We start from the raw sequence: 56,541 nt of genomic DNA on the forward strand, positions 1-56,541 counted from the left end.
GTTGCAACCTCCACCTGCCAGGTGCCCTTGAGCGGATCCAGTTCCTCTGGGGTGTCCGCGTCCTCGGGAGCACCCAGCAACACCGGCAGGGAACCGGCCTGCACCAGACCACCCGCGACCGGATCGGTCAGCGTCACCTCGCCCTGGCCACCCGCCGGCGCGGTGGTGTTGACCGGCTCGTATTCCACCGGTGGCACGGTCGCTTCGCCGGTCAGGTCGTCCAGGACCCCGGTGTCGGCGTCGGTGGCCTTCTCCTCGGGAGGAATGTCGATGAGGTCCACGCCCGACCGGTCCCCGCCCGGTGGCGGCGCCGCCATCGCCTGCGCCGGCAGCAGCCCCACCACCAAGGCGGCCATAATCGCCGCCCCCATGCCCAGCCGGACCCGGCGCGTACGCGAGCGAGCTTTGGAGGTACGGGGCAGCGCACCTCGGCCGGACCACGACAGCGAACCAAACACCGAACAGCCCCCCATGGCGGCCGGCAGGAAACCCGCGCCCAAAAAGCGCGCGCCCCACCCCGAAGACAACACAAGAATCCGCCGAATCCTCTGCCCTCATTTCATCCGCCGTCAAACACGAAACAGCCAATGTGATGCCCGTCACACAGGGAATTCGCGACCAAGACATGTCGACCCGGAGAAGATTCAGGATTGCGGCATTTCGACAGCGTAAACACTTTCCTTTACAAGGTGCTCACATGCGAAAATAAGCGGCAAGATTATTCCAAAACACCCAGCTGCACGTCCCGACCCGTACGGCGACGAGACACCATCCGCACACGATGGTTACGGTGAATTGCCGGGAATCACAGGTCCTGCACATCACGCAAACGGTTCCCACGCGTTCGGATCGCTTGACGGAATACGCGAGAACACTGGCATTTACTCGCCCGGTCGTGCATGATCTGCTGGCACCTCTGTGCCCCAACCTGAAATTCAGGCGGCGGGGCGCGGGCGGGCACGTATTGCGCCCGAAGAGGTGCGCAAAAGCAGTACCCGGCGAAGCCGGGTTTCGGGGAGGGAAGACGTTTCGTGGACAGACCATGGCTGCGCACGCCTCGTAGTCAGGGGCGGGTCGGTGCGGTGCTGGCAACCGCGGTGGCCGCCGCTCTCGGCCTGACCCAGTTGCCCGCCCTCCACCACGCCCCCTCCCCCGCGCGCGGAAAAGAGCAGGTGGCCGCGCCAAGGCTGCTGGACGAGGCTGCCGCCGTTTCCAAGGCCCGCGCTGCGGGCAAGCGGGTGGAGGTCACCGCGCTGCGCGACGCAAACAGCACCACCTGGGCCCGCCCGGACGGCAGCTTCGAACTGGAAACCCGTGCCCTGCCGTTCCGGGCCAAGGTCGACGGGACCTGGCGGCCGATCGACACCGATCTGCGCCGTGTCAAGGGTGGCGGCTGGGCCCCCAAGGCCGTGAACAGCCCCGTGGTCTTCTCCGGCGGCAGCCGCGCGGCGAGCCGCGCCGACCGGTCCCATCGCGGTCAGATCCGGCCAGCCACTGTCACCGCCCCTCAGGACGCGGCCTCATCCACGGATCTGGTGACCTTCACCACCGACGGGCACCAGCTCACCATGACCTGGCCCGGCCTACTGCCCGCCCCGGTCATCGACGGGCCACGGGCCCTGTACCAGGAGGTCCTGCCCGGGGTCGACCTGCTGCTGACGGCGCGCGACGCCGGGTTCTCCAACCTGCTGATCGTCAAAACCCCGCAGGCCGCCGACGATCCGGCCCTCGCCGAAGTCTCCTACGGCCTGACCTCGCCCGACCTGGCCTTCACCCTCGACCCGGTCACCCACGTCGTCCACGCCAAGGACACCACCGGCCGAGAGATAGCCGTCTCCCCCACCCCCTACATGTGGGACTCCGCCGGAAAGCCCGCCACCACCGAAGGCGACGACCCCCAGCCGCAACGGCCCACCGAGGACCCGCTTCCCTCGGCCGGCCCGGACGTCGACCCGCCAGAAGACCCGGCCGACACCTCCGACCCCAACGCCACCCACACCCCCGACGACAGCGACGACACCGCCGCCACCACCGACGACCCCAGCGCCAGCCCGGCCGCCTACCAGCAGCGCACCACCACCAGCGGAGCGCGGCCTGCGGCCTTCACCACCGGCGCCGGAGCGGAGTCAGTCCTTTCCCTGGCCGGACTGGCCGGCCCTCAGCCGGGCAGCCACGACGCCCTGGCACAGATCACCCTCACCGACCGCTCCCTGCACATCAAGCCCAACCCGAAGCTGCTGACAGGCGATTCCACCGTCTACCCGGTCTTCATCGACCCGTCCATGACCGGGCACACCAACAACTGGACTACCGCCTACCGGACCTATCCGACCTCGAGCTTCTGGAACGGCACCAACTTCAACGACGGCACCGACACCGCCCGCGTCGGCTACGAGTCCACCACCGGCGGCCTGTCCCGCTCCTTCTTCCAGCTCTCCCTGGACAGCAAGCTCAAGGGCGCAGCCGTCTCGTCGGCCTCCTTCTACGCCCTGGAGACCTACTCCTGGTCCTGCTCCGCCCGCAGCGTCCAACTGTGGCGTACCGGCGGCATCAGCTCCTCCACCACCTGGAACAACCAGCCCTCGTGGATCGAGCAGGTCGACGCTCAGAGCGTCGCGCATGGGTACAGCAGCAGCTGCCCGGACAACTGGGTGAAGTTCACCGCCACCTCACTGGCCCAGGACGCCGCGGACAACGGCTGGACCAAGATCACCCTCGGGTTGCAAGCCGCCACCGAAGACTCTGCCTACGCGTGGAAGAAGTTCGAGGCCAGCAGCAGCAACTCGCCCTACCTGAAGATCACCTACAACCACAAGCCCAACGAGCCCACCAAACTCACCATGACCCCGGGGCCCGACTGCGACGTCGAAGCCGCCTCATCAGTCGGCAAGTCCGACCTCACCTTCGCCGCCACCTCGAGCGACACCGACGGCGACCTGAAGTACCTCGACTTCGAGCTCTGGCCGAGCGGAGACAGCGCCAACAAGATCATCGACGGCAACCGGACCGTCGACGCCAACGGCCACGCCAGCGTCACCGTGGCCTCATCCAACTTCGTCAACGGCTCCAAATACTGGTGGCGGGTACGAGCCATAGATTCCACAGGCACCGCCTCCACCTACGCCCCCCACAACAACAACTGCGGCTTCGTCTTCGACGCCTCCAAACCAAACTCGCCAGACATCACCTCCACCGACTTCCCCGAAGAGAACAGCACCGGCACCAGTTGGAGCGCCAAGCCCTTCGGCACCGACGGATACGTCACCTTCAGCCCCAGCGGCTCAACTGACACGGTGACGTACAAGTACTCGATCAACAGCGGCGCCTACGACATGGTCAAGTCGGTCTCCCCCGGAGGCAGCGTCACCGTCGCCATCCGGCCAAAAGTCGCCGGCCCCAACGTCCTGTACGCCGTTGCCGTCGATGCCTCAGGCAACACCTCCGAACGGACCGCCTACGTCTTCTACGTCACCCCCAAGAACACCGCCGACTCCCCAGGCGATGTCACCGGTGACAAGAGCGCCGACCTCTACGTCATCGACGAAAAGGGGAACCTGCGGCTCTACCCCGCAGACCAAACCGGCGACATCCACCGCTCCCTGCCAGGCGCACACAACAACGGCAAGCCACTCGCCGACGGCTACTGGACCAACACTGCAGGCACCCCCGCACTCATAACGCACAACGGCGACTTTCTGCCGGGCGACGGCATTCAAGACCTCATCGCCCGTATGCCCGACGGAAACCTCTACGCATACCGGGGCGACGGCTACGGCAGCGTCGACATCAGCCAACGCACCCAGCTACTCCTCCCCAGCAACGCGCCCGACCCAGCCACACTCACCCAGATCCTCGCCACCGGCGACATCACCGGCGACAAACGCCCCGACCTGTTCGCCACCGCCGGCAGCACGCTGTGGGCCTTCACCGGCTACACCGGCGCGGCTTTCACCACCGCCACCCCACTCCTCACCAGCGGCTGGGACACCCGTGACCTGGTCAACGTCGGAGACGTCAACGGCGACGGATGGGCCGACCTGACCTACCGCACCTTCAACACCGACCGACTCCTCCTCCGCCTCGGCAGTTCCAGCGGAAATGGCGGCACCAGCCTCACCTCCCTCGCCACCGCAGCCGGATCCCTCACCGGAGTCGACACCGAGTACGGCACAGGTTGGACGCTGACCGGCCTTCCCCTTGTCCTAGGCACCCCCGACGTCAACGGCGACCGCATCCCGGACATCTGGGCCCTCCTCTCCGACGGCAGAGTACGCGTCTACATCCCCACCGCCACCTGGGCCAGCTCCTCCGCCACCAAGATCGTCATCGACGGCGGCTGGGCCGACAAAAAGGCCTTCGGCTGACCACAATCGCGCGGGGAATGCCGGAGAACCGCAGGTAGGGGCGGGAACCCGACCGAACGCCGTGTGGCCCCGACCAGGACAAACGCCCTGGTCGGGGCCACGATGGCAGACGAGTCAAGCTGTACGCCGGGGGCTGTCCCCGGTCGGCCTCGGCGCGCAAGGGAGGGTCAGTGGACGCCCCGGTCGTGGCCCGCCCAGTACGGCTCCCGCAACTTGAACTTCTGGATCTTCCCCGTCGCCGTCCGCGGGATCGCGTCCCGGAATTCGACCGAAGTGGGAGCCTTGTACCCTGCCATGCGCTGCTTGCAATACGCGATGATCTCCGCCTCGGATACTTCGGCGCCCTCGGCCAGCACCACCAATGCCTTGATCGTCTCTCCCCACTTCGCATCCGGCACCCCGATGACCGCCGCCTCCGCCACCGCCGGATGACTGAAGATCGTGTCCTCCACCTCGATCGACGAGACGTTCTCACCCCCGGTGATGATCACGTCCTTCTTCCGGTCGGAGATCGTCAGATGCCCGTCCGCCTCGTCGATCGACCCGCCGTCCCCAGTGTGGAACCAGCCGCCCTCCAGCACCGCCTCCGTCGCCTCCGGCTTCTCCCAGTAGCCGTCCAGGACCACATTCGACCGCGCCAGCACCTCACCTGAATCCGCGATGTGAAGTTTCACCCCCAGCGCCGGCAACCCCGCCCGGGACAGTTTCCGCGCCCGCTCCCGCGCCGGCAGTCCGTCGTCCTCCGGCCGCGTCCGGTTGAACGTCAGAACCGGCGAGGTCTCCGTCAACCCGTAGATCTGGGTGAACTCCCAACCCAGCTCCTCCTCCACCCGCTGGATCATCCGGCTGGGCGGCGGCGCCCCCGCACACACGATCCGCACCCGATCCCGCCCAGGGACCTCCCTCTCCCAGCCCGCCGCCGCGTCCAGCACCGCGTTCCACACCGCCGGAGCACCGCACATCAGCGTCACCCCGTGCTCATCCACCCGCCGCAGGATCTCCGCCCCGTCCACCTTCCGCAGCACCACCTGCTTCACGCCGAGACCGGCCATCACGAACGGCATGCCCCAGCCGTTGCAGTGGAACATCGGCAGCGTGTGCAGGTACACGTCCCGCTCCCACGCCCGGGTGTGCAGACCGAAGGTCAACCCGTTCACCCAGACATTGCGGTGCGTGAGCTGCACCCCCTTCGGCCGGGCAGTCGTCCCCGAGGTGTAATTGATCGTCGCGGTGGCATCCTCGTCCGGATGGGACCACGGACGCGGCTCGACACCGAACCGCATCAGGTCGACCTCGGTCTGCTCCCCCAGCACGAACCGGTGCTCCACCTTGATGTCCGCCACCGTGTCCTGGACCTCGGGGTCGACCAGTAGCACCGAGGCGCCGCTCTGCCGCACCACGTACTCGATCTCCTCCGCCTTCAGACGGAAGTTCACCGGCACACAGATCCGCCCGCTCATCGGCACCGCGAACAACAGCTCCAGCAGACGGGCCGAGTTGTGACTGACCACCGCCACCCGCGCGCCCTCCCCCACCCCCAGCGCGTCCAGCCCCGCCTGCCACGCTCGGACGCGCTCACCCAACCGCCCGTACGTCGAGGACGGCACCGGCGCCGCCGGCTGGTTCGGCTCGTCGATCACACCAGGACTGGCCGCGAAACCCAGCTCGGCCCGGTCCAGGAAGTCGGCGATCGTCATCGGAACCCGCATCGGTTTCCCCTGCTCCCGTCTGTGGCGCCCGTGGCCGTCACGCCGCGATCCGCGATCGAAAAGCAATGCCCCCTGATCTTGACGTCTTCAAGACGTCGTCGGCTCGCCCGATGTAGGTGATGTAGCCCTCGGCGTCGCGGGAGCCGATGTCACCGGTGCGGTACCGGCCGCCGGCCATCGCCTCGGCGGTGCGCTCCGGGTCGCCCTCGTAACCGGTCATCAGGCCCACCGGACGGGTGGACAGGTCGAGGCAGATCTCTCCCTCGCCGCCGGGCTTGCCGGTGACCGGGTCGACGAGTTCGACCGCGTACCCGGGGCTGGGGCGGCCCATGGAGCCCGGCTTGAGCGGCTGTCCGGGCGAGTTGGAGACCTGGACGGCCGTCTCGGTCTGGCCGAAGCCGTCCCGGATGGTCAGGCCCCAGGCGCGCCGCACGTGCTCGATGACCTCCGGGTTGAGCGGCTCCCCGGCGGCGACGACCTCGCGCGGCGGGGTGCGCAGCACGCCGAGGTCGGCCTGGATCAGCATCCGCCAGACGGTGGGCGGCGCGCAGAAGCTCGTGACGCCGGCCCGGTCCATCTCGGCCATCAGGCGGCCCGCGTCGAAGCGGGTGTAGTTGTGGATGAAGACCGTCGCCTCGGCGTTCCACGGCGCGAAGAGGTTGGACCAGGCGTGCTTGGCCCAGCCGGGCGATGAGATGTTGAGGTGGACGTCGCCGGGACCAAGGCCGATCCAGTACATCGTCGCCAGGTGGCCCACGGGGTAGGACAGATGGGTGTGCTCGACGAGCTTGGGCTTGGCGGTGGTGCCGGAGGTGAAGTACAGCATCAGCGGGTCGTCACCGCGGGTGTCCCCGTCGGGCGTGAAGTCCGTGGGGGCGTCGTAGGCGTCCTCGTAGACGTGCCAGCCCGCGGGCGCGCCACCGACGGCGATCCTGGTGTACTCCCCCGGCACCTGCTCGAACTTCGCCGTGTCCGCCGCCCGGACGATCACATGGCGGGCCCGGCCGCGCTCCACGCGGTCGGTGAGGTCGGCGGGGCCGAGCAGCGGGGTGGCCGGGATGACCACGGCGCGCAGCTTCATGGCGGCCAGGGCGGTCTCCCAGAGCTCGGTCTGGTTGCCGAGCATCACCACGATCCGGTCGCCGGCGCCCACCCCGAGGCCGCGGAGCCGGTTCGCGACCCGGGCGGAGCGCTCGGACATCGCGGCGAAGGAGACGACGGACCCGGTGCCGTCCTCCTCGACGATGTGGAGGGCGGGGCGGTCGTTGTCACGGGCGATGACGTCGAACCAGTCCAGCGCCCAGTTGAAGTGCTCGGGCCGAGGCCAGCGGAAGCCCTCGTACGCCGCCTTGTAGTCCTCGCGGTGGCGCAGCAGGAAGTCCCGGGCCGCCCGGAACTCTTCCGTCCGGCTGGTTGCCGTCATGTGTCCTCCTCGTTGCCGGCCCGCTTCAGTAGCATCCTGTTGTCAGTGACGAGGCTCTCACTACCCCCGAACGGGGGTGAAGGAGCGGCGAGGGCGTGACGGGATCGGGCGAGGCGGCGGAGCTGCGGGCGGCCCTGCTGAGGATGCGGCGCACCACCGGTCTGCCGGTGGCCTTCGGGGGGCTGCTCCCGGAACCGCGCCGACTGCGCATCACCGAGTTGTCCGGCACGGCCACGGTCTCCCTGCAGGGACTCGCCGTCACCACGGGCAACGGCCTGGGCGGCAAGACGATCGCGCTGTCCCGGCCGCTGGCCGTCACCGACTACAGCACGTCGCGGGTGATCAGCCACGAGTACGACGCGGCGGTGGCCGCCGAGGGCCTGCGCTCGGTCCTGGCGGTGCCGGTGGTCGTGCGGCGCCGGGTGCGCGGGGTGCTCTATGGCGCGCTGCGCCATCCGCTGGCGCTGGGCGACCGTCCGGTGAGCGCCGCTGTGGAGGCGGCGCGCGAGCTGGAGCAGCGGCTGGTGGTCCGGGACGAGGCCGACCGCCTGCTGTCCACGTGCCGGCAGCCGACCGCCGGGGACCCGGCGGCCTGGGAGGAGGTCCGCGAGGCCCACGGGGAACTGCGGGCGCTGGCCGGGCGGGTCGCCGATCCGCTGCTGCGGCAGGAACTGCTCGCCGCGTGCGGCCGGCTGGCGGCGGCGAGCGGCGCCGGGCACGGCTCCCCCACCGGGCGGCCGGTCGCGTTGTCCTCCCGTGAGCTGGACGTCCTGGCGTGCGTGGCCACGGGGGCCACCAACGCCGTCGCCGGCGACCGGCTGGGGCTGCGCCCGGAGACGGTCAAGAGCTATCTGCGCTCGGCCATGCGCAAGCTCGGTGCCCGCACCCGCCTCGAGGCGGTCGTCGCCGCTCGCCGTGCCGGTCTGCTTCCCTGAGGTACCGCGTTCGCGCGCAAAGCACCGCGAGCGGGGCAGGACCGGAAGTCCTGACAAGCCGCCATGTTCGGTTCGCCCGGGGCGATTTTGGGGTTTGACCGCCGACGGGATCGGACCGATCATTCGGGGTGTGTCCACCGGCACGCGCGGGACGGGGGCGGGCCTGACGAATGGTCCGGTGTTCAGCAGGCCGCTGCCCCCGCGCATTTCCCGACTTTGCCGCCCATCGCACGACATCAATTCGGCGGCGGCGGTGCAATTCCTTACACCGGACGGAAGTCGAAGGGCCACGCCAACGGCGGCGGGTTTCACGGCTCTTTGCATAGCATTGTCCCGGACACGACATGAGGGGAGCGGCGACCGTGGAGCAGGGCTTCGACGTGCCGGCCAGACCCCGACCCGACCAGGTGATTGGGCGAGGTGAGGTGCTCGCGCGCGCCCGCGGGCAGCTGGCCCAGGGGGGCAGCCTGCTGCTGTACGGACCGGCCGGAATCGGGAAGTCCACCGTATTGCGGACACTCACCGAGGAATACGGCGGCGAGCCGACGGTGCTGCGCTGTTCCGCGACCGAATCCGAATCCCACCTCCCGTTCCTCGCCCTGGTCGATCTGCTCGGCCTGGTCGCCGGCCAGGTGTCCGGCAGCCTGCCCGCGCCGCAGCGGGCCGCGCTGGAGTCCGCGCTCACCGGCCGCGGGGAGTCCTCGCTGCAACGGGACGGGCTCGCGCTGCGCCTGGCCGTGCTGTCGGTGCTGCGGGCGCTGGCCGCCGACGGCCCGGTGCTGATCGTCGTCGACGACCTGCAGTGGGTGGACCCGGCCAGCGCCGAACTGCTGGCCTTCGCGGCCCGCCGCATCGCCGGTCTGCCGGTGCGGGTACTGGGCGCCGTACGCACCGACTCCGATCCCCAGGACCAGCACGACCGCTATCTGCGCGCCTTCCCGCAGGACGTGCTCACGCTGCGGGTCACGCCGCTGTCCCGGCCGGACGTCTCCGAACTCCTCCACGACCGCGGGCACACGGGCCTGCCGCGCGCGGTCGTCCGGGACATCCACCGCACCAGCGGCGGCAATCCGCTCTTCGCCCTGGAGCTCGGCCGCGCCCTCGCGGAGAGCCGCACCCCGCCGCGCCCCGGGGAGCCGCTGCCGGTGCCGACCTCGCTGCGCACCCTGGTGCTCAACCGGCTGGAGATGCTCTCCGCGGAGACCCGCCGCACGCTGCTCATCGCCAGCGCGGGGGCCCGTCCGACCCTCGCGACGCTGCGCGGCGCCGGCCGCGCCAACGCCGAGAGCGAGACGGGCGTGGCCGCCTCGCTCGGCCTGGTGGAGATGGACCATCACGACGGCACCGGGCTGGTGCGTTTCGCGCATCCGCTGATATCCGCGGCGCTGTACGCGGAGGCGACCCCGGAGGACCGGCGCAGCGCCCACGCCGCGCTGGCCGAGGCGGCATGCGACCCGATCGAGCGCGCCCGGCACCTGGCGCTGGCCACGAGCGGCAAGGACGAGCGGGTCGCGGCGAGCCTGGCCGAGGCAGCGGACGAGGCCCGGGCCCGCGGCGCCCCCTCGGTGGCCGCCCAACTCGGCCTGCTCGCCGCCCGGCACACCCCGCAGGGCACGGAACCCACCGCGGACGAGCGGCGGCTGCGGGCCGCCGAGGACGCGCTGACCGCCGCGGAGCCCGAGCTCGCCCGGGCCACGGCCCGCGAGGTGCTGGCACAGGCCACGATCCCGGCGGACCGGGTGCGGGCCTGGAGCGTGGTGATCGACTCGGTCGGGCAGGCCCTGTCCGAGGTCGACGACGTCTTCCCGCAGGCCCTGGCGGACGCGGGCGACGACCCGCGGCTGCAGGGTCTGGTGCGCTACCAACTCGCCTGGCGGTTCCTGGTGGACGGCCGGATGCACGAGGCGCGCGCCGAAGCCGCCCGCTCGGCGGAGCTCGCCGCGCGGGCAGGCGACCGGCGCACCGAGTTGCTGGCGCTGTCCTTCAAGGCGCTCAACGAGACGACGATGGGGCACCCCGACGCCGCCGCCACCCTCGCCCTGGCCTCCGCCGAGCCGCAGGACCCGGACGTGGCCACGAACCACAACGGCCCGGTCTACATCCGCTCCCGCTACCTTCTGATGAGCGATCAGCTCGACGAGGCGCGAGCGGTGTTGACCTGGCTGGCCGGCGAGGCACGGCAGCGTGGCGCGGTGGAGAGCGAGGTCTACTCCGTGCGCAGCCTCGCCGAGATCGAGCTGCGCTCCGGCCGCTGCGGGACGGCGCTCGACCTGGCCCGCGAAAGCCTGCGGCTGGCCGAGGACATCGGCATCGGCGAGGGCTTCGCGCTGCAGATCGCGGCCCTGGCCGAGGCGGCGGGCGGCACGGTGGAACGCGCCCTGTCACTGGCCGGGGACGCGGTGCGGCGGGCCGAGGCGGACAGCGACATGCCTTACATGACACGGGCGTTGTACGCGCTCGGGCACGCGCGGCTGGTCGGCGCCGATCCGCAGGGCGCGGTGGACGCGCTGCGCCGGGTACGCGCGCTGGAGCGCGAGATGGGCGTGACGGAGCCCGCGCGCGGCCGCTGGCAGGGCGACCTCGCCGAGGGCCTGGTGCTGACCGGCGCGCTCGGTGAGGCGCGGGAGGTCATCGACCAGACGCGCAGGCACGCACTGCGGCTCGGCCGGCAGAGCATCTTGGCCGTCCTGGAGCGCGCCGAGGGCATGCTGCTCGCCGCCCGCGGCGACACCGACGGGGCGGTGGCGGTGCTGACCGGGGCCCGGCAGCGGCTGGCGGCGCTCGGCTACGGGCTGGAGGAGGCACGCGCCGTCTTCGCGCTGGCCCGGGTCGAGGCGGACCGGCGCAACCGCGCGGCGGCCCGCGTGGCACTGGACGAGGCCGCCCGGCTGTTCCGGCGGTCCAAGGCCCTGCCGTGGCTGGAGCAGGTGGGCCCGGCCCCGGCGGCCCCCGTGGCGGCAGCGCCGCCGGAGCTGGACGGGCTGGCCTCCATGGAACGCCAGGTGGCCGCGCTCGTCCTGGAGGGCGCCACCAACCGGGAGATCGCGGCGACCCTGTTCATCAGCGTGAAGACGGTCGAGGCGACCCTGACCCGGGTCTACCGCAAGCTCGGCATCCGCTCCCGGGTGGACATCGTGCGACTGGCCGCCGGCCGCCGGGCCGGCTGACCCGGGCCCCGGCCGGGGCATCCGCTCCCGGCCGGACATCGCGCGACCGGCCGCCCGCCGCCGGTCCCCGCAGCCCCCGGCGGCGGAGCCGCGCCGCCCCGACCCGGATACCCGCTGCCGGACACATGGTGTGACCGAGGGGTTTCCCTACGCAACCGGGGTTAGGGGCTTCCCTCATTGGGACGACAGGGCCGAGACCCTAGCCTGGGTCCCGCACCGAGCAAGCAGTTGACCCGTCCCCTGAGTGCACGTGCGCCTACCCGCCCCTCGTTCACGGTCGTCGGCGATGAAGTCGGCTTTCAGGCCGTGCCGTACGCGTGGGATGCAGCGCCGCCCCACCGGCGACCCGCGCGTTCCCCCCACCGGCATCCCGAGGAGTGCCATCTCGCGGCTCACCCGTGCGAGGAAGGCCGCCGCCGCGGTCGCGGCAACAGCGGCGACCGCGGCCGCCACCCCCGCCCGACCCGAGCCGGCGCGGCGCCCGCACGTCCGCACCGGATGAACTCCTGACCATGAGTCAGGCCGCGCCAGGGGTCGCTGCGGGCTGCCACGAGCCGCCCGCAGCGACCCCTTTCCACGTCAGCGGCCGCGCTCCGCGGCGTCGACGGCGGCGTAGATGCGGTCGAAGACGGGCGCGAGCGTCTCCAGCTCGCCCGGGTCCAGCGGGTCCAGGACCATCCGGCGCACAGCCTCGACGTGCGCGGGCGCCGAGGCCGCGAGCTTCTCGTACCCCTCGGGGGTCAGGATCGCCAGGGTGTAGCGGCCGTCCTCGGGGTCCGGCTCACGGCGGACGAAGCCCTGGTGCTCCAGGCGCCGCACCACGTGCGACAGCCGCGACAGGGACGAGTTCGCGCGGTCCGCGAGCACGCTCATCCTCACGGTGTGCCGCTCCTGCTCGGAGAGCATCGCGAGGACGTGGTACTCCATCCAGTTCAGGTCGGCGTCTCGCTCCAGCTCGCGCTCCAGTGCCGGCAGGAGCCGGGCCATGACCCGGGCCATGGACATCCACGCGGTCAGCTCGCCGCCCCGCAGCCAGCGCGGCTCGGCCGCGGCGGGGGTGGCCGGTGCCGCTGTGTTCTTCGTCATGGTCCCCAGGCTATCGGACCGCTTGAAGCTTCAAGCTGATCTGTTACAGTGCAACTTGAAGCTTCAAGTTGAAGCTTCAATTCATATCTCGCACCACACAGATCGGAATCACGCCTCATGACCAGGATCGGCATCATCCTCGGCAGCACCCGCCCCGGCCGGAACGGCGAGAAGGTCGCCCACTGGGTCCTCGAGCAGGCCAGCAAGCACGGTGGCGACGCCACCTTCGAGCTGGTGGACCTCGCCGACTACCCGCTCCCCCACCTCGACGAGCCGATCCCGCCGGCCATGGGCCAGTACCAGAACGCCCACACCAAGGAGTGGGCCGCCAAGATCGCCGGCTTCGACGGCTTCATCTTCGTCACCCCGGAGTACAACCACTCCACCTCCGGCGTGCTGAAGAACGCCATCGACTACCTGCACGCCGAGTGGAACCACAAGGCGCTCGGCGTCGTGTCCTACGGCTCCGTGGGCGGCGCCCGCGCCGCCGAGCACCTGCGGCTGATCGCCGGCGAGCTGAAGATGGCCGACGTGCGCTCCCAGGTCGCGCTCTCCCTCTTCACCGACTTCGTCAACTTCAGCGAGTTCGCCCCCGGCGAGCACCAGGCCGCGAGCCTGTCGACCCTGATCGACGAGGTCATCGAGTGGAGCCGCGCCCTCGCGCCGCTTCGCGGCTGACCTGGGCACCGTCCCGGCGGCCGGGCGGAACGATCACCCGCCCGGCCCCGGCGCCGCCCGCGCCGGTCAGGCGAAGGCCACGTCGTGGTGGTCCGCCTCGGGGTCCGAGGCGGCGAGCAGCCACCTGCCCTCGGGGGCACCTCACGGCGGTAGCTGGGGAGGCGAGCGGTGGGCGCGGCGCCGAACGACGTGGGGCAGCGCCGCGGGCGCCGAGGTGGGGGTCCCCCGGCCGAAGGCTGGGGCGGGAGGGCGGGGATGCCCGCCGCAGGCGCGAACGACCCGCGCGCAGCAACCCCGCGCCTCACGCCCGAGACGAAGCCGCGCGGTGGATGGGGGTGTGGGCGCCCCGCAGGGGGCGCCCCGTGCCTCCGTGGCGGTGGGCGACGAACTCCGCGGCGATGGACAGCGCCGTCTCCTCGGGCGTGCGGGCGCCGAGGTCGAGGCCGATCGGGCTGTGCAGCCTGGCCAGTTCGGGTTCGCCGAGGCCCTTCTCGCGCAGCCGGGTCAGGCGCTGCTCGTGCGTGCGCCGGGAACCCATGGCCCCGACGTACGCGACGGGCATGCGCAGCGCCCGCTCCAGCAGCGGCACGTCGAACTTGGCGTCGTGCGTGAGCACGCAGACGACGGTGCGGCCGTCGACCGCGGTGCGCTCGAGGTAACGGTGCGGCCAGTCCACGACGACCTCGTCGGCCTCCGGGAAGCGCCGGGCGGTCGCGAAGACCGGGCGCGCGTCGCAGACCGTCACCCGGTAGCCGAGGAACGCGCCGACCCGCACCAGGGCCGCGGCGAAGTCGATCGCGCCGAACACGAGCAGGCGCGGCGGCGGGACGCTGGCCTCGACCAGCAGGGTGAGCGGCTCGCCGCAGCGCCCGCCGTCCGCCCCGATGCCGACGGTGGCGGTGCGGCCGGCTGCCAGCAGGGCGTGGGCCTCGGCCGCGGCGGTGCGGTCCAGGTCCCGGTCGCCGAGGGTGCCGTCGTACGCTCCACCCGGCCGCACCAGCAGCGTCCGGCCGGGCAGGCCGGAGGGGCCCGCCACGACCCTGGCCACGGCAGCCGCCTCCCCGCGGGAGGCGGCCGCCAGCGCCGCGGCGAGTTGCGGCTGCGGCTGCGCCCCGGGCGCGATCCGCTGTACGAAGATGTCGATGACGCCGCCGCAGGTCAGCCCCACGGCGAACGCGTCGTCGTCAAAGTAGCCGAAGCGCCGCAGCACGGGCTCGCCGGTTTCCAGCACCTCCCGGCAGAGCTCGTGGACGGCGCCTTCCACGCACCCGCCGGACACGCTGCCCACCGCGGTGCCCTCGGCGTCGACGGCGAGCGCGGCGCCCGGCTGCCGGGGCGCGCTGCCGCCGACCGCGACGACGGTCGCGACGGCGAACGGCCTGCCCTCGACGGCCCAGCGGTGCAGTTCGTCGGCGATGTCCAGCATGGTGGCGGATCCTCAACAGATGTCGAGCAGGCCCTCGGGAGGGTGCAGGGCGAAGTGGACGACGAAGACGGCCGTGAGCACCCAGAGAAGCCGGCCGGCACGAGCGTGAAGACGATCACGCCGGCTCGCGGGCGACGGTGGAGCCGCGCTCGGACATGTGGAAGTACCGGTCGAGCCGGGTGCGTCCGGCCGGCCGGCGCGATGGCGCGCCGGGGTCCTCCGGGGCGGTCGCGTGCATGGCTGACGGGGTCGACTGGGTCATGCGGTGCCACTCCCAAGGTTCACAGGGACACCCGGACGGCGTGCGCCGCACGGGATTCGGGATGGTCCGCAGCACGACCCGGGGGACTGCCCGGCAGTGGTGCGGTGGGCCGCCCGGCGCCGGACGGCGACGGGCTGAGCCGTCTCACGTTCCGGTCAGGTGCTCCGGCCGTACCGGTACGCGGCTGAGGGCGAGACCGGTCGCAGCGCGGATGGCGGCGACGACGGCGGGGGTGGAGGACAGGGTGGGGGCCTCGCCGACGCCGCGCAGCCCGTAGGGGGCGTGGTCGTCGGCGAGTTCGAGCACGTCGACCGGGATGGGCGGCGTGTCGAGGATGGTGGGGATCAGATAGTCGGTGAAGGACGGGTTCCGCACCGTGGCCCGGTCGGAGACGAGGATCTCCTCCATGACGGCCAGCCCCAGGCCCTGGGTCGTGCCGCCCTGGATCTGGCCGATGACCGACAGCGGGTTGAGCGCCTTGCCGACGTCCTGGGCGCAGGCGAGTTCGACGACCTTGACCAGGCCGAGTTCGGTGTCCACCTCAACGACGGCCCGGTGCGCGGCGAAGGCGTACTGGACGTGCCCGCGGCCCTGTCCGGTGCGCAGGTCGAAGGGCTCGGTGGGGCGGTGGCGCCACTCCCGCTCGATGTCGATCGCCTCGTCGCCCAGCACCTCGGCGAGCTCCGCCAGCACCTCACCGCCGTCGGTGACGACCTTGCCGCCCTCCAGGAGGAGTTCGGCGGTCGCCCAGGCGGGGTGGTGCGTGCCGAACCTGGCGCGGCCCATCTCCAGGACGCGTTCGCGCACCGCCTGGCAGGTGTGCCGCACCGCGCCGCCGGTGACGTACGTCTGCCGGGAGGCGGAGGTGGAGCCGGCCGAACCTACCCGCGTGTCGGCGGGGTTGATGGTGACCTGGGTGACACCGAGCTCGGTGCGGGCGATCTGGGCGTGCACGGTGACGCCGCCCTGACCCACCTCGGCCATCGCGGTGTGCACGGTGGCCACCGGCTCGCCGGCGATCACCTCCAGCCGGACGCGGGCGGTGGAGTAGTCGTCGAAGCCCTCGGAGAAGCCCACGTTCTTGATGCCGACGGCGTAACCGACGCCGCGGACGACGCCCTCGCCGTGCGTGGTGTTGGACAGCCCGCCGGGCAGCGCGCGGACGTCCACGCCGCCGCCGGCGCTCTCCCACTCCCGCTCCGGCGGCATCGGCATCGCCTTGACGCGGCGCAGCAGTTCGGCGACGGGAGCCGGTGAGTCGACGACCTGTCCGGTGGGCATGACGCTGCCCTGGGACATGGCGTTGAGCCGCCGGAACTCCACCGGGTCCATGTCGAGGGCGGCGGCGAGCTTGTCCATCTGCGCCTCGTAGGCGAAGCAGGCCTGGACCGCGCCGAAGCCGCGCATGGCGCCGCAGGGCGGGTTGTTGGTGTAGAGCGCGAGGGCCTCGATGTCGACGTCGTCGATGACGTACGGGCCGGCGCCGAGGGAGGAGGCGTTGCCCACGACGGCCGGGGAGGAGGAGGCGTAGGCACCGCCGTCCAGCACGATGCGGCACCGCATGTGGGTGATCTTCCCGTCGCGGGTGGCACCGTGCTCGTAGTGGAGTCTCGCGGGGTGCCGGTGGACGTGCCCGAAGAAGGACTCGAAGCGGTTGTAGACCATCTTGACGGGTCTGCCGGTGCGCAGTGCCAGCAGGCAGGCGTGGATCTGCATCGACAGGTCCTCGCGCCCGCCGAAGGCGCCGCCGACACCGGAGAGCGTCATGCGCACCTTCTCCTCCGGCAGGCCGAGGACGGGGGCGATCTGGCGCAGGTCCGCGTGCAGCCACTGGGTGGCGATGTAGAGGTCGACACCGCCGTCCTCGGCGGGGACCGCGAGGCCCGACTCGGGGCCGAGGAAGGCCTGGTCCTGCATGCCGACCTCGTAGTCGCCGGTGACGACCACGTCGGCGCGCCGGGCGGCGGCGTCGGCGTCGCCTCGGACGACCGGCTGGCGGTGCACGATGTTGGGGTGCGGGACGTGGCCGCTGTGGTGGTCGGTGCGGTCCTCGTGGATCAGCGGCGCGTCCGGGGCGGTGGCGGTCGCCTCGTCGACGACGACGGGCAGTTGCCGGTACTCGACCTTGATCTTGGCAGCGGCGCGGCGGGCGGTCTCGGGGTGGTCGGCGGCGACCAGCGCGACCGGTTCGCCGTGGTGCCGGACCCGGCCGTGGGCGAGGACGGGGGTGTCCTGGATCTCTAGGCCGTAGTGCCGCACGCCGGTGGGCAGGTCGTCGTAGGTGAGCACGGCGTGCACACCGGGCTGCGCCAGCGCCTGCGAGGCGTCGAGGGAGACGATCTCGGCGTGCGCGTACGCGCTGCGCAGGGTGTGGCCCCAGAGCATGTCCTCGTGCCACAGATCGGAGGCGTAGGCGAACTCCCCGGTGGTCTTGAGGACGCCGTCGGGGCGCAGCGTGGACTCGCCGATGCCGCCCCGGGTCTCGCTGCCCTGGGTGGTGGGGGTGGGGGTACGGGTCACGCCCATCGCGGTCAGGCCTCCGTCCCCGTGCGGGCGGCCGCGAGGCGGACCGCGTCGAGGATCTTCTCGTAGCCGGTGCAGCGGCACAGGTTGCCCGAGAGTGCCTCGCGGATGTCGGCGTCGGTGGGCTGGGCGTTGCGCTCCAGCAGCTCGTCGGCGGCGACCAGCAGCCCGGGGGTGCAGAAGCCGCACTGGACGGCCCCGGCGTCGACGAAGGCCTGCTGGACCGGCGACAGCCCGGTGGCCGGGCCCGCGGGTCGCGCCTGCCACCGCTGCGCGGCGCCCGGGTCGGTGCCGGGGCCCGCCTCGCCCGTGTCGCGCTCCTTGGCGAAGTCCGCCAGGCCCTCGACGGTCACGACCTCGCGGCCTTGCACCTGGCCGGCCGCGACCAGGCAGGCGCACACCGGCACGCCGTCCAGCCGGACCGTGCAGGAGCCGCACTCGCCCTGCTCACATGCGTTCTTGGAGCCGGGCAGGCCCATGCGCTCGCGCAGGACGTACAGCAGGCTCTCGCCCTCCCACACGTCGTCGGCCTCCTGGCGCCGTCCGTTGACGGTGAAGGTCACGCGCATCGGGGGCTCCTCTCGGCGCCGCGGTACTCGTCCCAGGTCCAGCCGAGGGTGCGGCGGGCCATGACCATCAGGGCGTGGCGGCGGTAGGCGGCGCTGCCGCGTACGTCGTCGATGGGGCTGGCGCAGCCGGCGGCCAGTTCCGCGAACTGGGCTGCCACGGAGGGCGGGATGATCCGGCCGCTGTCCCACAGCCCCTCCTCCTCCAGCGCCGCGGTGAGGAACTCCTCGGCGGTGGTGGCGCGGACCGGGGTGGGCGCGGCCGAGCCGATGCCCGTGCGCACCGTGCGGGTGGCCGGGTGCAGGGCCAGGCCGAAGGCGCAGACCGCGATGACCATGGCGTTGCGGGTGCCGACCTTGGAGAACTGCTGGGGGCCGTCGGCCCTGGCGATGTGCACGGCGCGGATCAGCTCGTCCGGGGCGAGGGCGTTGCGCTTCACCCCGGTGTAGAACTCCTCGACTGGGATCAGCCGGGTGCCGCGTGCGGACTCCGCCTCCACCTCGGCGCCGGCGGCGAGCAGCGGCGGGTGCGAGTCCCCGGCCGGGGAGGCGGCGCCGAGGTTGCCGCCGACGCTGCCCCGGTTGCGGATCTGCGGCGAGCCCACGGTGCGGGCGGCGAGCGCGAGGCCGGGCAGTTCCCTGGCCAGGGCCTCGATGACGCGGGTGTAGGGGACCGCGGCGCCCAGCCGTACGGTCTCCTCCCCCACCTCCCACTCGTACAGGTCGCCGACGCGGTTCAGGTCCAGCAGGACATCGGGCCGGCGGTGGTCGAAGTTGATCTCGACCATCACGTCGGTGCCGCCCGCGATGGGTACGGCCGTGGGGTGCTCCGCCTTGGCGGCGAGGGCCTCCTCCCAGGTCGCGGGACGCAGGAAGTCCATGAGCGCTCTCTTCTTCGTCGGGGGACGGGATGGCCTTTCATGTCCTGTTCACGCTGTGTGACCCAGTACACGTCCGGGCGCGGTGCCCGGTGCAGTCACCGAACACATGAAGCACTTCGCTGGTCGGTACGCTGGTCTTGTAGATTCCTCCGAAAGACGCGGACCTGAAACCTGTCGGCATCGACACGGCAACACCGATGCAACCGAGCGGGCGCCACCCTGGTACCGCGTCGGACAGGGAAGCGTTCGAGACGAGGCGACGACGATGCGGCTGCGCGCACTGCTGGACACCGATGCCCTCGGCCTGCGGCTGCTCGGCGGCGAGGAGGAGCTGGACCGCACCGTCCGTGGCGTGATGACCACCGACCTGAAGGACCCCAGCCGCTACCTCTCCGGCGGTGAGCTGGTGCTGACCGGACTGGCGTGGCGCCGCGGACCGGACGACTCCGAGCGCTTCGTGCGGATCCTCGCCACGGCCGGGGTCGCCGGTCTCGCCGCCGGGGAGGCCGAGCTGGGCTCCGTCCCGGACGACCTGGTGCTGGCGTGCGCCCGGCACCGGCTGCCGCTGTTCGCGGTCGACGAGGACGTCGCCTTCGCCTCCATCACCGAGCACGTGGTGCGCCAGGTGTCCACCGAGCGCGCCGGGGACCTGGCCGCCGTGGTGGAACGGCACCGCCGGCTGATGACCTCCGGGCCCGAGGGCGGTGGTCCCGACGCCGTGCTGGACCTGCTCGGCAGCGACCTCGACCTGCGTGCCTGGGTGCTGTCCACGACCGGCCGCCGGATCGCCGGCTCCGACCACCCGCTGACCGCCGGCGTACGGGCCGAGCTCGCCGGGGAGCACCTGGCCGCCGCCCGCACCGGCCGCCGCCGGCCGCACCACGCCTACGCCGCCGGCCGCCACTACTCGCTCTTCCCCATCCGCAGCGGCGACCCGGTCGGCGACATCCGCGGCACCATGCTGTCCGACTGGTTCCTCGCCGTCGACGCCGACGCGGGCGACTGGCCGGCCGAACGCCTGGACCTGCTGGACGGCGTCACCCAGCTCATCGCCGTCGAGCGCGACCGGCGGGACGCCGCGCGCACCGTGCGCCGCCGGCTCGCCGCCGAGGTGCTGGACCTCGTGCAGACCGGCGCGCCACCGGGCGAGATCGCCGCGCGGCTGCGCGTGGCCGCGCCCGTGCTGGTGCCGGGGCTCGGCGCCGCGCCGCACTGGCAGGTCGTCGTCGCCCGCGTCGACTGGGCGGGCGGCGGGCCCACCGCGGGGCCGATCGCCCAGGCCCTGCTGGAGGAGGCCCTGGTGGACCCGCGCGCGGTGGGCCCCGACCCGGCCGACCGCATCGCCGTCGCCCACGCGGGCGAGGAGGCGATGGCCCTCGTCCCCCTGGCGTCGCTCGAGTCCGACGGCGCCGCCCCCGAGCTGTCCGCCCAGGGCCTGCTCTCCGCGCTCCGCGGCCCCCTCACCCGGGGCCTGGACGGCGACGGACGGCTCACCATCGGCGTCAGCGCCACCGTCCACACCGCCGACGGGCTGCGCGGCGCCCTGGAGGAGGCCCGCCACGCCCGCCGCGTGGCCGCCGCCCGCCCGGGCCGGGTCTGCGTCGCCGGCCACGAGGAGCTCGCCTCCCACGTCCTGCTGCTGCCCTTCGTCCCCGACGACGTCCGCCGCGCCTTCACCGCCAGGCTCCTCGACCCGCTGCGCGCCTACGACCGACGGCACCGCGCGGAGCTCATCCCCACGCTCGAGGCCTTCCTCGACTGCGACGGCTCCTGGACGCGCTGCGCGAACCGGCTGCATCTGCACGTCAACACTCTGCGCTACCGGATCGGCAGGATCGAGCAACTCACGGGCCGCGACCTGTCGCGCCTGGAGGACAAGGTGGACTTCTTCCTGGCCCTGCGGATGAGCTGACGCCGCCGCCGGCCGGCGGGCCCCGCACCCGCAGTGGTGTCGCAGCGGAGAATGCCGGCGCCCTGCCGAGCGATCTCAACGAGGCCGCCGGCGGGCGCTCGACGGGCCGGCTCAGGCTGAACCAGCCTGCGCGGGCGCCGCAGGCTGCGACCGTCAAGACGGCTGTCCGCGATCCGGAACCGGCCCGGCCCTACCGCCTGAGGCCGCTTCGGGTTTCGAGCGGAGGATCTCGCGGGCCTGCTCCGCGGCGCGGTGGATGCTCTCGCTGATGAAGTCGCTGAAGCGGGCGATGTTCTCCAGGCGGGCGGCGGCCGGGGTGCCGCGGCCGAGGATGCCGACGCCCTGCCGTGCGATCTCGGCGACCTGGGCGGTGCCGCGGGCGCCGGCGATCGTCGACTGGTACCAGACATCGTCGTCGACGAAGTAGCGCTCGCGGCGGCGTTCGTCGCGTTCCCGGCGGACGAGGCCCTGGCTTTCGAGGAACGCGACAGCCTTGGAGACGGACGCCGGGCTGACCTGGAGGCGCTGGACGAGTTGGGACGCGGTGAGGCTGCCCGCGTCGGCAGTGAAGAGGCTCGTCAGCACCCGGGCCGTCATCTTGGGCAGACCTTGTTGCATGAGGAGGGTGGTGAACGTCTCCTCGTACTCGGTCACGGCCCCGGCGTCCCGTCCGTGGCCCTGTGCGGGCGCTCCCGGCCCCGGGGAGGGGGCGGGCCTGCGCCGGTGGGCGCGGCGTTCGGTGGCGCGGTGGGCCAGGTCTGCGCGGTACGCGGTGGGACCGCCGTTGCGCATCACCTCCCGCGTGATCGTCGAGGTCGGACGGTCCAGGCGCCGGGCGATCTCGGCGTAGGGGAGGCTGTCGGCCAGCCCCAGCGCGATCTGCTGGCGCTCCAGCAGGGTGAGCCTGCCTCCCGGCATCGCGGTCTCCTCGGGTTGTTCCTCGTGGCGGTCACCGATCCCCCACCATAGCGTTCACTCCCATCCATTGCAACGATCCGACACAGTCGTCGTTGCGTTGAGCTCACTCCATTGCAACACTTTTGGACATTTGACCTGCATAAACTCCAATTCTATGCAACGAGCGCGTTGCCTTGAGGACGGAAAGCAACGTAGCGTTTTCAATGTCAGAAACAACGACCGAGCACGGGAGAGCACGATGCAGAAGTTCGACACCCCCGCCCTGATCTCCGCCGTCGTGGACATCCCCGCCGGACGCATCCAGTTCATCGCCGCGGACCGAGCCGACACCACCGTCGAGGTCCTGCCGGCCGACCCCGCCAAGAGCCGCGACATCAAGACCGCCGAGCAGACCACCGTCACCTACGCCGACGGCGTCCTGCGGATCACCGCCCCGACCCCCGACAACCGGCTCTTCGGCCCGTCCGGATCCCTGGAGGTCACCGTCCAACTGCCCGCCGGCTCACGCGTCGAGGCCAAGGCCGCCAGCGCCGAGTTCCGCTCCGTCGGACGCCTCGGCGACATCGCCTTCAACGGCGCGTACCGCCAGATCAAGATCGACGAGGCCGCGAGCGTCCGCCTCACCGCGATCGACGGCGATGTCGAGGTCGGCCGGCTGAACGGGCCCGCGGAGATCGACACCGCACGGGGCGACATCCGGATCGGCGAGGCCCTGCGCGGCACCGTCGTACTGCGCACCCAGACCGGCGACATCGCGATCGCGGCCGCCACCGGCGTCTCAGCCGCCCTCGACGCCGGCACCGGCTACGGCCGCGTCAGCAACACCCTCAAGAACGACGGCACCGCCGACCTCGACATCCGCGCCACCACCTCCCGCGGCGACATCACCGCCCGCAGCCTCTGAGCCGAGCGGAACCAGCATCATCCGGCCGGGTCCACCCCGACAGAGATCCTGTCGGTCCTCGCAAAGGACCCGGCTGTTCGCCCGCAAGCGGCCTTGCGGGCGACCGAGGCACGGACAAGCCGCACAACACACCCGACACGACCAGGGGGATCACATGACGAAGTGCAGCACGTCCTCGACCAGTGCTCAGTGGAGCGGCATGGTGCCGGTGGACGACACGGCCCTGGCGGTCACCGACACCGGAGGCCCCGGGATCCCGGTGGTCTACCTCAACGGCCAGTTCGCCACCCAGGGGTACTGGCGGCGGGTCATCGCCGAACTGGGCACGAACTGGCGTCACATCACCTACGACGAGCGGGCCCGCGGCAGGAAATCGAAGCGTTCGGCGGACTACTCCTTCGAAGCAGCCGTCCGGGACGTCGACGCCGTCCTGGCGGCCCGGGAGGTGGACCGGGCGCTGGTGGTGGGCTGGTCCTACGGGGCGTTCGTCGCGGCTCACTGGGCCGGCCGCAACCCGGGCCGTGCCATCGGCGCGGTCCTGGTCGACGGTGCGCAACCGTACAACTGGCTGGATGCGGCCATGGAGCAGCGGATCCGGAAGACCTTCCGCCGGATGAGCTGGTTCCTGCCGCTGCTGCGCCCGACGGGCCTGACCCCGCGGATGAATGCCGAACAGATGGCGAACAGCAACATCGAGCTCGGCAGGCTCGCCCGCGTGGACGAGCTGGGACCCGTGTTGGACAACATCACCGTCCCGGCGCGGTATGTGGTCGCCTCGGGGACGTCCCTCGGAAGCAAGGGTGACGAGCAGGAGCGGATCCGCGCCGGCCTCGACGGGGTGGTCGCCCGCAACGCGAACATCGAGATCAGCGCGAAGGTCGCCAGCAATCACGACGCGATCCTCAAGAGGGACTTCCCGGCCGTCGCCGAGGCCGTACGCGAGGTCGCCGCCCTCGACCGCGGAGGGCGCTGACGACACGGCCGGCCGGCGGACGACGACTACACGTCCTCGCCGCCATCGTCATCACCGGTCGCGTCAAGGGCCGCAACCAGCCGTTGCCCGAGGGCTGGTTGTACTCTTCCGCGCACCGGTGCGCCCCGATGGCGGTGCAGATCCGGGCCAACGCCGGCGGTCCATCGCCCTTCCTCCAAGGGAGGTTGGGCGCGGGCCACGGCGGTGCGGCCGGGACGGGGCACACCGCCCGGGCCGTTGACCGCGCGCGCCCCGGCAGCGTCGGGGCCATCGGCGTCCGCCCCCGGGGCCCGGGCGCATCACCTCCTCGCGCGCCGGCGGTCGAGCTCGCCCCGGGGACAGCTGGTGGGCGCGGGCGCCGATCGGCGCGTCCGCGACGCGGTCGCGAGCGGCAGGGGCGTCGCCTCACGGCGCGCCCGCAGCGCGCACTGACTCCCGCTCGAGCCGACGAGGCGGTCCGGGTCCGCCACGCCGACGCGGGGCGGCGAGCGCGGGGCGGCGGGGAGTCGGCGTCCGGGCGGCCGGGAAATCGATCACGCGCCGTCCGCCCTCTTGGCGTGGCACCCGGTGTCGTGCTGGACTTCCGCCCAACCGGCTCGATGACGCGCTTCGGGGAGGGCAAGTGGCGGACACCGCCATGTCGGACGCAGAGGTGGGACCGAGGGCGCCGGGTGGCGGTACGCCGCCCGACGTGTCGCGGCTGCGGGGCCGCGGGTGCTGGACGGAGGCCGCGCTGCTGCTCACGCCCCATGCGGAGCGGTTGCCGGCGGCGGCGACCGAGCGCGCGGCGCTGCTGATCGAGCGCTGCATGTTCACCCTGGACGGCTGGGCGGAGGCGGAGGACGCCCTGCGCGCCGCGGAGGCCCTGGCCCGTACGGACGACGAGCGCGGTGAGGCCGCCTGCGAACGCGGCAACCTGGCGTACCTGGCGACGCTCTTCGGGATCCGCGACCGGGCCGACGAGGCGCGGGCCGCCCTGATGCGCAGTGCCGCGCTGCTGGCACCCGGTGCGGCGGGACGGCCGCTGCTGGACTTCCGGCGCGGGCTGGTCGCCGAGAACCTGGGCGGCGACCCGGACTCGGCCAAAGCCGCGTACCGCCGGGCCCACGCGGGGGCGGTGGCCCACGACGACGTGCTGCTGACCTCGTACACCTGGCGGCACCTGGCCGGGCTGGCGGCCCGCGACGGTGACCTCGCCGAGGCGCGCCACGGCTTCGCCGAGTCGCTGCGGATCCGTGTGGCGCTCGGCTACGCCGTCGGGGTCGCGCCGGCCCTGACCGCGCTGGCCGGGGTGGAGCCGGATGCCGAGGCGGGGCGGCTGCGCGCCGAGGCGGGGCGGCTGTTCCGAGTGCTGGGCGGGGTGCCCGTGTGGCTGGCCGAGGAGCTGGAGGCGGAGGCCGGCTGAGCGTCACGCCCCGGAGCAGTGCTCGCGCAGCAGTGACTCCACGGTGGCCAGGTCGCCGGAGACCAGCGCCTCCAGCAGCGCCGCGTGCTGCGTGGCATCGGCGATCAGGCGGGCGCTGATGCCGCGCACGGAGGCGGCCCCGGGACGGGCGTGACCGTGGTCCTCGGTGACCGGCCACTGCGACCTGCGGTGCAACTCGTCGGCGACGGCGACGAGCTGCCGGTTGCCGGAGAGCTCCAGCAGGGCGCGGTGGAAGGCGCGGTCTGCCTCGGCGTAGGCGGCGCGGTCGCCCAGGGCCGCGGCGGCCACCGCGGCCTCGGCGAGCGGTCGCAGCTGCTCCCAGCGGGACGGGGGCAGGGTACGGGCCAGCCGCAGCACGACGGGGACCTCCAGGAGCGCGCGCACCTCGGCGAGCTCGGCGAGGTCCCGGCTGGTGCGCTCGGCGACCCGGAAGCCCTTGTTCGGCATGGCCTCCACCGCGCCCTCGCGGGCCAGCAGCTGCATCGCCTCGCGCACCGGGGTGGCGGAGACGCCGAAGCGTTCGGCGAGCACGGGAGCGGAGTACACGGCCCCCGGGCGCAGCTCGCCGGTGAGCAGGGCGCCGCGCAGGGCGCCCAGGACCTGGTCCCGCACGGTGTGCCGCTCGGGCAGCCGGCGCGGGCGGGGGAGCCCTTCGGCACGGTCCGGAGCGGGCTCGCCGCCGGCCTCGGCGTACGGGTGGGCACCCCGGACCCGTTCGTCGTGGCCGGGGGGCAGCCCGGGGGCCGCCGCGGGCGCCGCGGGGCGCCGCTGGGCGCGGGGGGCGTACTCCACAGGGGCTCCTTCGGGCAGTCGTGTGCGCTGGCGCACTCCCGCGGGGAATGTGCGCCGCGTTCTATTGCAACACGCTCCGCGACGGGCTTCGAGCCCCTGTGAGCCGGCTCTCCCCGGCAAGATCGTCCGAGGTGTGCCGCATCTCCTGTGGATCTCCACCCGCGGCATCCGATCAGCCGTCAGGCCACAGGCCGCAACTCGATCAACTGAACCAGTCCCGCTCCCCAGTTCGAGCATTTTGATGCTCTCGTCCCTCGCCGCCCCTCCGTTGGCGTTCTCTTGCCCTGAAACCGCCTCGCACGCCCGGGGCGTTCGCCAGGATGGCGCGCGGACGCCGTCTCGCGGCCCGAGCGCGACGGTACTGCGACGCAAGGAATCGCACGATGAGACTTACGGACATAACGCCGGACTGGGCGCTCGCGTGCGCCGTCGGTCTGGCGGTCCTCGCCGCCGCGGCGGTGTTCCTGCGCAACCGCAAGGCCCGCAAGGAAGGGGCGGGCCAGGCCGATTCCTGGGAGCGAGCGGAGGAGCGGCGCCGCAAGAAGGAAGCCGTGTACGGCACGGCCTCCTACGTCCTGCTCTTCGGGTGCGCCTCCGTCGCCGCGGCCCTGTCCTTCCACGGCCTGGTCGGTTTCGGCCGGCAGAACCTCGGCCTCTCCGGTGGCTGGGAGTACCTGGTGCCCTTCGGGCTCGACGGCGCGGCCATGTTCTGCTCGGTGCTCGCCGTGCGCGAGGCGAGCCACGGTGACGCGGCGCTGGGCTCGCGGCTGCTGGTGTGGCTGTTCGCGGGCGCGGCGGCCTGGTTCAACTGGGTGCACGCGCCCCGCGGCGGCGGTCACGCCGGCGCCCCGGAGTTCTTCGCGGGCATGTCGCTCTCCGCGGCCGTGCTCTTCGACCGCGCCCTGAAGCAGACGCGCCGGGCCGCCCTGCGAGAGCAGGGGCTGATCCCGCGGCCGCTGCCGCAGATCCGCATGGTCCGCTGGCTGCGCGCGCCCCGCGAGACGTACGGCGCCTGGTCGCTGATGCTGCTCGAGGGCGTCCGCACCCTGGACGAGGCCGTCGAGGAGGTCCGCGAGGAGCGCACCCGCAACGAGCAGGAGGCCATGCGCCGCCGCGAGCACGCGCGCCTGGAACGGGCCCGCATCAAGGCGATCAACCGGCAGCACCGGATCTGGAACCGCGGCGGCAGCAAGTACGAACTGCCCTCCTCGGCCGCGGCGGGCGCCCAGGCCGGCGCGGAGCCTGCCATAGAACCGGAGAAGGCCGAACTGCCCCCGCGTGCACGGCCCGCCCTGGCGCCCGTGCGTGAGGAGACGACACGTACGACGATCGACCTCACCGCCGAGGACGACACCATGGCGCTCCCCAGGCTGGACTCGCTGGAGCGCAAGCTGGCCGATCTGGAACGCCAGTACGGCTGATCCCGCAATGCATGACGCCTTATCAGTTCGTCGCCGTGACCCGGGCTTCCGGCCGGGGCGGCGGCGCCATCCGGGGGCGGGCGGGCGTGGGCTGCCGGTCAGCGGACCGCGGCGTCGAGTTCGAACCAGACGATCTTGCCGGTGCCGTCACCGTCGGGGCGGACTCCCCAGGCGTCGGCGAGCGAGTGGACGAGCAGCAGTCCGCGGCCGGAGGTACGGCGGTCGGAGGGGGCACGCAGTCGCGGGGGACGGGTCGTGAAGTCGCGGACCTCGACGCGCAGCCGGTCGGCGGCCCCGGGCAGCAGCGTCACGGTGAGGACGGCGCCGCGGCCGGTGTGGCGGAGTGCGTTGGTGACGAGTTCGGTGGTGAGGAGTTCGGCGGTGTCGGCGAGGTCGGGCACGCCCCAGCTCCGTAACGCCTCGCGCAGCAGCCTGCGGACGTCGGCGACGGCCGGCAGATCGGCGTGATGGAGGGGCCGGTGCAGCCGGCGCGCCTCGACGGGCCCCCCGGCCTCCGTGCCACCCGGCTGGACAGGCTGACGTTCCATCGGCTTCGCTCCGGCCGCTGACGCCCTTTCGGGTTCGAATCTACGCGCAATGCATGCCCCGCCGTGGCCACGTCCAGTCATGGAGCGGGGACGGAGCGCTCCTGTATCCATTGCATGCATTGCATGCAATGGATACGATGACGGGGTGCAACAGACGGACGCCGCGCGCACGCGGCTGCGAGAACTGATCCTGGACGGGGTGTACGCGCCCGGCCAGCGCCTGACCGAGCTCGAGGCCGCGGCGGCGCTGGCGATGAGCCGTACGCCGGTGCGGGAGGCGTTCCAGGCGCTGGTCGCCGACGGGCTGGTGCGCTCGGCGGGACGCGGGGTCAGCGTGGTCGAACTGGAGCCGGAGGCGCTGCGGCACGCATACCAGGTGCGGGCGGTGCTGGAGGGCCTGACGGCGGAGCTCGCGGCCGAGCGGCAGCGGCGCGGGGAGATAGCGCCCGCCGAACTGACCGCGCTGGAGCGGCTCGCGGCGGACGCGGAGGGGGCCACGGCCGCGGGGCTGCTGGTCGAGGCCGCCCGGCACAACCGGCGCTTCCACGCCCGGATCGCCGCCCTGTCGGCGAACCCGGTGGCCGCCGCGTCCCTGGAGCGGCTGTGGGACCAGATCCAGGTCTCCACGCGGCGGTCGCTGACCGCGCCGGAGCGCCCCGACCAGGTCGCGGCGCAGCACCGCCGGCTGCTCGCCGCGATCGCCGCGGGCCGCGCCGGGGAGGCCCACGCGGCCGCCCGTGAACACGTCATGGACACCTGTGCCGCCCACGAGCGGGACGGGACGGAGGAGGAGCGTTAGCCGTGCCGGACATCAGCAAGCGCCACACCTACACCACCGAGGTCGTCTGGACCGGAAACCGGGGCACGGGCACCAGCACACCGCGGGTACGGCCGGGAGCACGAGATCGGCGCGCCCGGTCTGCCCGTGCCGCCGATACCCGGCAGCTCGGACCCCGCCTTCCGTGGCGACCCCGCCCGCTGGAACCCCGAACAGCTGCTGCTCGCCGCGCTGTCGCAGTGCCACATGCTGTCCTATCTGCACGTGTGCACCGTCGCCGAGGTGGTGGTCACCTCCTACACCGACCGGGCGGAGGGCACGATGGAGGAGACCGCCGACGGCGGCGGCCACTTCACGCGGGCCCTGTTGCGGCCCCGGGTGGAGGTGGCCTCCGCCGCCATGCTGGACGCCGCCGTCAAGCTGCACGCCGACGCCCACCGGTTGTGCTTCATCGCCAACTCCGTCGGCTTCCCCGTGCACCACGAGGCGGAGGTCACCGTCGCGGCGGGCGGCTAGCCTCCTTCGGCCCCGGCCCGGCCGCGGCCCCGGATCAGCGCAGTCCGCGCAGGACGTTGCCCTCGGTGGTGAGGTAGTTGGAGCGGTAGTCGAAGCGGCGCGCCCGGGCGAACAGCAGGTGGTAGTACTTGGCGTTCTCGCTGAACCAGTAGGCCGGGGTCAGGTCGCCGAGCTTCATGGGACGAGCGGTCACGTCGCGCACCACGGTGTACCCGCCGGCCACCTTGCAGTACTGCTTCTGCCGCCGGAACATCTCGGCTGCCCGCTGCCGGTAGAGGTCCTTTCCCGTGGCGAGCCACAGGAAGAGACAGGAGTCCACATACTCCGGGCGCAGCGGGTAGGAGGCGTCCAGGGCGCGCAGTCCGTGGTAGTCGAGGCTCTCGGGCGGCAGGCGGAAGGCGCCCAGGGCGGCGGCCCAGCTGTCGTGGTAGGCCTCGCCCTCGGCGACACGGCCGCTCTGTGCGAGCAGTCCGGCGTAGAAGGCGGTCAGTTCGGACTGCGCGTGCCCGGTGGTGGCGCCCGTGCGCATGTCGGCCTGGCGGAACCAGAGCCGTCCGGAGCGGCGCTCGGTCAGGTGCCGGAGGACGGCTGCGGTGAGCGTGGTGTACCAGGTGCGCAGCTCCTCGTCCCGGTACAGCTCCCAGCCGTCCCAGAGGTACTCGTAGAAGGAGTCGACGGGCGGGTCGAGGGTGGCGGTGGTGCCGGTCCAGGCGCCGGTCTCGACGTTCATGCCGGTGCCGAGCAGGTTCAGCCGCGAGCGCCGGTCGTAGACGGCGCGCAGGGCCTTCTTCGCGGCGTCGTAGTACTTCCGGTCGCCGGTGAGCCGGGACAGCTCGCCGAACTCGGTGATGCAGGTGCCGATCTCGGCGAGGTAGTTCTCCTTGCCGGAGACCGCGCCGGTGGCCAGGTTCACGTAACGGTAGGGGGCCCCGGTGGGCGACCGGGTGAAGGCGGGCAGCAGCCGGTCCGCCAGTTCGCGGGCGCGGTCGAGCAGGACCGGGTCCTTGGTGGCCAGGTGCCCCGAGAGCAGCCCCCCGACCAGGCGGATGATGGTCTCGAAGACCTGCACGGGGGCGTCCTGGGCGAGCACGAGGTCGTCGCGCACCCACTGGACCCCGGCGTCCAGCTCCTCGTCCAGCTCCATCAGGTAGAGGGTGTCCAGCGCCTCGATGATCGTCAGGCCCAGGGTGCTGCCCGGGATGAAGAAGTCCGAGCCGGCACCGGCGACCGGCCGCAACTCGTCGCGTCCCCAGGCGAGTCTGCGGTAGGCGTCCCACGCGCTGCGGAACTCGGTGACGGACTCGCGGGCGAGGGCCGCGTACGGGTCGCTGGCGGCCGCCGCCGGCCCGGGCAGGGACACCGAGGGGACGGCGGCGAGCGGGGCGAGCCGGGCGGCGACACCGAGCAATCTGCGCCGGGAGGGACCGCCGGGACGCGCGATTTTTCTCATGCCCCGAAAACCCTGTCCGCCTTCCGGGCGTTACGGGACATCACCGCATTGACGGGGAATCCATCCGGTGAGCCGACCCGAGGAGCTGAGATGCACGACGACCGTCTGCTGGTCGAGGGCCGTCTGACCAGAGCCATGAATCAGTTCGTCCGGCCCGCCCGCTACGCCGGCCGGGTGCCACTGGGCATGTCCGTGTGGCATGTGGAGGACCGGCGAGGTGAGCCGTTGCCGGTGGGCGAGGCACTGAAGGCCTGGTCGAACGGGTCGTTCGAACCGTTCACCGTGGGCACGTCCTGGGGGCCGCCGTGGTCGACCAGCTGGTTCCGGCTGGAGGGCACGGTTCCGTCGGCCTGGGCCGGCCGCCGGGTCGAGGCCGTGATCGACCCGGGGTTCGGCAACGACGGCCCGGGCTTCGTGGCCGAGGGGATGGTGTACGACGCCGAGGGCGTGCCGATCAAGGGCATCAACCCGCTCAACCGCCACGTCCCGGTGGCCGCTCCCGCCGCCGGGGGCGAACGGGTGGGGCTGTTGCTGGAGGCCGCGGCCAACCCCGCCGTGCTGCGCGACTGGCGGCCGAACCCGCTGGGCGACGTCCTGACCGCCGGGCCGGAGCCGCTCTATCGCTTCGACACCGCCGAACTGGCCGTCTCGGCAACGGCCTGCTGCGGGTCGCGGTCGACGCGGACGGGCTGCTGGCCTCCGTCCGCGACCTGGCCGCCGGCCGGGAGGTGCTGGCGCCGGGGGCGCGCGGCAACCTGCTGCAGCTGCACCCCGACCACCCCACCAAGTGGGACGCCTGGGACATCGACCGCCACTACCGCCGCAGGCACACCGACCTGACGTCGGCGCAGTCCCTCGAGCTCGTCGAGGAGGGGCCCCTGCGGGCTGTCGTCCGGGTGGTACGGGTCTTCGGCGGCAGCCGGATCGTCCAGGAGCTGCGGCTGACCGCCGGCAGCCGCCGGCTGGAGGTGCTCACGGAGATCGACTGGCACGAGTCGGAGAAGGTGCTGAAGGCCTCTTTCCCGCTGGACGTGCTCGCCGAGCGCTCCGCCGCCGAGATCCAGTTCGGGCATGTGCACCGCCCCACCCACACCAACACCGGCTGGGACGCGGCCCGGTTCGAGGTCTGCGCCCACCGCTGGCTGCACGTCGGCGAGCCCGGCTACGGGGTCGCGCTGCTCAACGACTCCACCTACGGCCACGACGCGGGCCGCTCGGGCACCGACACCACCGTCCGGCTCACCCTGCTGCGCGCCCCACACAGCCCCGACCCGCACACCGACCAGGGCACGCACCGCTTCACCTACGCCCTGCTGCCCGGCGCGACGGTGGGCGACGCGGTCGCGGCCGGACTCGCGCTCAACCTGCCCTTGCGGCAGGCCGGTTCACTGCCACCGGTGCGGCCGCTGCTGCGGGTCGGTCATCCCGGCATCACCGTGGAGTCGGCAAAGCTCGCCGACGACCGCTCCGGCGACGTGGTGGTGCGCGTGTACGAGTCGCGGGGCGACCGCGCCTCGGGCGCGCTCACCACGGGCTTCCCGCTCACCGGCGCCCGGATCACAGACCTGCTGGAGCGGCCGCTGGAGGACGCCGAACGCGACGGCGACACGGTGGCCGTCGTGCTGCGCCCGTTCCAGATCCTGACGCTGCGGCTGACTCCAGGGCCGCGTCAGGCGTCCCAGACGGCGACCGCCGTACGGTCGTCGGCGTAGCCCTTGACCCGGGTCTGGGTATCGCCGAGGAAGGCCGGCAGGCCCGGGGGCTCGGCGGCACCCCAACGCTGCGTCAGGCGGGCGACGAGGGCGGGCTCGCCGCGCAGCGGCGCGGCCAGACCACCGCTGCACAGCAGCAGGGTGTCGCCGGAGCGGGCCACGGAGGCGCGGAAGCGGAAGTGTATGGCCGGGCTGTCCTCGGTCTCCGCGCGCTCGTCGGGCCGCCAGGGGTCCAGGTCCTGCCACTCGCCGCCGCGGATGCGGTAGAGCCCGCCGTCGCCGACGCCGAAGAAGAGCCGGATGCGGCAGTCGGGGCCGGCGGGCAGCAGCAGGCAGCGGAGGGTGGCGCTGTACTCGGCCGGGTCCAGGCCCAGGTCCTCGCCGCGGGCGCGAAGCCGTCCGTAAGCGCGGTCGGTGAGCCGGTGCAGCCCGGACTTCAGGGAGCCCCGGCGGGAGGCACGGATGTCCTCGCTGAGCCGGGCCTGGCTGCGGCCCACCGCCGCCGCGATCCAGGTGCAGGCGTCACGGGCGGCGCGGTGGGCGGTGTCCGAGGTGCGCGGGCCGCTGGCGACGGCGATGAACAGCAGGGCGTCGTCGCCGCTGCCGAACCGCGCGGTCAGCACGGCGTCGCGGCGCGGCTCGCCCCGGTAGCGGGCGGAGTCACCGCGCACCGAGGCCGTACGGACCGTCAGCAGGCCGTAGTGGGCGCCGTCGAGCTCGGAGTCCGGGACGAGGCCGTCGAGGTCGTCCGGGTCGGCCGCCGGCCAGGCGGTCGGCTCGGGGTCGTACGTGGGCGGGCCGTCGCCGACGTACGGCGCCTCGGCGAGGGTCGGCTCCGGCAGGCCGGCCGGGGGCGCGGGCGCCGCGGTGGCCGATGGCGCCGCGGACCGCGCCGGATCCGGGGCGGGGTCCGCGGGGGCCCAGCCCGGTGGCAGTCCGGGCGGCGGCGAGGCCGGTTCGGGCGCCGCCGGGGTCTGGGGCGGGCCCTGGTACTGCCAGGGGCGCGGGGCGGTGGCCGGGGGCGGGGCGGGACGGCGCAGCCGCAGGGTGTCGGGCGGGCCGCTGTCGTCCGCGGACGTGTCGCCGCCGCCCGCGGCATCGCCGCCCGGGGCCGCGGGCGGTCCGGTGCCGGCCTGCCGGGTGTCACCGGGCGCGGCCGGGGCCGTGTCCTGCCGGCCGGCCTGCCGCGACACCGCGCCGCCGTCGTCCGCCTCCTCGCCGAGCGCGGAGAGCGCCGAGCTGTAGCGGTCGTCGAGCGTGTCGCCGGCCTCCCGGCCGCCGGGGTCGGACTGCCCGTACAACTGCCGCCACCACTCGTCCTCTTGGCGGCGGTCCGTCTCCCCCTGCTGACTCATGCCCCTATTGTCCACCGGCGGGCGCACGGCGAAACAGGGTTCGGGCACGCGAATGGTCCGACGGGCGGCCGGCCCCCTCCTCGGGCCGCACGTCGGACGATCCAGTAGGGACACCTTGCCAGGACAGGGGTTCGAGCAGGGATGATGGCGGGCGGCGGGATTACGCCATGGCTCATTTCCGCCATGTCCGCGTGTTGCGTTCTCGGGATCGGAAGGGGTGCCCGTGCTCGGTGCCATAGGGCTGGACGATGCCCAGGAGGCGGCGTACCGCGTCCTCGTGGGGCTGGGAGCCGCCGAGGTCGTCGACCTCTCGCACCGGCTCGGCATGCCCGAGGATCAGGCCGCCAGGGTACTTCGGCTGCTGGAGCGGCAGGGGCTGGTCGCGCGGTCCTCCGCCCGGCCCGGCCGCTGGGTGGCCGCCCCGCCCACGGTGGCGCTGGGCGCCCTGCTCACCGAGCGGCGGCACCAGCTGGAACAGGCCGAACTGACGGCCGCCGTGCTGGCGCAGGAGTACCGGGGCGAGGCGGCGGAAGCGTCGGCGCACGACCTGGTGGAGGTCGTGACCGGGGCGAGCGCCGTGGCGCACCGCTTCAACCAGCTCCAGCTGGCCGCGGAGAAGGAGGTCTGTGCCCTCGTGACGGGCACCCCGATGGTGGTGTCGGGGATGGAGAACACCGCCGAGAAGCGCGCCGCCGAACGCGGGGTGACCTACCGCGTGGTCATCGAGCGCGAGGTCATCAGCGGACCCGACGGCATCACCGGACTCACGGCGGCGCTCGGCCGTGAGGAACAGGTGCGGGTGGTGGACCGGGTCCCGACCAAGCTGGTGCTGGCCGACCGCTCGCTGGCGATGGTGCCCATGGCCCGGGACGCGGGCGGCCCCGCCGCGCTGGTCGTCCACGGCAGCGGGCTGCTGGACTCGCTGATGGCACTGTTCGAGAGCGTCTGGCGCGAGGCCCTGCCGATCCGCCTGGACACCGGGGGCACCCTGCGGGAGGAGCCACCCGATGCTCCCGACGCCGTCGACCTGCAGATCCTGTCACTGCTGCTGGCCGGGCTCACCGACGCCAGCGTCGCCAAGCAGCTGGAGCTGGGACTGCGGACGGTGCAGCGCCGGGTGAAGCGGCTGATGGAGCTCGCCGAGGTGACCACCCGGCTGCAACTGGGCTGGCACGCCCACGAGCGGGGCTGGGTGGAGCGCGCCCCCGCCTGAGGCGCGCGGCCTTGGGGCGCCGCCGGCGAGACCGGAAAACCGAGGGACGCCGGGCCCGGCTTCGGGCACGCTGGGCCCATGGGGACCGGACAGCTGTGCCTGATCGGTGCCGTCATGCTGTCCGGACTGCTGGGCGTACTGGTGCCGGGCGCGCCGGGCCCGCTGATGTGCTGGGCCGCGGTCCTGTGGTGGGCGACCCATCTGCACACCTCGTTGTCCTGGGGCGTCCTGGCGGCGGCCACCGCCGTGCTGCTGCTCAACCAGGCCGTCCAACTGCTGCTGCCCACCCGGTCGGTGCGGGACGCAGGGGTGCCCCGGCGGGCCTTCCTCGTCGCCGGACTGTGCGCCGTCGCCGGCTTCTTCCTGCTGCCGGTCGTGGGTGCGCCGGCCGGTTTCGCCCTCTCCCTCTACGGCGGCGAGCGGATGCGGCTCGGCAGCCACGGCGCTGCCTGGTCCTCCACCCGTACGGCCATGCGGGCCGCCGGAACGGCGCTGCTGGCCGAGCTCTTCGCCTGCCTACTGGTCGCCGGGGCGTGGCTGGGGGCCGTCCTCACCTCGTAGGCCCGGCGGGCCGCCGCGTCGCCGTCCTCCGGCGGAATTGTCAGAGCTCCGTAACAGCCGGATCCCCGGCGCCCCGGCCCCCGTCCTCCCCTGTGCACGTACGGACTTGGAACACGGGGATCGGGGCGGACATGGGGTGGAGCGGGATGCGGGGGACGAACGGCCGCGTGCTGGCGGCGGCACTGGGCCTGGCGGGGGTGGCCGCGCTGGCGTCGGTGTGGACCGCCCAGGCCGGCACCGCCGGCGGGCGGCAGGCGGCGGAACACCCGGTGAAGCCCTCCGCGTCCGCCAAGCCCCGTCCCATACCCGGGCAGACCTCCGTGCCGGACGCCGGACTGCCCGCCCCCGTGGTGAACATGGACATCGCGCACGCCTCCGACAAGGGGCCCCGTGGCGTCAACATCACCATCGACGACGGCCCCGACCCGCGATGGACCCCGCGGATCCTCCAGGTGCTGGAGGACAACGGCGTGAAGGCGACCTTCTGCATGGTCGGCACGCAGGCCCAGGCCCACCCCGGCCTGGTGAAGGCGGTGGTGGCCGCCGGGCACCGGCTGTGCGACCACTCCGTCACGCACGACACGACGATGGCCGGCAAGCCGCGGGAGTACCAGGCGAAGGAGGTCCTGGACGCCGCACGCATGATCACCGAGGCTTCGGGCGGCGTCCGGCCGATGTACTACCGCGCTCCGGGCGGCGCCTTCACCCCGTACAGCCGCCAGCTGGCGGCCTCCCGCGGCATGCGCCCGCTGGGCTGGAACGTGGACTCCGAGGACTTCAAACAGCCGGGGACCGCCGCGCTGGTCGCCACCGTCAAGAACGAGATCCCCAACGGGCCGACGGTGCTGTTCCACGACGCGGGCGGGAACCGCGGGCAGACCGTCGAGGCGCTGCGGCAGATCCTGCCCTGGCTGAAGCAGCAGGGCTACGCCTTCGGCTTCCCGGTGCGCTGACCGCCCGGCGGGCGCCGGAAAGAACGGAGAGCGCTCTCAGAACCGACTCCGAGCTGCGGGGAGAGCGCTCTCTTCGCGCTTCCCGGAGGGACTACGCTGTTCCCGTCCCGAGAGGAGCACCCCTTGTCCGACCAGATCTCCGGAGCGCGCCCGACGCTCGAAGCCGTCGCCGAACGGGCCGGGGTGTCCCGGGCCACCGTCTCCCGGGTCGTGAACGGCGGGACGGGGGTGCGCGAGGCACTGGTGGAGAGGGTCCGCAAGGCCGTCGAGGAGCTGGGCTACGTGCCCAACCAGGCGGCCCGCTCGCTGGTCACCCGGCGCACCGGGGCGGTCGCCGTCATCGTCGCGGAGCCCGAGACCCGGGTCTTCGCGGACCCCTTCTTCGCGCAGCAGCTGCTGGGCATCAGCCGTGAGCTGGCGGTCCACGACTCGCAGCTGGTCCTGCTGCTGGTCGAGGGCACGGCCGACTACGACCGCGTCGGCCGCTACCTGGCCGGCGGCCACGTGGACGGCGCCCTGGTCTTCTCGCTGCACGCCGAGGACCCGCTGCCCGGCATCATCCGCCGGATCGCGCTGCCCACCGTCTTCGGCGGGCGCCCCGGGTGGCCGGGCGCCGAGGGGGACCGCAGCCTGCTGTACGTGGACTCGGACAACCGCGGCGGCGCCCGCGAGGCGGTACGCCACCTGGTCTCGCTGGGACGGCAACGGATCGCGACCGTCACCGGGCCCCTCGACCAGACCGCGTCGGTGGACCGGCTCGACGGTTACCACGACATCCTGATGGACGCCGACCCGCGGCTGGTCGTCGAGGGCGACTTCTCCGAGGCGGGCGGGGCGCGTGCCGCGGCGGTGCTGCTGGACCGGGCGCCCGACGTCGACGCCGTCTTCGTCGCCTCGGACCTGATGGCCTGCGGTGCGCTGCGGGTGCTGCGCGAGCGGGGCAGGCGGGTGCCGGAGGACGTCGCGGTCGTCGGCTTCGACGACATGGCCTCGGTGGCGGAGCAGGCCGATCCCCCACTGACGACGATCCGTCAGGAGATCGAGGAAATGGGCCGGTTGATGGTCAGACTGCTCGTCCGGGGCCTGGAGCGGCGGGTGGCGGAGGACAGCGGCGGCCGTCCGCTGTCCTCGCTCGTCACCCCGACCCGGCTGGTGCGGCGCGCCAGCGCCTGACCGTCCGGGGGCTCAGAGCGTGCCGTGCTCCTTGACCACACGGCGGGCCTGGGCGAAGAGCATGCCCACGTTGACCGAGCGGCGGCAGACGACGACGGCGACGACGTCCTCGTTCTGGTTGTTGCGCAGGAACAGGTGGGTCAGGTTGTCGCTGTTGACGAGGATCTCCTGGAAGTAGTGCGCGTCGCTGGTGACCCCGCGGCGCTCCTTGAAGACGTCCTCGATCATCACCACCGTGCGCCCCTGGAAGAGGTCGAGGGTCGCCGCGGCAAGCAGGTCCAGGACCTCCGGGGGATGGCTGTCGACGGTGTCGACGGACAGCAGCATGCCGGTCGACATGTCGACCACTCCGGCGGCGAGGCAGTCGGGGACCTCCTGGCGCAGGTTCTTCACCAGGCCCATGACCTGGTCGGACAGGTTGCCGTGCGGGCGTTTTCCGGTGGTGCTCACAGCACTCCTTCTGCGGACTGGGCGGGGACTTCGGTCGTCATCCGAGGACTCCTTCGGGATCGGGCGCGGGGTCGGGCGTGAGCAGGATCGCGCCGATGCGCTCGACGGCGGACCTGGCCTCCAGGTGGAGCTGGGGGACGTTCATGCCCTCGTCGCCCACGACGACGAGGAGCGCGGTCTCACCGACCGCGTACACGGCGGTGTACCCGCCGCTGCTGCACGTCACGGTCCTGCGGAGCGGGCCGCGCAGGGCCGCCGCGGCGATCCGCCGGGCGAGCCCGAGGCCGGCGGCGGCCAGCGCGGCGAGCCCGTCGGGGTCGATGGCGTCCTCGGTGTCGGCGGCGATCAGCAGACCGTCGACGGCCGCCACGGCCGCGTCGGTGACGCCGACCACCTTGTCCCGCAGAGCGCGCATCTCGGCGACCAGGGCGTCATGATTCATGCACGTGCACCTCCTTGAATTCCCTTCGGTCTGTTCCGTCGGTCCCCGGGGAATTCGGTCACGGGGAATCGGTCCGGCTCCGTCCGCGGGGCCGCAGAAATCCCTTCCAGCCGGATTGCGGGCGACCGGCGTCGAGCGCCTCGCGAATACCGCTGGCGCCCGGTTCACGGCGGGGCAGCCCTTCGGCGGCCGGGGCCTCGAAAGCGACGCCCCCCGGCTCCCACTCCGGTACGGACGGATACCGGGACACGGCCGGGGCGCCCTCCGGGGGAGCGAGGCGAGGGTGCGGCGCGGCGGGCCCCGCCGGCCCTGCCGGGACCGTGGCGAACGGGTCAGGGGGCGGCGGCGCCGAGGGCGGGGCAGGCGGCGGCAGTGGTTGGGGCACCGGGGCCGGGACGGCCTCGACGAGGCCCTCGGCGCACATCCGGGCGACCTCCACGGTGATCGTGTAGACCCCGCGGCCGATGAGGAAGGCGATGTCCCGGGGACTGCGCCGTCCGTTGGCGCAGCCGAGGATCTCGCGGCGCACCGGGGTCAGCGGTTCGTCCGCCCACGCGGGCGGCCCCACGGCGGTGACCCGATCGCGGTCGGGGGCGACCGGGCACGGCAGCGCGGCCAGTGCGGCGAGCCGGCGACCCGCCTCCACCAGCAGTTCCTCCGGCTCGGCCCCGGGGGCCAGGCCCGGCGGCAGGGCGGCCGGCGGCGCCCCCGTGGTGTCCGGGTCGAAGTCGCAGCTGTCCAGGCGTCCGGCCAGCACGGCGAAGACCGCGTCCTGGACGGCCATCGTGTGCAGCACCTGGAACTCGGCCGTGCCGAGCCGTCCGCCGGCGGCGGCGATCGCGGCGCCCGGCCACAGCCTCGTCCCGGCGGCGTCATGAGCGGCGTTCCACTCGTCGGCGTCGATGCGCCCGGAGCGCACGAGCAGGGTACCCACCCCCGGCGCCCCGGGGCTCTCCACGGCCACGACCGCGCCGTCGAGCAGGTGGAAGGCCCCACCGGGGCTGCCCTGGACGCGCAGCACCCCGGTGGCCCGTTGGTCGCGGCACCTGGACAGCGCACGGCCGAGCAGACCGTGAGCGGCATTCCGGGCGGGCACAAAACCGGATGGTGCCGAGGTCATCGCTCCCCTTGCTGCGGTTATTCGGGCATACGGGCGGGCGGGCTCGCGGGCATACGGACGGGAGGCACGGAAAAGCCGTACTCATGCACGAACCATCACGCCGACGGGTAATTTCTAGCAGCCCTGCGACACGCCCTTCCGGCCATCACACGACATGGCCGAGGACGAATACTTGAGCCCTGCGAATGCCAATTCCACGCCCCGCCACGACCGTTTCCGCGCGATCGGGCGAAGGTGTCCGGAGAGCCTCGCGGAGGGTCATGACAGCGGCGGGCCATGCCGTCAAGGCGTGGAGTCGCATGGCACCGCGCAGGACCCGAGGCCGCCCCACCGGCCGTTATGCATTCGACTCTTGACGAATCACCGGCTGCGACGGCACTCTCCTGGGCATCGCTTGAGAGCGCTCTCAAGAGCAGCAACCGAGGGTCCTCTCACCCGTCCCGAAGCCATGGGAGGCTTCCATGCCCATCGCCCGAGCCGCCAGACGCGCCACCCTCAGACTCGGGGCGGTCGCGCTCGCCGGGGCGCTCCTCGCCGCCTGCGGATCCGGCTCGACCGGAACGTCCGCGGACAAGGACGGCAAGGTCACGATCACCATCGACCTGTTCGGCACCTTCGGCTACAAGGAAGCCGGCCTGTACGACGAGTACGAGAAGCTCCACCCGGGCGTCACCATCAAGCAGAGCAGCACCGAGAACGAGGCCGACTACTGGAAGGCCCTGCAGACCCGGCTCGCCGGTGGTGGCGGCCTCGCCGACGTCCAGGGCATCGAGGTGGGCCGCATCGCGTCGGTCACCCAGCAGCAGGCCGACAAGTTCGAGGACCTGGGCGCCCTGGGGGCCAAGGACCTCAAGGAGGACTTCTCCGCCGCCAAGTGGGCCGCCGCCACCACCTCCGACGGCCGCATCCTCGGCCTGGGCACCGACGTCGGCCCCGAGGCGATCTGCTACCGCACCGACCTGTTCGAACGGGCCGGCCTGCCCACCGACCGCGCCGAGCTGGCGCAGAAGTGGTCCACGTGGGACGGCTACCTGGAGCTCGGCAAGCAGTACAAGGCGAAGGCCGGGGCCAAGAGCGCCTGGGTCGACAGCGTCGGCAGCCTCTACTCCGTCATCGTCGGCCAGGAGAAGGCGCGTTACTACGACGCCTCCGGCAAGCTGATCTACGACGACAACGCCGCGGTCAAGTCGGCCTGGGACCTGTCCGTGAAGGCCGCCCAGGACGGGCTGAGCGCCAAACTCGCCCAGTGGACCCCCGCCTGGAACCAGGCGTTCAGCAGCGGCTCCTTCGCCACCATCGGCTGCCCGGCCTGGATGCTGGGCTACATCAAGGGCCAGGCCGGTGAAGCCGGCAAGGGCAAGTGGGACGTCGCCCCGCTCCCCGGCGGCGCCGCGGGCAACTGGGGCGGGTCCTACCTGGCCGTCCCCAAGGGCTCGGCGCACGCCAAGGAGGCCTTCGCACTGGTCAAGTGGCTGACAGCCGCGCGGCAGCAGGCCAAGCTCTTCAAGAAGCAGGGCAGCTTCCCCTCCAACGTCGGGGCGATCGAGTCCGTCAAGGAGGTCACCGACCCGTACTTCAGCGACGCGCCCATCGGGCAGATCTTCGGCGCCGCCGCCGAGGCCTCACCGGTGCAGGTGCTCGGCGTGCACGACGGTGACGTCAACCAGCAGATCACCAACGCGCTCGGCGAGGTCGAGCGCAAGGGCACGGACTCCGCGACGGCGTGGAGCCACGCCAGGAAGGGCGTCGAGAACGCCGTCGGCTGACGGCCCCCGCCCCGCCGGCGCCGGGTGCGCGGAACCGCTCCCCAGGTCCCGCGCGCCCGGCCGCCCCGCCCCGGTACGCCCCCGACCCGAAGGTCCCCCCCATGACCCTGACCGCCACCGCGCCGGTGCCGCCCCCCGGGCCCCCGGCAGCCCAGGCGCGCTCGGCGCCCCCGCGGCGACTGCTCGCCCGGCTGTCGCCGTACGCCTACATCGCGCCGTTCTTCGCGCTGTTCGCCGCGTTCGGCCTGTTCCCGCTGCTCTACACCGCGTATGTCTCCCTCTACCGCGTCGAGCTCCAGACCCCCGGCGAGATGGAATGGCGGGGCCTGGACAACTACACCGCGCTCCTCGGCGACGGCTTCTTCTGGACCGCGCTGCGCAACACCTTCACCATCGGAATCGTCTCCACCGTTCCGCAGCTGCTCATGGCGCTCGGCCTCGCCCACCTGCTCAACTACAAGCTGCGCGGCCGGACCTTCTTCCGTGTCACGATGCTCCTGCCGTACGCCACGTCCGTGGCGGCCGCGACGCTGGTCTTCTCCCAGCTCTTCGGCCGCGATTTCGGCCTGGTCAACTGGCTGCTCGGGCTGGCCGGCATCGGCCCCGTCGACTGGCAGTCCGGGACCGTCGCCTCGCAGATCGCCGTGTCCACGATCGTCACCTGGCGATGGACGGGCTACAACGCGCTGATCTACCTCGCCGGGATGCAGTCCATCCCCGGGGAGCTGTACGAGGCCGCCGAACTCGACGGCGCCTCGCGGTGGCGTCAGTTCCTCCACGTCACGCTGCCCGGCCTGCGGCCCACCATCCTCTTCACGATCGTCGTCTCCACGATCGGCGCCACCCAGCTCTTCGGCGAACCGCTGCTGTTCGAGGGAAGCATCTCGGGCGGCATCTCCCACCAGTACCAGACCCTCGGCCTCTACATGTACGAGCAGGGCTGGGGCTACTTCCACCTGGGCCGCGCCGCCGCCATCGCCTGGGTGATGTTCCTTCTCATCGTCCTGCTCGTGCTGCTCAACACCGCGCTGGCACGGCGCCGCTCACGGAAGGGGACCCGTCGATGAGCGCGCTCCTCACACGGCCGCGGCCCGGCCGCGACGCCGGGACCGCGCACCCCGTCCCCCGCCTGCGCTCGGCCCGGGCCGGCCGGCAGCATCACGGCGGCCGTCTCGCCTACGCCATCCTGATCATCGCGGCGGTGATCTCCGCCTTCCCCTTCTACTGGACGATCGTCGCCGCGACCCGCTCCAACGCGGAGCTGGCCGCGAGCCCTCCGTCACTGCTGCCCGGCGGCAACCTGACGCACAACTTCCGGCAGGTGCTGGAGCAGGCCGACATCGGCAGGGCGCTGCTCAACTCCCTCATCGTGTCGGGGTCGGTGACGGTCGGCACGGTCCTGTGCTCCACGCTCGCCGGGTTCGCCTTCGCGAAACTGCGCTTTCGGGGCCGCAACGCGCTGGTCGCCCTGACGGTCGGGACGATGATGATCCCGCCCCAGCTGGGCGTCATCCCGCTGTTCATGCTCGTCGCGGAGCTGCACTGGGTGAACCAGCTCCAGTCCGTCATCCTCCCCGGGCTCGTCTCGGCGTTCGGGGTCTTCTTCATGCGGCAGTACCTCGCGCAGTCGCTTCCGGACGAGCTGATCGAGGCGGGCCGGGTCGACGGCGCCTCGACGGCGCGGATCTTCTGGAGCATCGTCGTGCCCATCGCCCGGCCGGGGATGGCGGTGCTGGGGATGCTCACGTTCATGGCGTCCTGGAACGACTTCTTCTGGCCGATCATCGCGCTCACGTCGCAGGAGCCCACGGTGCAGGTCGCTCTGCGGCAACTGGGCGGGGGGTATGTGCACGACCAGTCGGTGATCATGGCGGGCACGCTGCTGGGGACGGTGCCGGTGCTGGTGGTGTTCGGGCTGCTGGGGAGGCAGATCGTGGGCGGGATCATGTCCGGGGCGGTGAAGGGGTAGGGGTTGCCCGTTCGCGGTGTGCGGCGCCGTCGTGCTTGCGCCTGCGACGGTGCGGTTCTCCCGCCCGCCCGCCCTCCCCCAGCCTTCGGCCGGGGTGCCCCCACCGACCCCGCCCCTCCGTATCGCCTGCGCCCGACGGCCGGTGGGGGTGCGGGCAGGCAATCCACCGCACGCGTAAGGGCACCCCCAGTGGTAGCCGGGGAAGGCCGGACACAACCCCACAACGCGCCGCACCTGCCCGGCATGGCGGTGGCACGCAGCGGTGGCTGGGTGAGGGACGACCGACCCCCACCTCGTCCGGCCGCCAGTCGCCCACACGACCGGAGGGGGTATGGCGGGGTGCGCCCGTGGGGGCACCTGCCGGCGGTGGCCGGGGGAGACGAGCGGCGGACCCGGTGCCGAACGATCTCCGGGTGAACCGCGAGCGCTGTGAGGATGCCTGCGGCCGAAGGCTCATTCCGGCATGCGCAGGCCCGCACCGACCGCACCGACCGCACCGGGCAATCAGGAGGGGACGGGCGGGCGCCCGCCGCGGGCGCGAACAACCCGCACACAACAACCGGCCGCATACACACAAGGAGCACCACATGACCACGACCGCGCCCCGCACGAGCCACGCGCCGCACGCGACGCTGGCGTTCCCCGGAAAGTTCCGGTGGGGCGCCGCCACCGCGGCCTACCAGATCGAGGGCGCCGCCCGCGAGCACGGCCGCACCCCCTCGATCTGGGACACCTTCAGCCACACGCCCGGCAAGGTGCGCAACGGCGACACCGGGGACATCGCCGCCGACCACTACCACCGCATGCGCGAGGACGTCGCGCTCATGGCCGAGCTGGGCCTCACGGACTACCGCTTCTCCGTGTCGTGGCCGCGCGTGCAGCCCACCGGCCGGGGCCCGGCCGTGCAGAAGGGGCTCGACTTCTACCGCGCCCTGGTCGACGAACTGCTCGACCACCGCATCCGCCCCGTCCTGACCCTGTACCACTGGGACCTCCCGCAGGAGCTGGAGGACGCCGGGGGCTGGCCCGCCCGCGACACCGCGGAGCGCTTCGCCGAGTACGCGGGGCTCGTCGCCAACGCGCTCGGCGACCGGGTGCCGTTGTGGACGACGCTGAACGAGCCGTGGTGCTCGGCGTTCCTGGGCTATGCGCAGGGCGTGCACGCGCCGGGCCGGACGGAGCCGGAGGCGGCGCTGCGGGCGGCGCACCATCTGCTGCTGGGGCACGGCCTCGCGGTCGGTGTACTGCGCGAACGGCTTCCGGTGCCGGCGCAGGTGTCGCTGACGCTGAACCTCGCGGCGGTGCGCCCGCACACCGGGAGCGCCGCCGACGCGGAGGCGGCCCGGCGGGTCGACGCGCTGGCCAACCGGATCTGGCTGGACCCGGTGTACCGCGGCTCCTACCCGGAGGACCTGCGGCGGGACACGGCCGCGCTGACGGACTGGTCGTTCGTGAAGAACGGCGACCTCGCGGTGATCTCCCGTCCGGTGGACGCGCTGGGCCTCAACTACTACGCCCCGGCCGTGGTGGCCGCGGGCACCCACGCGGGGCCGTCGCCGTGGCCTGGGGCCGAGGGGCACGTGCGGTTCGTGCCGGCGCCGGGGCCGCGGACGGCGATGGACTGGCCGGTGGACGCCGACGGCCTGCACGAACTCCTTCTGCGGCTGCGGGACGAGCTGCCGCACACGCCGCTGCTGATCACCGAGAACGGCGCCGCGTACGACGACTACGCCGACCCCGAGGGCGAGGTCCACGACCCGGAGCGGATCGCGTACCTGCGCGCGCACCTGGCCGCGGTGCACCGGGCGATCGCGGACGGCGCCGACGTCCAGGGCTACTTCCTGTGGTCGCTGCTGGACAACTTCGAGTGGGCGTACGGCTACGGCAAGCGGTTCGGCGTGGTGCACGTGGACTTCGCGAGTCAGCGCCGCACGCCGAAGGACAGCGCCCGCTGGTACGCCGGGGTCGTCGCCCGGGGCGGCCTGCCGTCGGCATGAGCCGCGCATGCGGACAACTCGGGCCGATGGCACGTGAGTTGGCCCGCCTCGCGTGTGAGACGGTGCGGCCAAGGGAAGGTCACGTTCGGACATCGAAGGTGAAGGGGCGGTAAAACGCACCGCGAACGGGCTGGAGGAGCCATGGTCTACTCGATCGTCCTCGGCGTCGTCATCGTCGCACTCGGCCTCGGCAGCATCGTCTACACCTTCTGGCACGAGGGCAGTCCGCTGACCCTGCGCCGCGGCGGCGAGCGCCACAACGGGGCCGGATGACCGCCGGCCCGGCTCCCCGTGGGGAGCCGGGCCGGGTCCGGTCAGTACACCTTGCGGTGGCCGCCGCCGCGCTTGCGCTCGTACATCTCGCGCCCCGCGGCGGAGCGCAGCTTCCACTCGCGCCGCATCCCGGCGCGGAGCCGGGCGTCGGTGCGGGAGGCGATCCACGCGTTCTCACGGAGCAGCTTGCGGTAGCTGTCGAGCCGGCGATGGGTCAGGACGCCGTCCTCCAGGGCCGCGAGGACCGCGCAACCGGGCTCGGAGTCGTGCGAGCAGTCCTGGAAGCGGCATTCTCCGGCCAGCGCCTCGATGTCGGAGAACGTCTGGGTGAGACCGGCGTCGGCGTCCCACAGGCCGACGCCGCGCAGTCCCGGGGTGTCGATGATCACCCCGCCGCCGGGCAGCGGCAGCATGTCGCGGGTGGTCGTGGTGTGCCGTCCCTTGCCGTCGCTGTCGCGGATGGCCTGCACCTCCTGGACCTCGCGGCCCAGCAGGGCGTTGGTGAGCGTGGACTTGCCCGCGCCCGACTGCCCGAGCAGCACGGACGTGGTGCCGGCCAGCGCCTTCGCCACACCCGGTACGCCCTCGCCGGAGGCGGCGCTGACGACCAGGACCTCCACGCCGGGCGCCGCGCCGCGGGCGTCGCCGCGCAGGTGGGCCGGGTCGTCGACGAGGTCGGCCTTGGTGAGGACGACCAGCGGCTGGGCGCCGCTGGTCCACGCCAGGGACACGAAGCGTTCGAGCCGCCCGAGGTCGAGTTCGGCGGCGATCGACACGGCGATGACCGCCAGGTCGACGTTGGCCGCGAGGACCTGTCCCTCGGAGCGCTTGGAGGAGGTGGAGCGGACGAAGGTGGTGCGACGCGGCAGCAGGGCGCGTACCGCGGGGCCGGTCGCCGGCGTCTCGTCGACGGCGGCCCAGTCGCCGGTGCAGGCGATCCCCATGGGGTCGCGGGTGAAGACGTCCTCGGTGCCGGCGCGTACGGTCCTCAGACCGCACGCGCCGTTGGGGAGGACGACGTCGCACAGCCCGCGGTCGACGCGGACGATGCGGCCGGGTGTGAGTCCCCGCTCCGCGTGGACGGCGAAGTCGGAGTCGAATGCGGAGTCCCAGCCGTAGGCGGTGAGCGCGGTGGACGGCTGCGGGACGGATCCGTTGGTCAACGGAGGAAAGCCCTTCGGGAGGGCGGTCGCGCGCGGCTGTGCCGTCGGGTGCTTCGCGACGGGCTGGGTCAGCCGGCGACCGCTGAGGTGGGGTTGATGATCTTCTGGATGCGGGCAGCGCCCATCACGGCGACAGTCATCGTTCCAACACCTCCCGGTTCTCTGGCGGTCCGACGGCGTCACCTTAGCCGGTGTGCCGGCGGACCCCGCAACTGGTTTTCCGCGGACGCTCACGCCGTCCCGGCGTAGCGCTCCCCCGCGTACTCCCGTACCACCGGGACGACGGCCGCCGCTCCGCCGGGCAGCCGGTCCAGGCGCACCAGGGCGAAGGCCTGGTGGCCGTCGACCAGGTAGGGGGGGTTGTCGTGCGGACGGCTGCCCGGCAGCGGCCACACCACCAGCCACGGACGGGTGTCGTCGGTGGTCGGCGGACGGCCGACCGTGACGGCCGCGATGTCCCGCCAGGAGAAGAAGGACTCCTCGCGGGTGACCTCGCGCATGCCGATGCCGGCGGGCCCGACGCGTAGGCGCAGCGGCTTGCGCCAGCGCCGGTACGAACGGCCCGCGAGGGACCAGCAGCCGATCGCGCCGAGCGGCCCGAGGGCGCTGAAGGGCTCGGGGCCGACGATGCGGCCGTGGACGAGTTCCCACAACGAGTAGCTGAAGACGCCGGCCGGCGCCGCCCAGACCAGGGTCCAGGTGCCGGCCCGCCGTCCGTCGACGAACTGCCGCTCCCCGCCGGGCACCCGCGGTTCCGGCCCCGACACCGTCACCGGGATCGGCGGCCGCACGGCGCGCGGCGCGGTCTCGAAGGCGGCGCCGCCGTGCTCGGCGAGCACGGCCGTCAACTCCGGGACGCTCTGGTCGAGGTCCTCGCAGTCGACGAGTGTGTAGTGCGGCCGGTTGTCCCAGCTGCGGTCGGGCTTGCGGGCGAACGTGACGCCCGGTGCCGTCCAGAGCGTGAGCCGCGGTTTCGGCGGCGTGCTGGTCTCGCGGTCCTCACCGATGCCGGGGCCGTGCCACAGGGACACCGCGTCGATCTGTTCCCAGGCGAGTTCCGCGTCGTGCAGCGTGATGCCGAACGCGTCGATCCGCAGCCGGAACGGCTGACGCGCCTTGCGCAGGTCCCTCGCCCCTCCCCAGGCCGACACGCCCGCCAGGAACCCCAGCATCGAAGGGCCCGTCGCGTTCCGCGAGGCGACCAGCCACACCAGCGCCACCGCGATCACGGCCAGACCACCGGTCAGCCGGCGCCGACCGCGTCTTCCGAGTGTCCGCTCTACCGTGAACTCCACGGTTCCCGCCCCCTTTGACGTCCCCACCCGGACCTCATGATGCGCGCGCGGGGGCGTGAGGCTGCGGCCGTGAGCTGGGTGTTGCCCAACCGTGACGCCCGGCCCGGCGGGGGCTCCGGCCGGTCGCCGCCGCGTCGCCCGCTGTTCACCGAGGGCACCTCGAAGGCACCTTTGCCTGTTCTTTACAACCTGTCCCCGGGCCGCCTCGTCTCTCCGCGCGATCAGTTGCCAGAACCCGCCCGTGCCCCACCGGGCCAGGGGCGGGGTGACGAAGGAGAGCGATACATGCGCAGGAGTGTTCTCACGGCTGCGGCCGTCGCGTGCGCCGCGGTGCTGGCGGGGACGGCGCCCGCGTTCGCCGACGGGCCGAGCGCGCAGCCCTCGCCGGCGCGCAGCACCGCGCCGAGCGAAGCGCCGTCCGCAGTGCCGTCCGCAGTGCCGTCCGCGGCTCCGTCGCGGACGGCACCGCGTCAGGTCGACGCGGTGCCGGCGGGCGCGCCCGACACCGGCGTGCAGTCCCCGGCCGCCTCGCAGGGGCCTGACGGCACGGTGGTGGCGGCCGCCGGGGGCGGCCTGCTGCTCCTGGCCGTCGGCACGTTCGTGGTGACGCGGCGCAGGCGCACCACCGCCGGATGACCCCGGGCGCGAGGTGGGCCGCGGCCTTGGCGGTGCTGGCCGTGCTGCCCTGGGCGGGCGGGTGCGCCGGCGGTTCCGGTGACGTGCGTGTCGCCGCGCCGCCCGTCGCCTCCGCCTCCGCCCCGGCCGCGGCCGGCCGGACGCACTCGTCCCCTCCGTCCCCGCTCGCCCGCTCGGTACCGGTGCGGCTGCGGATCCCGGCGATCGGGGTCGACACCCCGGTCATGGAGCTGGGGCTGGCCCCGGACGGCACGGTGGAGGTCCCGCCGGTGGCGCGGCACTCGCCCGCCGGCTGGTACCGGCACTCCCCCGCGCCGGGACAGCTCGGCCCGTCGGTGCTCCTCGCCCACGTCACCGTGGGCCGGTTCGGCGACGGGGTCTTCCGCCACCTGGCACGGCTGCGCCCGGGCGACCGGATCGTGGCCGGGCTGCGGGACGGCGCGTCGGCGGAGTTCACCGTGGACCGGGTACGGACCGTGGCCAAGGAGCGCTTCCCGGCCCAGGAGGTCTACGGCGACGTGGACCGCCCCGAGCTGCGCCTGATCACCTGCGGCGGCCCCCGCACCGCGGACGGGAGCGGATACCGCGACAACGTCGTGGTGTACGCCTCCCTGACCTCGGTGGGCCGCGCCTGACGGCGGCCGGGCCGGGGACGGTGCGCCCCCGGCCCGGCCGTCCGGCGGCACACCAGCGTCATGATGAACGACGGAATGTGGAGAGTGTTGAAACGGTCTTCCCGGGACGAAGCGGCGTCAGAGCTGTTCGCCGCCCTCTACCCCCGCCTGGCCGGCTGGTGCCGACGGCTGGTCGACGACGACGAGACGGCCCACGAGATCGCCTCGGAGGCCTTCACCCGGCTGTGGGCGCGCTGGACGAGCGTGGACGAACCGCGCGGCTTCCTCTACGTCACGGCCGCCAACATCGTGCGCGACCACTGGCGGAAGACGGAGCGCGAACGCCGGGCCATGCGGCGCGCCACCGCGGAGGTCCTCGTCCACGGGCAGGGCGAGGGACGCGACGGGCGGACCGACCCCTCGGTGCGGATGCTCGTCCAGTCGCTGCCCGAGCGGCTGCGGGTGCCCATCCTGCTGTACTACTACGCCGACATGCCGGTCCGGGAGGTGGCGGCCGCGACGGGGCGGAAGGAAGGAACCGTGAAGGCCGACCTCCACGCGGCCAGGGAAATGCTGCGAGCCGGACTGAGGAGAAGCCTTGATCACACCCATTGAGGACCCGGACGAGGAGCGGGACTTGGAGCTGAGCGCCCTGCTGCGGCCCGGCACGGTCCTGCTCGGGCCGCCGCCCGGCCGGTTCCGGGAGGTCCGCCGCGCGGCGACGCGCCGGAAGCTGCTGCGGGCGGCCGCGGGAGCAGGGGCGTCTTTGGCGGTGGCGGCGGTCGTCGCCGTGCCGCTGCACCTGATGTCCGCCGCCCCGGGGCAGGGCCCCGCGGTCGGGCCGGCCGTGCCCGCGGTGTCCGTCCCCCCGGCGGCCGACCCCCCGCCGTCGCCACGCCCCAGCACGTCCCCCGTCCCGGAACCGTCCGAGACCCCCGGCCCGGACCGCCGCATCGGCACCCCCGACCCGCGCCGCACGTCCACCTCCGCCCGCCGGTCCGACTCCGTCTCGGCCACACCGCTCGGCCGCACCGCGGACGACCCCCCGGGCCGCCCCCGCGGCTGACCGGCTCCACGCCGCCTCGCCGCGCGTGTCCGATTCGTTCAAGACGGGCCGGGCGGCGCGACCCTACGGTTGCGGCATGACTCTTCGTTTCGATGTCGTCGAGATCGTCGTGGCCGACATGGCCGCCTCGCTGACCTTCTACCGCAGGCTGGGGCTGCGGATCCCCGCCGGGGCGGAGACCGAACCGCACGTGGAGGCGACGCTGCCCGGCGGGCTGCGGCTGGCGTGGGACACCGCGGAGACGATCCGGTCCTTCGACTCCTCGTGGACGCCGCCGCAGGGCGGTCACCGGATGGCGCTGGCCTTCACCTGTGACGGGCCGGAGGAGGTGGACGCGACGTTCGCCGAGCTGACCGGGGCCGGGTACGCGGGGCACGTGAAGCCCTTCGACGCGCCCTGGGGGATGCGGTACGCCGTGGTCCTGGACCCGGACGGGAACCCGGTCGACCTCTTCGCGAGGCTCTCCTGACCAGATGCCCCCGGGCCCCGGGCCGGCCTGAGCCGCGCGGGTGGGCAGGCGCCGGGAGGTGCCGCCGGCGGGTGGGCGCGAGACGGCGGGACAGCCGATCCACCCACCCCCGGCCCGGTCACCACGAACCCCGCCATCCCTGCGTGGACCCCCGACCGCTGGCCGCAAGAGCCCTCAAGAGCCCTCTACAGCAGCTCGCCGAGCGAGACACCGGCGAGGGCGCGGACGTCCCGGGCCAGATGGGCCTGGTCCGCGTATCCGGCGCGGGCGGCGACGTCGGCGAAGGAGTGGCCGCGGCGGGCCAGTCCCAGCGCGCGCTGGAGACGCAGGATGCGGGCGAGGGTCTTGGGCCCGTAGCCGAAGGCGTCCAGGCAGCGGCGGTGGAGCTGGCGTGCGCTGAGCCCGGTGGCGTCGGCGACGGCGCCGACGCGGGCGCCGGCCGCGAGGCTCGCGGCGATCCCCGGGCCCCAAGCGGGCGCCGCGCGCCGGACGTCCCGCGCGAGCACCAGGGACTCCAGGGCGGATCCGGGGTCGGCGGCCGCGGCGACGCGCGCGGTGAGCCGGCGTGTCTCGGCACCGGGCCACAGCTCGTCCAGCGGCACGCGGCGGTCGCGCAGTTCGTGCGCGGGCAGGCCGAACACGGCGGGGCCGACGCCGGGGGCGAAGCGCAGCCCCGCGTAACGCGTGCCGGGCGGGCTGCCGGAGAGGTGGGCGGTGGTGTCGGGCCCCGCGGCGAAGAGCCCGGTGTCCTCGCCCCAGATCAGGTCGATGCAGCCGTCGGGCAGCACGCGGGCGACCCCGGCACCGGCTGTCCTCGTCCACAGCACGGCGCCGGGCACCGTCGAGGTCCGCTCCCGGTACACCGCTCCAGCATGGCACCGGCCACCGACAGCGCGCCGGGTGCGGGTCAGTCGCGCGGCTGTTTCTTGCCGCCCTTGCCCGAGGGGCGGCGGCCGCGCAGCCTGGACCGCACGTCCTCCGGCGGCAGGAAGCCCGCCCACCGCTCGGGGAATTCCGCGGGCGGGTCCTCCGGGCCGACCTCGTCGTCCGGGCCGGACTCGAACGCGGCGCGGCGGGCGGCCGCCTCGGCGACGAGGTCGGCGGCGGCGCGTTCCCTGGCCCGGGCGTTCTCCTCGCGGGCGGCCGCGGTCTCGATCGAGGGCCACACCCGGTCGATGGCGGCGTTGACGGCCGCCCCGACGAGCACCGCGAAGGCCGACACGAAGATCCACAGCAGCACGGCGACGGGCGCGGCCAGTGAGCCGTAGATGGTGGGGCCCTCGACGGTCTGGGTGAGGTAGATGCGCAGCACGAAGCTGCCCAGGACCCACATCAGCAGGGCGACGGCAGCCCCCGGCATGTCCTCGTACCAGGGCGACCGCACCGGTACCGAGACGTGGTACAGCGTGGTGAGGAAGGCGATCGACAGCACGAGCACGACCGGCCAGTACAGTATCCGGATCACGGCCTCGCTCCACGGCAGGAACGACACCACGGCGTCCGGCCCGACGACCATCAGCGGCATGACGACGGCGCCGATCACCAGGGCGACGATGTAGAGCAGCAGCGCCAGCAGCCGCGTCTTGACGATGCCGCGCCTGCCCTCCAGCCCGTACATGATCGTGATCGTGTCGACGAAGACGTTGAGGGCGCGCGATCCGGACCACAGGGCGATGACGAAGCCGATGGAGATCACGTCGGGCCGCCCGCCGCCGAAGACGTCGTCGACCAGCGGCCGCATCAGCTGGTCGACGCCCTTGTCGGACAGGACGGTCGCGGCGGCCGTGAGGATGTTGCCCCGGATGTTGTCGATGGTGTCGGTGCCGATGATCCCGTCGACGTAGCCGATGGCGCCGACGAGGCTCAGCAGCAGCGGCGGCAGGGAGAGCAGCACGAAGAAGGCGGCTTCGGCGGCGAGTCCGGTGACGCGGTACTCCATGCAGGAGTCGACCGTGTCCTTGAGCAGCAGCCAGCCCACCTTGCGCTTGGACACGTTCCGGTAGAGGGCCCGCGCCCGGTGGAGGCGGCCTCGCCTGGGCCGCTCGGGTGTTTCGTCTGCTGCCTGCACGCGCCTACCGTAACTGTCATGAGTCCCCCCACACACACCGTGACCAACCAGGCTCCGCCCCTGGTCGGGTATGACGTGTACGCCGCCGACGCCGCCCTGGTGGAGGGGGTGGCACGGCACGTGGCGCCCGAGCTCCGTGACGAGGTCCACCGGGAGCTCGGCGACATCGGCCGGGTCGCCGGTTCCGGGCAGGCGCGGGGGTGGGCGGAGGCCGCCGACACCCATCCGCCGGTGCTGCGCACCCACGACCGGTACGGGCACCGGATCGACGAGGTGGAGTTCCACCCGGCCTGGCACCGGCTGCTGGGGCGGGCGGTCTCCTCGGGGCTGACCGACGCATGGTCCCGCCCCGCCGGTCACCTGCGGCGCGCGGCGGGTTTCCTGGTGTGGTCCCAGGCGGAGGCCGGACACGGCTGCCCGGTGTCGATGACGCACGCGGCGGTGCCGGCGCTGCGGGCCGACCCGGCGCTGGCCGCGGAGTGGGAACCCCGGCTGAGGTCGCGGGTTTACGACCCGCAGCTGGTGGCGCCGGGGCGCAAGCCCGGGGCTCTGTTCGGCATGGGGATGACCGAGAAGCAGGGCGGCTCCGATGTGCGGGCCGGCACGACGACGGCACAGCCGCTGGCGGAGGAGGGCACGTACCTGCTCACCGGGCACAAGTGGTTCTGCTCGGCGCCGATGTCGGACGCCTTCCTCGTCCTGGCGCAGGCCCCCGGCGGGCTGACCTGCTTCCTGCTGCCGCGGGTGCTGCCGGACGGCTCGCGCAACGTCTTCCTGATCCAGCGGCTCAAGGACAAGCTGGGCAACCGCTCCAACGCCTCGGCGGAGGTGGAGTTCGACGGCACGTGGGCACGCCGGGTCGGCGAGGAGGGGCGCGGGGTGGCGACCATCATCGAGATGGTGGCGGCCACCCGGCTGGACTGCGCGACCGGTTCCGCGGCGCTGATGCGCCAGGCGGTGGCGCAGGCGGTGCACCACGCCGGGCACCGCAGCGCGTTCGGCGGGCTGCTGATCGACAAGCCGCTGATGCGGAACGTCCTGGCGGACCTGGCGCTGGAGTCGGAGGCGGCCACCACGACCGTGCTGCGGCTGGCGGCCGCGTACGACGCGGACGACGAGCAGGAGCGGCACTTCCGGCGGCTGGCGGTGGCGGTCTCCAAGTACTGGGTCACCAAGCGCTGCGCGCCGCTGGTGGCCGAGGCGCTGGAGTGCCTGGGCGGCAACGGCTACGTGGAGGAGTCGGGACTGCCGCGGCTGTTCCGGGAGTCGCCGCTGAACTCGGTGTGGGAGGGCTCGGGCAACGTGCAGGCCCTGGACGTGCTGCGGGTGCTGCAGCGGGAGCCGCGCGCGCTGAACGCGTTCCTCGGCGAGATCGGCCTGGCGCGCGGCGCGGACCACCGGCTGGACAACGCGATCAAGTCGCTGCTGACGGAACTGGCCGACCTGGAAGGGGTCGAGGCACGGGCGCGCCGGGTCGTGGAGCGGATGGCGCTGGTGCTGCAGGGCTCGCTGCTGGTGCGGTTCGCCCCGGTGGAGGTCTCCGACGCCTTCTGTGCCTCGCGGCTCGGCGGCGACTGGGGGACGACCTTCGGCACGCTGCCGCGTGGCCTGGACCTGGCGGCGATCGTGGAGCGGGCGCACCCGCGGGTGTGAGGTGCGGCGCGGCGGCGGTCCGCCCGTGGTCCCCACGGAAGGACCGGGACCTTCGGGGAAACGTTCCGCCGCCGCGCCGCACTGAGGGTGGTGCCGCGCCGACTCGGCACCACCCCCGGTCTCGCCTCACCGTCGCACGGATTCAGGGTTCCGTACGAGTAGCGTGATGCGCGGTCACTGTCCGTCGAATGCGCGCATATTCGCAACCGTTGCAGACAGTTGCAAGGTATTGGCCGGATATCCCACCAGAGGGACCGGCCCGGCGGCACCATATGCACATGGTGTGGCAGCGGTTCACCGTCGCGGCCACTGCCGGGGCGCGCGAAGCGCTGCGCACACGGACGCGGGGAGCACCATGAGCCAGGTTCCGATCGACGCTCGGTCGTTGTCGGTCCAGTCCGTCCAGGAACCGCGCCGTTCCGCGCGGTTGCTGGCCGGCATGCGGGACGCCGCGCTGGGCGGCGGATCAGGGAGCACGGTGGCCAGACCGGTCATCCAGGACTCCTGGCGGCGCGCCCTGGACCTCGGTGTCGACCCGGACAACGGCAGTCACGCCGGCCTGCTGACCGCCGACGAGATCGAGGCTCGCAGGCGCCGCACGCCGCTGGGCGACGTGCTGCCCGCGCTGCGCGACGGCCTGGTCTCGGTCGCCGACGAGGCCCGGCACATCATGGTGGTCACCGACCCCGAGGGCCGGGTGCTGTGGCGGGACGGCAGTCTGGCCGTCCGCAGGAGCGCGGACCGGCTCGGCTTCGCCGAGGGCGCGTCGTGGTCGGAGGAGGCCGTGGGCACCAACGCGATCGGCACCGCCCTGGTCACCGGGCGGCCGGTGCAGGTGCACTCCTCCGAGCACTTCGTACGGGTGCACCACCAGTGGACCTGCGCGGCGGCTCCGCTGATCGACCCGCGCGACGGGCGGCTGCTGGGCGCGGTGGACGTCAGCGGGCCCGCGGCCGGCATGCACCCCGCGATGCTGTCGCTGGTGACCGCGGTGACCAAGGTCGCCGAGGCCGAACTGCGCAGCCTGCACTGGGCGGCCGTGGACCGGCTGCGCTCGCTCGCCGCCCCGTTGCTCTCGCGGATGCCGGGCCGGGCGGCGGTCGTCGACCCCAACGGCTGGACGGCGGCGGTGACCGGGATGCCGCCGGTGGAGCGGATCACGCTGCCCGCCGCGCCGAGCGCCGGGCGCACATGGGTGCCCGCGCTGGGCACCTGCACCCTGGAGCCGCTGCCGGGTGGCTGGCTGGTGCGGGTCGCACCGCCGCAGGAGGAGGTGACCGGGGCCGGGCACGTGGTGCTGGACCTCGGCCGTCCCCGCGCGTGGACGGTGAGCGTCTCCGGTGCGGCCGGGGGCTGGTCGCAGGAGCTCAGCCCGCGCCACGCCGAACTGCTCTTCGTGCTGGCCCTGCACCGGGACGGCCGCACCGCCGCGGAACTGGCCGGCGACCTGTTCGGCGACCCCTCCCGCACGGTGACGGTGCGCGCCGAGATGTCCCGCCTGCGCCGCACCCTGGCCGGGGTGCTCGACCACCGTCCGTACCGCTTCGCGGACGGCGTCGAGGTCGAGGTGGTGCGCCCCGCCCAGCCCGCGGACCTGCTGCCGCACTCGACGGCGCCGGCGGTGCGCCTGGCGCGCTTCGGGGGATGAGGGCCTGACCCGGACGGGCCGTGGCAGCGAGCCGGGGACCCGCCGGGCCCGCGAGGCCGCAGAATGTGGCGCATGAGCAATAGCGTCACGGTGACGACGTGGTCACTGGAGCAGACCTCCCACGCCGACCTGCGGGCCTCCCTGGAGCCGGACCCCGCGACGTCGGGCATCCGCATCGCGCGGGCCGGGGTGCCGTCCCCGGAGTTCAGCCGCTTCCTCTACACCTCGGTGGGGGCGGACTGCGCCTGGACGGACCGCCTGCCGTGGGGGTACGAGCAGTGGCGGTC

Annotated in this window: 48 protein-coding genes and 3 pseudogenes (1 of these 51 only partly in view); 30 read left to right on the forward strand and 21 right to left on the reverse strand. The window is 73.2% G+C overall.

Annotated elements, in window-relative coordinates; genetic code table 11:
* On the reverse strand, positions 1-530 hold a 530-nt coding region (locus AC3EUJ_RS25745), incomplete at its 3' end, for a hypothetical protein (protein WP_431965267.1).
* Positions 531-1,031: 501 nt separating this feature from the next.
* Between AC3EUJ_RS25745 and AC3EUJ_RS25750 the strand changes: the two genes are divergently transcribed.
* Positions 1,032-4,364, forward strand: coding sequence for a DNRLRE domain-containing protein (locus AC3EUJ_RS25750; RefSeq protein ID WP_431965269.1), 3,333 nt, complete (start codon positions 1,032-1,034; stop codon positions 4,362-4,364).
* A 167-nt stretch (positions 4,365-4,531) separates the two neighbouring features.
* Here AC3EUJ_RS25750 and AC3EUJ_RS25755 read toward each other — a convergent pair whose 3' ends face one another.
* Both AC3EUJ_RS25755 and AC3EUJ_RS25760 read right to left on the reverse strand, forming a co-directional pair.
* Entirely contained in the window at positions 4,532-6,073 is a 1,542-nt protein-coding gene (locus AC3EUJ_RS25755) for an AMP-binding protein (protein ID WP_431965271.1), read from the reverse strand.
* A 79-nt stretch (positions 6,074-6,152) separates the two neighbouring features.
* Positions 6,153-7,496, reverse strand: a pseudogene (locus tag AC3EUJ_RS25760) (AMP-binding protein); the annotation flags it as partial.
* A gap of 95 nt (positions 7,497-7,591) precedes the next feature.
* On the opposite strand from AC3EUJ_RS25760, the gene AC3EUJ_RS25765 reads away from it, so the two are divergent.
* Positions 7,592-8,431, forward strand: a complete 840-nt coding sequence (locus AC3EUJ_RS25765) for a helix-turn-helix transcriptional regulator (RefSeq protein WP_431965273.1) — start codon at positions 7,592-7,594, stop codon at positions 8,429-8,431.
* Between the two features lie 344 nt (positions 8,432-8,775).
* Complete coding sequence (locus tag AC3EUJ_RS25770) at positions 8,776-11,598, forward strand: helix-turn-helix transcriptional regulator (RefSeq protein ID WP_431965275.1); 2,823 nt, start codon at positions 8,776-8,778, stop codon at positions 11,596-11,598.
* Between the two features lie 579 nt (positions 11,599-12,177).
* Here AC3EUJ_RS25770 and AC3EUJ_RS25775 read toward each other — a convergent pair.
* Positions 12,178-12,684, reverse strand: coding sequence for a MarR family winged helix-turn-helix transcriptional regulator (locus AC3EUJ_RS25775; RefSeq protein WP_431965277.1), 507 nt, complete (start codon positions 12,682-12,684; stop codon positions 12,178-12,180).
* Positions 12,685-12,801: 117 nt separating this feature from the next.
* On the opposite strand from AC3EUJ_RS25775, the gene AC3EUJ_RS25780 reads away from it, so the two are divergent.
* Positions 12,802-13,362, forward strand: a complete 561-nt coding sequence (locus tag AC3EUJ_RS25780; RefSeq protein WP_431965279.1) for an NADPH-dependent FMN reductase — start codon at positions 12,802-12,804, stop codon at positions 13,360-13,362.
* Between the two features lie 301 nt (positions 13,363-13,663).
* Here the strand turns inward: AC3EUJ_RS25780 and AC3EUJ_RS25785 are convergent, their stop codons facing one another.
* From AC3EUJ_RS25785 to AC3EUJ_RS25805, 5 genes are all read right to left on the reverse strand, one after another.
* On the reverse strand, positions 13,664-14,788 hold the full coding sequence (locus tag AC3EUJ_RS25785) for an XdhC family protein (RefSeq protein WP_431965281.1): 1,125 nt from the start codon (positions 14,786-14,788) through the stop codon (positions 13,664-13,666).
* Positions 14,789-14,903: 115 nt separating this feature from the next.
* Positions 14,904-15,050: a hypothetical protein gene (locus AC3EUJ_RS25790; RefSeq protein ID WP_431965396.1), complete on the reverse strand. Its 147-nt coding sequence runs from the start codon at positions 15,048-15,050 to the stop codon at positions 14,904-14,906.
* A gap of 144 nt (positions 15,051-15,194) precedes the next feature.
* Positions 15,195-17,576 carry a xanthine dehydrogenase subunit D gene (pucD, locus tag AC3EUJ_RS25795; RefSeq protein WP_431965283.1) on the reverse strand — a complete coding sequence of 794 codons (2,382 nt, stop codon included), beginning with the start codon at positions 17,574-17,576 and terminating at the stop codon, positions 15,195-15,197.
* Positions 17,577-17,581: 5 nt separating this feature from the next.
* On the reverse strand, positions 17,582-18,142 hold the full coding sequence (locus AC3EUJ_RS25800) for a (2Fe-2S)-binding protein (protein WP_431965285.1): 561 nt from the start codon (positions 18,140-18,142) through the stop codon (positions 17,582-17,584).
* A complete protein-coding gene (locus tag AC3EUJ_RS25805; protein WP_431965287.1) occupies positions 18,133-19,020 on the reverse strand; it encodes an FAD binding domain-containing protein in 888 nt (295 codons plus the stop codon). Before AC3EUJ_RS25805 ends, AC3EUJ_RS25800 begins: the two co-directional genes overlap by 10 nt.
* 265 nt (positions 19,021-19,285) lie before the next feature.
* Between AC3EUJ_RS25805 and AC3EUJ_RS25810 the strand changes: the two genes are divergently transcribed.
* Entirely contained in the window at positions 19,286-20,932 is a 1,647-nt protein-coding gene (locus AC3EUJ_RS25810; RefSeq protein ID WP_431965289.1) for a PucR family transcriptional regulator, read from the forward strand.
* A 153-nt stretch (positions 20,933-21,085) separates the two neighbouring features.
* Here the strand turns inward: AC3EUJ_RS25810 and AC3EUJ_RS25815 are convergent, their stop codons facing one another.
* On the reverse strand, positions 21,086-21,850 hold the full coding sequence (locus tag AC3EUJ_RS25815) for a GbsR/MarR family transcriptional regulator (RefSeq protein WP_431965291.1): 765 nt from the start codon (positions 21,848-21,850) through the stop codon (positions 21,086-21,088).
* Positions 21,851-22,088: 238 nt separating this feature from the next.
* On the opposite strand from AC3EUJ_RS25815, the gene AC3EUJ_RS25820 reads away from it, so the two are divergent.
* The 3 genes from AC3EUJ_RS25820 (at position 22,089) to AC3EUJ_RS25830 (ending at position 25,132) form a co-directional block, all read left to right on the forward strand.
* A complete protein-coding gene (locus tag AC3EUJ_RS25820) occupies positions 22,089-22,754 on the forward strand; it encodes a DUF4097 family beta strand repeat-containing protein (protein ID WP_431965293.1) in 666 nt (221 codons plus the stop codon).
* A gap of 154 nt (positions 22,755-22,908) precedes the next feature.
* Positions 22,909-23,727 carry an alpha/beta fold hydrolase gene (locus tag AC3EUJ_RS25825; RefSeq protein WP_431965295.1) on the forward strand — a complete coding sequence of 273 codons (819 nt, stop codon included), beginning with the start codon at positions 22,909-22,911 and terminating at the stop codon, positions 23,725-23,727.
* Positions 23,728-24,364: 637 nt separating this feature from the next.
* Positions 24,365-25,132 carry a hypothetical protein gene (locus AC3EUJ_RS25830; RefSeq protein ID WP_431965390.1) on the forward strand — a complete coding sequence of 256 codons (768 nt, stop codon included), beginning with the start codon at positions 24,365-24,367 and terminating at the stop codon, positions 25,130-25,132.
* Positions 25,133-25,135: 3 nt separating this feature from the next.
* On the opposite strand, the gene AC3EUJ_RS25835 is transcribed toward AC3EUJ_RS25830, so the two are convergent.
* Complete coding sequence (locus AC3EUJ_RS25835; RefSeq protein WP_431965297.1) at positions 25,136-25,945, reverse strand: GntR family transcriptional regulator; 810 nt, start codon at positions 25,943-25,945, stop codon at positions 25,136-25,138.
* A 383-nt stretch (positions 25,946-26,328) separates the two neighbouring features.
* On the opposite strand from AC3EUJ_RS25835, the gene AC3EUJ_RS25840 reads away from it, so the two are divergent.
* Positions 26,329-27,366 carry a DUF2637 domain-containing protein gene (locus AC3EUJ_RS25840; protein ID WP_431965299.1) on the forward strand — a complete coding sequence of 346 codons (1,038 nt, stop codon included), beginning with the start codon at positions 26,329-26,331 and terminating at the stop codon, positions 27,364-27,366.
* 98 nt (positions 27,367-27,464) lie between these two features.
* On the opposite strand, the gene AC3EUJ_RS25845 is transcribed toward AC3EUJ_RS25840, so the two are convergent.
* Positions 27,465-27,914: an ATP-binding protein gene (locus AC3EUJ_RS25845; protein WP_431965301.1), complete on the reverse strand. Its 450-nt coding sequence runs from the start codon at positions 27,912-27,914 to the stop codon at positions 27,465-27,467.
* A 145-nt stretch (positions 27,915-28,059) separates the two neighbouring features.
* Between AC3EUJ_RS25845 and AC3EUJ_RS25850 the strand changes: the two genes are divergently transcribed.
* On the forward strand, positions 28,060-28,713 hold the full coding sequence (locus AC3EUJ_RS25850) for a GntR family transcriptional regulator (protein WP_431965303.1): 654 nt from the start codon (positions 28,060-28,062) through the stop codon (positions 28,711-28,713).
* A 126-nt stretch (positions 28,714-28,839) separates the two neighbouring features.
* The gene (locus AC3EUJ_RS25855) at positions 28,840-29,208 is read left to right on the forward strand and encodes an OsmC family protein (RefSeq protein ID WP_431965305.1); all 369 of its coding nucleotides are present in this window, start codon (positions 28,840-28,842) and stop codon (positions 29,206-29,208) included.
* Positions 29,209-29,242: 34 nt separating this feature from the next.
* On the opposite strand, the gene AC3EUJ_RS25860 is transcribed toward AC3EUJ_RS25855, so the two are convergent.
* On the reverse strand, positions 29,243-30,658 hold the full coding sequence (locus AC3EUJ_RS25860; RefSeq protein ID WP_431965307.1) for a glycoside hydrolase family 47 protein: 1,416 nt from the start codon (positions 30,656-30,658) through the stop codon (positions 29,243-29,245).
* A gap of 186 nt (positions 30,659-30,844) precedes the next feature.
* Here AC3EUJ_RS25860 and AC3EUJ_RS25865 point away from each other — a divergent pair.
* Both AC3EUJ_RS25865 and AC3EUJ_RS25870 read left to right on the forward strand, forming a co-directional pair.
* Positions 30,845-31,243 (forward strand): annotated as a pseudogene (locus AC3EUJ_RS25865) (alpha-mannosidase); the annotation flags it as partial.
* Positions 31,244-31,305: 62 nt separating this feature from the next.
* Positions 31,306-32,370 (forward strand): annotated as a pseudogene (locus AC3EUJ_RS25870) (glycoside hydrolase family 38 C-terminal domain-containing protein); the annotation flags it as partial.
* Here the strand turns inward: AC3EUJ_RS25870 and AC3EUJ_RS25875 are convergent.
* Complete coding sequence (locus AC3EUJ_RS25875) at positions 32,328-33,725, reverse strand: protein phosphatase 2C domain-containing protein (protein ID WP_431965309.1); 1,398 nt, start codon at positions 33,723-33,725, stop codon at positions 32,328-32,330. The pseudogene AC3EUJ_RS25870 and the gene AC3EUJ_RS25875 overlap by 43 nt on opposite strands.
* A 223-nt stretch (positions 33,726-33,948) precedes the next feature.
* Here AC3EUJ_RS25875 and AC3EUJ_RS25880 point away from each other — a divergent pair, with 223 nt between their 5' ends.
* From AC3EUJ_RS25880 to AC3EUJ_RS25895, 4 genes are all read left to right on the forward strand, one after another.
* The gene (locus AC3EUJ_RS25880; RefSeq protein WP_431965311.1) at positions 33,949-34,938 is read left to right on the forward strand and encodes a helix-turn-helix domain-containing protein; all 990 of its coding nucleotides are present in this window, start codon (positions 33,949-33,951) and stop codon (positions 34,936-34,938) included.
* A 78-nt stretch (positions 34,939-35,016) separates the two neighbouring features.
* The gene (locus AC3EUJ_RS25885; protein ID WP_431965313.1) at positions 35,017-35,499 is read left to right on the forward strand and encodes a DUF456 domain-containing protein; all 483 of its coding nucleotides are present in this window, start codon (positions 35,017-35,019) and stop codon (positions 35,497-35,499) included.
* Between the two features lie 131 nt (positions 35,500-35,630).
* Positions 35,631-36,452, forward strand: a complete 822-nt coding sequence (locus AC3EUJ_RS25890; RefSeq protein WP_431965315.1) for a polysaccharide deacetylase family protein — start codon at positions 35,631-35,633, stop codon at positions 36,450-36,452.
* Between the two features lie 123 nt (positions 36,453-36,575).
* A complete protein-coding gene (locus AC3EUJ_RS25895; protein WP_431965317.1) occupies positions 36,576-37,625 on the forward strand; it encodes a LacI family DNA-binding transcriptional regulator in 1,050 nt (349 codons plus the stop codon).
* Positions 37,626-37,637: 12 nt separating this feature from the next.
* Here AC3EUJ_RS25895 and AC3EUJ_RS25900 read toward each other — a convergent pair whose 3' ends face one another.
* From AC3EUJ_RS25900 to AC3EUJ_RS25910, 3 genes are all read right to left on the reverse strand, one after another.
* Positions 37,638-38,027: a hypothetical protein gene (locus AC3EUJ_RS25900; protein WP_431965392.1), complete on the reverse strand. Its 390-nt coding sequence runs from the start codon at positions 38,025-38,027 to the stop codon at positions 37,638-37,640.
* A gap of 85 nt (positions 38,028-38,112) precedes the next feature.
* On the reverse strand, positions 38,113-38,517 hold the full coding sequence (locus AC3EUJ_RS25905) for a roadblock/LC7 domain-containing protein (protein WP_431965319.1): 405 nt from the start codon (positions 38,515-38,517) through the stop codon (positions 38,113-38,115).
* 58 nt (positions 38,518-38,575) lie between these two features.
* Positions 38,576-39,637 carry a MarR family transcriptional regulator gene (locus tag AC3EUJ_RS25910; protein WP_431965321.1) on the reverse strand — a complete coding sequence of 354 codons (1,062 nt, stop codon included), beginning with the start codon at positions 39,635-39,637 and terminating at the stop codon, positions 38,576-38,578.
* Between the two features lie 461 nt (positions 39,638-40,098).
* On the opposite strand from AC3EUJ_RS25910, the gene AC3EUJ_RS25915 reads away from it, so the two are divergent.
* The 5 genes from AC3EUJ_RS25915 (at position 40,099) to AC3EUJ_RS25935 (ending at position 45,642) form a co-directional block, all read left to right on the forward strand.
* Complete coding sequence (locus tag AC3EUJ_RS25915; protein WP_431965323.1) at positions 40,099-41,403, forward strand: ABC transporter substrate-binding protein; 1,305 nt, start codon at positions 40,099-40,101, stop codon at positions 41,401-41,403.
* A gap of 101 nt (positions 41,404-41,504) precedes the next feature.
* Complete coding sequence (locus tag AC3EUJ_RS25920) at positions 41,505-42,470, forward strand: carbohydrate ABC transporter permease (protein ID WP_431965325.1); 966 nt, start codon at positions 41,505-41,507, stop codon at positions 42,468-42,470.
* Positions 42,467-43,372, forward strand: coding sequence for a carbohydrate ABC transporter permease (locus AC3EUJ_RS25925; RefSeq protein WP_431965327.1), 906 nt, complete (start codon positions 42,467-42,469; stop codon positions 43,370-43,372). The genes AC3EUJ_RS25920 and AC3EUJ_RS25925 overlap by 4 nt, the downstream gene beginning before the upstream one ends.
* Before the next feature lie 587 nt (positions 43,373-43,959).
* Positions 43,960-45,369 (forward strand): GH1 family beta-glucosidase, encoded by a 1,410-nt coding sequence (locus tag AC3EUJ_RS25930; RefSeq protein WP_431965329.1) that lies wholly within the window; start codon positions 43,960-43,962, stop codon positions 45,367-45,369.
* Positions 45,370-45,510: 141 nt separating this feature from the next.
* Positions 45,511-45,642, forward strand: a complete 132-nt coding sequence (locus AC3EUJ_RS25935; protein WP_431965331.1) for a hypothetical protein — start codon at positions 45,511-45,513, stop codon at positions 45,640-45,642.
* A 41-nt stretch (positions 45,643-45,683) separates the two neighbouring features.
* On the opposite strand, the gene rsgA is transcribed toward AC3EUJ_RS25935, so the two are convergent.
* Together rsgA and AC3EUJ_RS25945 are read right to left on the reverse strand one after the other, a co-directional pair.
* Complete coding sequence (gene rsgA / locus AC3EUJ_RS25940) at positions 45,684-46,805, reverse strand: ribosome small subunit-dependent GTPase A (protein ID WP_431965333.1); 1,122 nt, start codon at positions 46,803-46,805, stop codon at positions 45,684-45,686.
* 230 nt (positions 46,806-47,035) lie between these two features.
* Entirely contained in the window at positions 47,036-48,100 is a 1,065-nt protein-coding gene (locus AC3EUJ_RS25945) for a hypothetical protein (RefSeq protein ID WP_431965335.1), read from the reverse strand.
* 285 nt (positions 48,101-48,385) lie between these two features.
* Here AC3EUJ_RS25945 and AC3EUJ_RS25950 point away from each other — a divergent pair, with 285 nt between their 5' ends.
* From AC3EUJ_RS25950 to AC3EUJ_RS25970, 5 genes are all read left to right on the forward strand, one after another.
* The gene (locus AC3EUJ_RS25950) at positions 48,386-48,736 is read left to right on the forward strand and encodes a RodZ family helix-turn-helix domain-containing protein (protein ID WP_431965337.1); all 351 of its coding nucleotides are present in this window, start codon (positions 48,386-48,388) and stop codon (positions 48,734-48,736) included.
* A complete protein-coding gene (locus AC3EUJ_RS25955) occupies positions 48,733-49,371 on the forward strand; it encodes a class F sortase (RefSeq protein ID WP_431965339.1) in 639 nt (212 codons plus the stop codon). The genes AC3EUJ_RS25950 and AC3EUJ_RS25955 overlap by 4 nt, the downstream gene beginning before the upstream one ends.
* 75 nt (positions 49,372-49,446) lie before the next feature.
* Positions 49,447-49,965 (forward strand): RNA polymerase sigma factor, encoded by a 519-nt coding sequence (locus tag AC3EUJ_RS25960; protein ID WP_431965341.1) that lies wholly within the window; start codon positions 49,447-49,449, stop codon positions 49,963-49,965.
* Positions 49,949-50,416: a hypothetical protein gene (locus tag AC3EUJ_RS25965; protein ID WP_431965342.1), complete on the forward strand. Its 468-nt coding sequence runs from the start codon at positions 49,949-49,951 to the stop codon at positions 50,414-50,416. Before AC3EUJ_RS25960 ends, AC3EUJ_RS25965 begins: the two co-directional genes overlap by 17 nt.
* Positions 50,417-50,492: 76 nt before the next feature.
* Positions 50,493-50,885, forward strand: coding sequence for a VOC family protein (locus AC3EUJ_RS25970; RefSeq protein ID WP_431965344.1), 393 nt, complete (start codon positions 50,493-50,495; stop codon positions 50,883-50,885).
* Between the two features lie 185 nt (positions 50,886-51,070).
* Here AC3EUJ_RS25970 and AC3EUJ_RS25975 read toward each other — a convergent pair whose 3' ends face one another.
* Complete coding sequence (locus AC3EUJ_RS25975; protein ID WP_431965346.1) at positions 51,071-51,748, reverse strand: helix-turn-helix domain-containing protein; 678 nt, start codon at positions 51,746-51,748, stop codon at positions 51,071-51,073.
* A 44-nt stretch (positions 51,749-51,792) separates the two neighbouring features.
* Entirely contained in the window at positions 51,793-52,953 is a 1,161-nt protein-coding gene (locus AC3EUJ_RS25980) for a YihY/virulence factor BrkB family protein (protein WP_431965348.1), read from the reverse strand.
* 18 nt (positions 52,954-52,971) lie between these two features.
* On the opposite strand from AC3EUJ_RS25980, the gene AC3EUJ_RS25985 reads away from it, so the two are divergent.
* From AC3EUJ_RS25985 to AC3EUJ_RS25995, 3 genes are all read left to right on the forward strand, one after another.
* Positions 52,972-54,606: an acyl-CoA dehydrogenase family protein gene (locus tag AC3EUJ_RS25985; protein WP_431965350.1), complete on the forward strand. Its 1,635-nt coding sequence runs from the start codon at positions 52,972-52,974 to the stop codon at positions 54,604-54,606.
* Between the two features lie 355 nt (positions 54,607-54,961).
* A complete protein-coding gene (locus AC3EUJ_RS25990) occupies positions 54,962-56,254 on the forward strand; it encodes a helix-turn-helix domain-containing protein (RefSeq protein WP_431965352.1) in 1,293 nt (430 codons plus the stop codon).
* Positions 56,255-56,326: 72 nt separating this feature from the next.
* Positions 56,327-56,541: the start of a GNAT family N-acetyltransferase gene (locus tag AC3EUJ_RS25995; RefSeq protein WP_431965354.1), read on the forward strand. 364 nt of this gene lie beyond the right edge of the window; 215 of the gene's 579 nt are visible here — the first part of the coding sequence; its start codon is at positions 56,327-56,329; the stop codon falls past the right edge of the window.

This window comes from Actinacidiphila sp. bgisy160, assembly GCF_057707815.1.

What these genes read in the sequence shown, in the direction of transcription:
- AC3EUJ_RS25780 (WP_431965279.1), top strand. Translation starts at nt 12,802, where the DNA reads ATGACCAGGATCGGCATCATCCTCGGCAGCACCCGCCCCGGCCGGAAC.
- AC3EUJ_RS25900 (WP_431965392.1), bottom strand. Translation starts at nt 38,027, where the DNA reads ATGGGCCTGGTGAAGAACCTGCGCCAGGAGGTCCCCGACTGCCTCGCC.
- AC3EUJ_RS25790 (WP_431965396.1), bottom strand. Translation starts at nt 15,050, where the DNA reads ATGACCCAGTCGACCCCGTCAGCCATGCACGCGACCGCCCCGGAGGAC.
- AC3EUJ_RS25810 (WP_431965289.1), top strand. Translation starts at nt 19,286, where the DNA reads ATGCGGCTGCGCGCACTGCTGGACACCGATGCCCTCGGCCTGCGGCTG.
- AC3EUJ_RS25950 (WP_431965337.1), top strand. Translation starts at nt 48,386, where the DNA reads ATGCGCAGGAGTGTTCTCACGGCTGCGGCCGTCGCGTGCGCCGCGGTG.
- pucD (WP_431965283.1), bottom strand. Translation starts at nt 17,576, where the DNA reads ATGGGCGTGACCCGTACCCCCACCCCCACCACCCAGGGCAGCGAGACC.
- AC3EUJ_RS25985 (WP_431965350.1), top strand. Translation starts at nt 52,972, where the DNA reads ATGAGTCCCCCCACACACACCGTGACCAACCAGGCTCCGCCCCTGGTC.
- AC3EUJ_RS25785 (WP_431965281.1), bottom strand. Translation starts at nt 14,788, where the DNA reads ATGCTGGACATCGCCGACGAACTGCACCGCTGGGCCGTCGAGGGCAGG.
- AC3EUJ_RS25755 (WP_431965271.1), bottom strand. Translation starts at nt 6,073, where the DNA reads ATGCGGGTTCCGATGACGATCGCCGACTTCCTGGACCGGGCCGAGCTG.
- AC3EUJ_RS25775 (WP_431965277.1), bottom strand. Translation starts at nt 12,684, where the DNA reads ATGACGAAGAACACAGCGGCACCGGCCACCCCCGCCGCGGCCGAGCCG.
- AC3EUJ_RS25990 (WP_431965352.1), top strand. Translation starts at nt 54,962, where the DNA reads ATGAGCCAGGTTCCGATCGACGCTCGGTCGTTGTCGGTCCAGTCCGTC.
- AC3EUJ_RS25830 (WP_431965390.1), top strand. Translation starts at nt 24,365, where the DNA reads ATGTCGGACGCAGAGGTGGGACCGAGGGCGCCGGGTGGCGGTACGCCG.
- AC3EUJ_RS25820 (WP_431965293.1), top strand. Translation starts at nt 22,089, where the DNA reads ATGCAGAAGTTCGACACCCCCGCCCTGATCTCCGCCGTCGTGGACATC.
- AC3EUJ_RS25860 (WP_431965307.1), bottom strand. Translation starts at nt 30,658, where the DNA reads ATGAGAAAAATCGCGCGTCCCGGCGGTCCCTCCCGGCGCAGATTGCTC.
- AC3EUJ_RS25845 (WP_431965301.1), bottom strand. Translation starts at nt 27,914, where the DNA reads ATGGAACGTCAGCCTGTCCAGCCGGGTGGCACGGAGGCCGGGGGGCCC.
- AC3EUJ_RS25970 (WP_431965344.1), top strand. Translation starts at nt 50,493, where the DNA reads ATGACTCTTCGTTTCGATGTCGTCGAGATCGTCGTGGCCGACATGGCC.
- AC3EUJ_RS25935 (WP_431965331.1), top strand. Translation starts at nt 45,511, where the DNA reads ATGGTCTACTCGATCGTCCTCGGCGTCGTCATCGTCGCACTCGGCCTC.
- AC3EUJ_RS25930 (WP_431965329.1), top strand. Translation starts at nt 43,960, where the DNA reads ATGACCACGACCGCGCCCCGCACGAGCCACGCGCCGCACGCGACGCTG.
- AC3EUJ_RS25960 (WP_431965341.1), top strand. Translation starts at nt 49,447, where the DNA reads ATGTGGAGAGTGTTGAAACGGTCTTCCCGGGACGAAGCGGCGTCAGAG.
- AC3EUJ_RS25800 (WP_431965285.1), bottom strand. Translation starts at nt 18,142, where the DNA reads ATGCGCGTGACCTTCACCGTCAACGGACGGCGCCAGGAGGCCGACGAC.
- AC3EUJ_RS25920 (WP_431965325.1), top strand. Translation starts at nt 41,505, where the DNA reads ATGACCCTGACCGCCACCGCGCCGGTGCCGCCCCCCGGGCCCCCGGCA.
- AC3EUJ_RS25955 (WP_431965339.1), top strand. Translation starts at nt 48,733, where the DNA reads ATGACCCCGGGCGCGAGGTGGGCCGCGGCCTTGGCGGTGCTGGCCGTG.
- AC3EUJ_RS25890 (WP_431965315.1), top strand. Translation starts at nt 35,631, where the DNA reads ATGGGGTGGAGCGGGATGCGGGGGACGAACGGCCGCGTGCTGGCGGCG.
- AC3EUJ_RS25885 (WP_431965313.1), top strand. Translation starts at nt 35,017, where the DNA reads ATGGGGACCGGACAGCTGTGCCTGATCGGTGCCGTCATGCTGTCCGGA.
- AC3EUJ_RS25770 (WP_431965275.1), top strand. Translation starts at nt 8,776, where the DNA reads ATGAGGGGAGCGGCGACCGTGGAGCAGGGCTTCGACGTGCCGGCCAGA.
- AC3EUJ_RS25905 (WP_431965319.1), bottom strand. Translation starts at nt 38,517, where the DNA reads ATGAATCATGACGCCCTGGTCGCCGAGATGCGCGCTCTGCGGGACAAG.
- AC3EUJ_RS25875 (WP_431965309.1), bottom strand. Translation starts at nt 33,725, where the DNA reads ATGAGTCAGCAGGGGGAGACGGACCGCCGCCAAGAGGACGAGTGGTGG.
- AC3EUJ_RS25925 (WP_431965327.1), top strand. Translation starts at nt 42,467, where the DNA reads ATGAGCGCGCTCCTCACACGGCCGCGGCCCGGCCGCGACGCCGGGACC.
- AC3EUJ_RS25915 (WP_431965323.1), top strand. Translation starts at nt 40,099, where the DNA reads ATGCCCATCGCCCGAGCCGCCAGACGCGCCACCCTCAGACTCGGGGCG.
- AC3EUJ_RS25840 (WP_431965299.1), top strand. Translation starts at nt 26,329, where the DNA reads ATGAGACTTACGGACATAACGCCGGACTGGGCGCTCGCGTGCGCCGTC.
- AC3EUJ_RS25815 (WP_431965291.1), bottom strand. Translation starts at nt 21,850, where the DNA reads ATGCCGGGAGGCAGGCTCACCCTGCTGGAGCGCCAGCAGATCGCGCTG.
- AC3EUJ_RS25805 (WP_431965287.1), bottom strand. Translation starts at nt 19,020, where the DNA reads ATGGACTTCCTGCGTCCCGCGACCTGGGAGGAGGCCCTCGCCGCCAAG.
- AC3EUJ_RS25910 (WP_431965321.1), bottom strand. Translation starts at nt 39,637, where the DNA reads ATGACCTCGGCACCATCCGGTTTTGTGCCCGCCCGGAATGCCGCTCAC.
- AC3EUJ_RS25825 (WP_431965295.1), top strand. Translation starts at nt 22,909, where the DNA reads ATGACGAAGTGCAGCACGTCCTCGACCAGTGCTCAGTGGAGCGGCATG.